The sequence below is a fragment of the Streptacidiphilus anmyonensis genome (genome assembly GCF_000787855.1).
Classification (GTDB): domain Bacteria; phylum Actinomycetota; class Actinomycetes; order Streptomycetales; family Streptomycetaceae; genus Streptacidiphilus; species Streptacidiphilus anmyonensis.
On record NZ_BBPQ01000001.1, the window covers coordinates 115,344 to 168,370 of the forward strand.

47 protein-coding genes and 1 pseudogene (1 of these 48 only partly in view) are annotated in these 53,027 nt (G+C 71.2%); 19 read left to right on the plus strand and 29 right to left on the minus strand.

What is annotated here, in order from left to right:
• The 3 genes from TR50_RS00500 to typA all read right to left on the minus strand — a co-directional run.
• On the minus strand, positions 1 to 215 hold the 5' portion of the coding sequence (locus TR50_RS00500; protein ID WP_042412357.1) for an ABC transporter permease. It extends 709 nt beyond the left edge of the window; only the first 215 of its 924 coding nucleotides appear in the window; it begins with the start codon at positions 213 to 215; the stop codon falls past the left edge of the window.
• Between the two features lie 99 nt (positions 216 to 314).
• Positions 315 to 1,955, minus strand: coding sequence for a peptide ABC transporter substrate-binding protein (locus TR50_RS00505; protein WP_042412361.1), 1,641 nt, complete (start codon positions 1,953 to 1,955; stop codon positions 315 to 317).
• 428 nt (positions 1,956 to 2,383) lie between these two features.
• Positions 2,384 to 4,288 carry a translational GTPase TypA gene (gene typA / locus TR50_RS00510; RefSeq protein WP_042412362.1) on the minus strand — a complete coding sequence of 635 codons (1,905 nt, stop codon included), beginning with the start codon at positions 4,286 to 4,288 and terminating at the stop codon, positions 2,384 to 2,386.
• Positions 4,289 to 4,492: 204 nt separating this feature from the next.
• Here typA and TR50_RS00515 point away from each other — a divergent pair, with 204 nt between their 5' ends.
• Positions 4,493 to 5,731, plus strand: coding sequence for a hypothetical protein (locus tag TR50_RS00515; protein ID WP_152648180.1), 1,239 nt, complete (start codon positions 4,493 to 4,495; stop codon positions 5,729 to 5,731).
• Positions 5,732 to 5,747: 16 nt separating this feature from the next.
• On the opposite strand, the gene TR50_RS00520 is transcribed toward TR50_RS00515, so the two are convergent.
• The 3 genes from TR50_RS00520 to TR50_RS00530 all read right to left on the minus strand — a co-directional run bounded on the left by TR50_RS00520 (position 5,748) and on the right by TR50_RS00530 (position 9,159).
• Entirely contained in the window at positions 5,748 to 6,641 is an 894-nt protein-coding gene (locus TR50_RS00520; protein ID WP_042412367.1) for a DUF4097 family beta strand repeat-containing protein, read from the minus strand.
• Positions 6,642 to 6,828: 187 nt separating this feature from the next.
• Positions 6,829 to 7,359, minus strand: a complete 531-nt coding sequence (locus tag TR50_RS00525) for a histidine kinase (RefSeq protein WP_042412368.1) — start codon at positions 7,357 to 7,359, stop codon at positions 6,829 to 6,831.
• Positions 7,360 to 7,419: 60 nt separating this feature from the next.
• Complete coding sequence (locus TR50_RS00530) at positions 7,420 to 9,159, minus strand: ABC transporter family substrate-binding protein (RefSeq protein ID WP_052440518.1); 1,740 nt, start codon at positions 9,157 to 9,159, stop codon at positions 7,420 to 7,422.
• Between the two features lie 238 nt (positions 9,160 to 9,397).
• Here TR50_RS00530 and TR50_RS00535 point away from each other — a divergent pair, with 238 nt between their 5' ends.
• The 4 genes from TR50_RS00535 to TR50_RS00550 all read left to right on the plus strand — a co-directional run bounded on the left by TR50_RS00535 (position 9,398) and on the right by TR50_RS00550 (position 13,313).
• Positions 9,398 to 9,631: an Rv0250c family protein gene (locus TR50_RS00535; RefSeq protein ID WP_042412371.1), complete on the plus strand. Its 234-nt coding sequence runs from the start codon at positions 9,398 to 9,400 to the stop codon at positions 9,629 to 9,631.
• A gap of 98 nt (positions 9,632 to 9,729) precedes the next feature.
• Complete coding sequence (gene sdhC / locus TR50_RS00540) at positions 9,730 to 10,566, plus strand: succinate dehydrogenase subunit SdhC (protein ID WP_042376547.1); 837 nt, start codon at positions 9,730 to 9,732, stop codon at positions 10,564 to 10,566.
• 21 nt (positions 10,567 to 10,587) lie between these two features.
• Positions 10,588 to 12,552 carry a fumarate reductase/succinate dehydrogenase flavoprotein subunit gene (locus TR50_RS00545; RefSeq protein WP_084699606.1) on the plus strand — a complete coding sequence of 655 codons (1,965 nt, stop codon included), beginning with the start codon at positions 10,588 to 10,590 and terminating at the stop codon, positions 12,550 to 12,552.
• Positions 12,549 to 13,313, plus strand: a complete 765-nt coding sequence (locus tag TR50_RS00550) for a succinate dehydrogenase/fumarate reductase iron-sulfur subunit (RefSeq protein ID WP_042412375.1) — start codon at positions 12,549 to 12,551, stop codon at positions 13,311 to 13,313. Before TR50_RS00545 ends, TR50_RS00550 begins: the two co-directional genes overlap by 4 nt.
• Positions 13,314 to 13,435: 122 nt before the next feature.
• Here TR50_RS00550 and TR50_RS00555 read toward each other — a convergent pair whose 3' ends face one another.
• The 5 genes from TR50_RS00555 to TR50_RS42195 all read right to left on the minus strand — a co-directional run bounded on the left by TR50_RS00555 (position 13,436) and on the right by TR50_RS42195 (position 21,102).
• The gene (locus TR50_RS00555; RefSeq protein WP_439654180.1) at positions 13,436 to 15,985 is read right to left on the minus strand and encodes a SpoIIE family protein phosphatase; all 2,550 of its coding nucleotides are present in this window, start codon (positions 15,983 to 15,985) and stop codon (positions 13,436 to 13,438) included.
• A gap of 235 nt (positions 15,986 to 16,220) precedes the next feature.
• Positions 16,221 to 18,956 carry a SpoIIE family protein phosphatase gene (locus tag TR50_RS00560; protein ID WP_236654177.1) on the minus strand — a complete coding sequence of 912 codons (2,736 nt, stop codon included), beginning with the start codon at positions 18,954 to 18,956 and terminating at the stop codon, positions 16,221 to 16,223.
• 446 nt (positions 18,957 to 19,402) lie between these two features.
• Positions 19,403 to 19,795, minus strand: coding sequence for a (deoxy)nucleoside triphosphate pyrophosphohydrolase (locus TR50_RS00565; RefSeq protein WP_042413180.1), 393 nt, complete (start codon positions 19,793 to 19,795; stop codon positions 19,403 to 19,405).
• Between the two features lie 185 nt (positions 19,796 to 19,980).
• Positions 19,981 to 20,424, minus strand: coding sequence for an RpiB/LacA/LacB family sugar-phosphate isomerase (locus tag TR50_RS00570; protein ID WP_042412379.1), 444 nt, complete (start codon positions 20,422 to 20,424; stop codon positions 19,981 to 19,983).
• A 15-nt stretch (positions 20,425 to 20,439) separates the two neighbouring features.
• Positions 20,440 to 21,102, minus strand: a complete 663-nt coding sequence (locus TR50_RS42195; RefSeq protein ID WP_052440520.1) for a TetR/AcrR family transcriptional regulator — start codon at positions 21,100 to 21,102, stop codon at positions 20,440 to 20,442.
• 133 nt (positions 21,103 to 21,235) lie between these two features.
• Here TR50_RS42195 and TR50_RS00580 point away from each other — a divergent pair, with 133 nt between their 5' ends.
• Complete coding sequence (locus tag TR50_RS00580) at positions 21,236 to 23,506, plus strand: MMPL family transporter (RefSeq protein WP_042412381.1); 2,271 nt, start codon at positions 21,236 to 21,238, stop codon at positions 23,504 to 23,506.
• Between the two features lie 135 nt (positions 23,507 to 23,641).
• Here TR50_RS00580 and TR50_RS00585 read toward each other — a convergent pair whose 3' ends face one another.
• From TR50_RS00585 to ychF, 3 genes are all read right to left on the minus strand, one after another.
• Positions 23,642 to 23,905, minus strand: a complete 264-nt coding sequence (locus TR50_RS00585; RefSeq protein ID WP_042412383.1) for a Txe/YoeB family addiction module toxin — start codon at positions 23,903 to 23,905, stop codon at positions 23,642 to 23,644.
• Entirely contained in the window at positions 23,902 to 24,174 is a 273-nt protein-coding gene (locus TR50_RS00590; protein WP_042412385.1) for a type II toxin-antitoxin system Phd/YefM family antitoxin, read from the minus strand. The genes TR50_RS00585 and TR50_RS00590 overlap by 4 nt, the downstream gene beginning before the upstream one ends.
• Positions 24,175 to 24,359: 185 nt before the next feature.
• Positions 24,360 to 25,433 (minus strand): redox-regulated ATPase YchF, encoded by a 1,074-nt coding sequence (ychF, locus tag TR50_RS00595; RefSeq protein WP_042412387.1) that lies wholly within the window; start codon positions 25,431 to 25,433, stop codon positions 24,360 to 24,362.
• A gap of 157 nt (positions 25,434 to 25,590) precedes the next feature.
• On the opposite strand from ychF, the gene TR50_RS00600 reads away from it, so the two are divergent.
• Positions 25,591 to 26,094 (plus strand): DUF6542 domain-containing protein, encoded by a 504-nt coding sequence (locus TR50_RS00600; RefSeq protein WP_152648181.1) that lies wholly within the window; start codon positions 25,591 to 25,593, stop codon positions 26,092 to 26,094.
• Positions 26,095 to 26,295: 201 nt separating this feature from the next.
• On the opposite strand, the gene ppgK is transcribed toward TR50_RS00600, so the two are convergent.
• Positions 26,296 to 27,048 (minus strand): polyphosphate--glucose phosphotransferase, encoded by a 753-nt coding sequence (ppgK, locus tag TR50_RS00605; RefSeq protein WP_042412404.1) that lies wholly within the window; start codon positions 27,046 to 27,048, stop codon positions 26,296 to 26,298.
• 78 nt (positions 27,049 to 27,126) lie between these two features.
• Positions 27,127 to 28,125 (minus strand): 4-hydroxy-3-methylbut-2-enyl diphosphate reductase, encoded by a 999-nt coding sequence (locus tag TR50_RS00610; protein ID WP_169790418.1) that lies wholly within the window; start codon positions 28,123 to 28,125, stop codon positions 27,127 to 27,129.
• Between the two features lie 258 nt (positions 28,126 to 28,383).
• Between TR50_RS00610 and TR50_RS00615 the strand changes: the two genes are divergently transcribed.
• Both TR50_RS00615 and xseA read left to right on the plus strand, forming a co-directional pair.
• On the plus strand, positions 28,384 to 29,757 hold the full coding sequence (locus TR50_RS00615; RefSeq protein WP_042412407.1) for an APC family permease: 1,374 nt from the start codon (positions 28,384 to 28,386) through the stop codon (positions 29,755 to 29,757).
• A gap of 58 nt (positions 29,758 to 29,815) precedes the next feature.
• Positions 29,816 to 31,063 (plus strand): exodeoxyribonuclease VII large subunit, encoded by a 1,248-nt coding sequence (gene xseA, locus TR50_RS00620; RefSeq protein ID WP_042412410.1) that lies wholly within the window; start codon positions 29,816 to 29,818, stop codon positions 31,061 to 31,063.
• Positions 31,064 to 31,136: 73 nt separating this feature from the next.
• On the opposite strand, the gene TR50_RS00625 is transcribed toward xseA, so the two are convergent.
• A complete protein-coding gene (locus TR50_RS00625; protein ID WP_042412413.1) occupies positions 31,137 to 31,631 on the minus strand; it encodes a GNAT family N-acetyltransferase in 495 nt (164 codons plus the stop codon).
• Positions 31,632 to 31,688: 57 nt separating this feature from the next.
• Between TR50_RS00625 and TR50_RS00630 the strand changes: the two genes are divergently transcribed.
• Together TR50_RS00630 and TR50_RS00635 are read left to right on the plus strand one after the other, a co-directional pair.
• On the plus strand, positions 31,689 to 32,045 hold the full coding sequence (locus TR50_RS00630) for an exodeoxyribonuclease VII small subunit (protein ID WP_084699607.1): 357 nt from the start codon (positions 31,689 to 31,691) through the stop codon (positions 32,043 to 32,045).
• 114 nt (positions 32,046 to 32,159) lie between these two features.
• Positions 32,160 to 32,759 carry a malonic semialdehyde reductase gene (locus tag TR50_RS00635; protein ID WP_042412414.1) on the plus strand — a complete coding sequence of 200 codons (600 nt, stop codon included), beginning with the start codon at positions 32,160 to 32,162 and terminating at the stop codon, positions 32,757 to 32,759.
• Between the two features lie 117 nt (positions 32,760 to 32,876).
• Here the strand turns inward: TR50_RS00635 and TR50_RS00640 are convergent, their stop codons facing one another.
• Positions 32,877 to 33,431 carry a DUF4245 domain-containing protein gene (locus tag TR50_RS00640; protein ID WP_236654178.1) on the minus strand — a complete coding sequence of 185 codons (555 nt, stop codon included), beginning with the start codon at positions 33,429 to 33,431 and terminating at the stop codon, positions 32,877 to 32,879.
• Positions 33,432 to 33,616: 185 nt separating this feature from the next.
• Between TR50_RS00640 and glpX the strand changes: the two genes are divergently transcribed.
• Positions 33,617 to 34,657 (plus strand): class II fructose-bisphosphatase, encoded by a 1,041-nt coding sequence (glpX, locus tag TR50_RS00645; RefSeq protein WP_042412418.1) that lies wholly within the window; start codon positions 33,617 to 33,619, stop codon positions 34,655 to 34,657.
• Between the two features lie 92 nt (positions 34,658 to 34,749).
• Here glpX and TR50_RS00650 read toward each other — a convergent pair whose 3' ends face one another.
• Positions 34,750 to 35,109, minus strand: coding sequence for a WhiB family transcriptional regulator (locus TR50_RS00650; protein WP_439654181.1), 360 nt, complete (start codon positions 35,107 to 35,109; stop codon positions 34,750 to 34,752).
• Between the two features lie 328 nt (positions 35,110 to 35,437).
• Positions 35,438 to 36,133: a DUF1707 SHOCT-like domain-containing protein gene (locus TR50_RS00655; RefSeq protein ID WP_042413190.1), complete on the minus strand. Its 696-nt coding sequence runs from the start codon at positions 36,131 to 36,133 to the stop codon at positions 35,438 to 35,440.
• 244 nt (positions 36,134 to 36,377) lie between these two features.
• Between TR50_RS00655 and TR50_RS00660 the strand changes: the two genes are divergently transcribed.
• Positions 36,378 to 38,036 (plus strand): fumarate hydratase, encoded by a 1,659-nt coding sequence (locus TR50_RS00660; RefSeq protein ID WP_042412421.1) that lies wholly within the window; start codon positions 36,378 to 36,380, stop codon positions 38,034 to 38,036.
• Positions 38,037 to 38,157: 121 nt separating this feature from the next.
• Positions 38,158 to 39,543 carry a class II fumarate hydratase gene (locus TR50_RS00665; protein WP_042412426.1) on the plus strand — a complete coding sequence of 462 codons (1,386 nt, stop codon included), beginning with the start codon at positions 38,158 to 38,160 and terminating at the stop codon, positions 39,541 to 39,543.
• 83 nt (positions 39,544 to 39,626) lie between these two features.
• Here the strand turns inward: TR50_RS00665 and TR50_RS00670 are convergent, their stop codons facing one another.
• Complete coding sequence (locus TR50_RS00670) at positions 39,627 to 41,780, minus strand: glycosyl hydrolase family 18 protein (RefSeq protein ID WP_042412429.1); 2,154 nt, start codon at positions 41,778 to 41,780, stop codon at positions 39,627 to 39,629.
• A 145-nt stretch (positions 41,781 to 41,925) separates the two neighbouring features.
• Positions 41,926 to 42,261 (minus strand): annotated as a pseudogene (locus TR50_RS00675) (tetratricopeptide repeat protein).
• Positions 42,262 to 42,533: 272 nt separating this feature from the next.
• Between TR50_RS00675 and TR50_RS00680 the strand changes: the two are divergent.
• Positions 42,534 to 43,511 carry an isopenicillin N synthase family dioxygenase gene (locus TR50_RS00680; RefSeq protein ID WP_042412431.1) on the plus strand — a complete coding sequence of 326 codons (978 nt, stop codon included), beginning with the start codon at positions 42,534 to 42,536 and terminating at the stop codon, positions 43,509 to 43,511.
• A gap of 35 nt (positions 43,512 to 43,546) precedes the next feature.
• On the opposite strand, the gene TR50_RS00685 is transcribed toward TR50_RS00680, so the two are convergent.
• Positions 43,547 to 44,269, minus strand: coding sequence for an MgtC/SapB family protein (locus TR50_RS00685; RefSeq protein ID WP_042412434.1), 723 nt, complete (start codon positions 44,267 to 44,269; stop codon positions 43,547 to 43,549).
• A gap of 70 nt (positions 44,270 to 44,339) precedes the next feature.
• Positions 44,340 to 44,717: an ArsR/SmtB family transcription factor gene (locus tag TR50_RS00690; protein ID WP_236654180.1), complete on the minus strand. Its 378-nt coding sequence runs from the start codon at positions 44,715 to 44,717 to the stop codon at positions 44,340 to 44,342.
• 90 nt (positions 44,718 to 44,807) lie between these two features.
• Between TR50_RS00690 and TR50_RS49620 the strand changes: the two genes are divergently transcribed.
• On the plus strand, positions 44,808 to 45,677 hold the full coding sequence (locus TR50_RS49620; RefSeq protein ID WP_042412437.1) for a hypothetical protein: 870 nt from the start codon (positions 44,808 to 44,810) through the stop codon (positions 45,675 to 45,677).
• Positions 45,678 to 45,702: 25 nt separating this feature from the next.
• Here the strand turns inward: TR50_RS49620 and TR50_RS00700 are convergent, their stop codons facing one another.
• The gene (locus tag TR50_RS00700; protein ID WP_042412439.1) at positions 45,703 to 46,374 is read right to left on the minus strand and encodes a class I SAM-dependent methyltransferase; all 672 of its coding nucleotides are present in this window, start codon (positions 46,372 to 46,374) and stop codon (positions 45,703 to 45,705) included.
• A gap of 143 nt (positions 46,375 to 46,517) precedes the next feature.
• Positions 46,518 to 48,092 (minus strand): HD domain-containing phosphohydrolase, encoded by a 1,575-nt coding sequence (locus tag TR50_RS00705; protein WP_201776776.1) that lies wholly within the window; start codon positions 48,090 to 48,092, stop codon positions 46,518 to 46,520.
• 201 nt (positions 48,093 to 48,293) lie between these two features.
• Between TR50_RS00705 and TR50_RS00710 the strand changes: the two genes are divergently transcribed.
• Positions 48,294 to 49,064 (plus strand): CDP-alcohol phosphatidyltransferase family protein, encoded by a 771-nt coding sequence (locus TR50_RS00710; protein ID WP_042412445.1) that lies wholly within the window; start codon positions 48,294 to 48,296, stop codon positions 49,062 to 49,064.
• A gap of 93 nt (positions 49,065 to 49,157) precedes the next feature.
• On the opposite strand, the gene TR50_RS00715 is transcribed toward TR50_RS00710, so the two are convergent.
• From TR50_RS00715 to TR50_RS00725, 3 genes are all read right to left on the minus strand, one after another.
• Positions 49,158 to 49,790, minus strand: coding sequence for a VOC family protein (locus TR50_RS00715; RefSeq protein ID WP_042413192.1), 633 nt, complete (start codon positions 49,788 to 49,790; stop codon positions 49,158 to 49,160).
• A 63-nt stretch (positions 49,791 to 49,853) separates the two neighbouring features.
• Positions 49,854 to 50,822 (minus strand): pirin family protein, encoded by a 969-nt coding sequence (locus TR50_RS00720; RefSeq protein ID WP_042412447.1) that lies wholly within the window; start codon positions 50,820 to 50,822, stop codon positions 49,854 to 49,856.
• A gap of 37 nt (positions 50,823 to 50,859) precedes the next feature.
• Positions 50,860 to 51,780, minus strand: coding sequence for a LysR substrate-binding domain-containing protein (locus tag TR50_RS00725; protein ID WP_369405685.1), 921 nt, complete (start codon positions 51,778 to 51,780; stop codon positions 50,860 to 50,862).
• A 143-nt stretch (positions 51,781 to 51,923) separates the two neighbouring features.
• Here TR50_RS00725 and TR50_RS00730 point away from each other — a divergent pair, with 143 nt between their 5' ends.
• On the plus strand, positions 51,924 to 52,478 hold the full coding sequence (locus TR50_RS00730) for a peroxiredoxin (RefSeq protein WP_042412453.1): 555 nt from the start codon (positions 51,924 to 51,926) through the stop codon (positions 52,476 to 52,478).
• A gap of 9 nt (positions 52,479 to 52,487) precedes the next feature.
• Complete coding sequence (locus TR50_RS00735) at positions 52,488 to 53,018, plus strand: alkyl hydroperoxide reductase (protein WP_042412456.1); 531 nt, start codon at positions 52,488 to 52,490, stop codon at positions 53,016 to 53,018.
• Positions 53,019 to 53,027: the final 9 nt, after the last annotated feature.

The window sequence follows — 53,027 nt, forward strand, 5'->3', positions numbered from 1 at the left end:
ATCCCCTTCATGTAGTCGCCGTACTGGACGATCAGCGGGTTGTCCAGGCCGAGCTGCTGCCGGATCTGTGCGGCAACGGCGGGGTCGGGGGCCTTGTCGCCGAACAGCGCGGCAACCGGGTCGCCGAGAGCGTGCACCATCGTGAAGATGATGAACGTTGTCCCGATGAACACCGGGATCATCTGGAGCAGTCGTCGGATGACGTAGCGCCCCATGGAACCTCCAGGGATTCGTCGCGGCGGCGGCCGGGAATCCCTGAAGGATTCCCGGCCGCCGTCCGGCTCGCGCGGCGGCTCGGCCGGCGGACCGACGACTTACTTGTTGACAGTGATGTTCGTGTAGACCGGCACGCTGAAGACGTCCAGCGACACATTGGAGACGTTCGAGGACCAGCCGACGGTGCCGTTCTGGTACCACAGCGGGATCGACGGCAGGTCGGTGACCAGCAGCTTCTCGGCGCTCTGGAAGTCCGAGACCGCCGTCGCCTTGGTGCTGGCGGCGTTGGCCTGGTTGACCAGGCTGTCGAACTGCGGGTTGCTGTAGTGCGAGTCGTTCGACGCGGCGTTGGTGTAGAACAGCGGCTGCAGGAAGTCCTGGATCAGCGGGTAGTCCATCTGCCAGCCGGTGCGGAAGGCGGAGGTCATCTGCTTGCTCTGGATCTGGTTGCGGAACTGCGCGAACGTGCCGACCGGCTTGCCGACGCAGGCGTTGGTGTTGCCCAGCGCGTTGTTGATGCTGTTGCAGACCGCGTCGACCCACTCCTTGTGCGGGCCGTCGGCGTTGTAGCTGATGGTCAGCTGGCCGCCGGGGATGCCGCCGCCCTGCTGGATCAGTTGCTTGGCCTTGGTCGGGTTGTAGGTGCAGACGTCGCCGCAGAGCGTGCTGCTGAAGCCGCCCTCGGCGCCGAGGACCGGGGAGGTCCAGTCGGTGGCCGGGGTACGGGTGTTCTGGAAGATCACCTTGGTGATGGTCGGGCGGTCGATGGCCATCGACAGACCCTCGCGGACCAGCTTGGCGCCGGCGGTGTTCCACTGCGGCTGGTTCAGCGGGAAGGAGATGGTCTGGTTGATACCGGCCGGCTCGTTCAGGTAGCGACCGTTGAGGTCGGACTGGACCGTCTTCAGCGCGGTGGTGGACAGACCGTTGTCGATGTCCAGGTTGCCGGCCTGCAGGTCGGCGTAGGCGGCGTTCGGGTCGGTGTAGACCTTGAGGTTGATGCCACCGTTCTTCGGCTTGTAGTTGCCGGAGTACGTCGAGTTCGGGGTCAGGGACATGCCCGTGCCCTTGGTCCACGACTTGATCACATACGGACCGTTGCCGACCGGGTGGGCCTCCCACGCGGTCGGGTTCTTGAAGAACGACTGCGGCAGCGGGTAGAAGGCCGAGTAGCCGAGGGTGTCCGGCCACAGCGAGAACTTCTGCGTCAGCGCGACGGTGAAGGTGGTGTCGTTGACGACCTTCAGGCCGGACATGGTCGTCGCCGTCGGAGAGCCGGTCGCCGGGTGGACCGCGTCGTAGCCCTGGATCGACGTGAAGAACGGGTCGGTGTTGTTCTGCGCGTGCGGCAGGTAGGCGCCCCAGTTCCAGGCGTCCACGTAGGAGCTGGCGGTCACCGGGGTGCCGTCGCTGAACTTCCAGCCGGGCTTCAGCGTGATGGTGAAGTGCTGCTGGTCCGTGGTCGTGATCGACTGGGCGTTGGCCAGCTCCGCGACACCCGTCTTCGGGTTGTAGTGCTGCAGACCCTCGAAGATCATGTTGAGGACCGCGCCGCCGTTCACCTCGTTGGTGTCGGTCGGGATGAGCGGGTTCTGGGGGTCGCCCCACCATGCGGTCACCACGCCGTTGGCGTTGCTGCCCGAGCCCGAGCTGCTGTTGCTCGACGTGCTGCAGGCCGTGGCGGCCAAGGCGATGGCGATGGCCCCGGCGGCGAACTTCGCTTGCGTGGCTCCACGCATGGACGTGCCTCCTCAGACGTGCTGTTTGCACCTGTTCTGCGGCGCCCTCGCCCACCCCTGGGCGGCAGCGCCTGAGCTCGCGGGCCGCCCGCCGTGGTCGGCAGCCGGCCCGGTGACCCGAGCGTCGTGGTCTCTACTATCCGTCACTCTCGGCGATGCTTCCGACCAAACGACATTGCGGTTTGATCACACGCCTGTGAGCTGGGTCTCGCAACTTGGGCATCACCAGGTGGGTGCAACAGATGTCGAATCGGACATGAAATACCGCTCAGGCCCATCGTTGCACCGATATCCGTACATGAGGGCACTGACACTCGCCCCGATTGTCATCACCATGAGTGACGGCCGGACGGCGCAAGAAAGCCGCCGGAGGCAGTGCCTCCGGCGGCTTTCCTGGGGGCCCTGGGGCCCGGGGGTTCGGCTGAGGGTCAGCTCTTCGCGGCGCGGCCGCGGGTACGGGCGCGGGTCTGCGCGTCCAGCACCACCTTGCGGATGCGCACCGTCTCCGGCGTCACCTCGATGCACTCGTCCTCGCGGCAGAACTCCAGCGACTGCTCCAGCGAGAGCTTGCGCGGCGGGACGATCGACTCGGCCACGTCAGCGTTCGAGGAACGCATGTTGGTGAGCTTCTTCTCCTTGGTGATGTTCACGTCCATGTCGTCGGCACGCGAGTTCTCGCCGACGATCATGCCCTCGTACACCTCGGTGCCGGGGTCGGTGAACAGCACGCCGCGCTCCTGCAGGTTGGTCATCGCGAAGGCGGTGACCACGCCGGAACGGTCGGCGACCAGGGAGCCGTTGTTGCGGGTGGTGAGCACGCCGAACCAGGGCTCGTAGCCCTCGTGGATCGAGTGCGCGATGCCGGTGCCGCGGGTGGAGGTCAGGAACTCCGTGCGGAAGCCGATCAGACCGCGGGAGGGGATCACGAACTCCATGCGGACCCAGCCGGAGCCGTGGTTCGACATGTTGTCCATGCGGGCCTTGCGCACACCCATGAGCTGGGTGACCGCGCCCATGTGCTCCTCGGGCACGTCGACCGTCAGGCGCTCGACCGGCTCGTGGGTCTTGCCGTCGATCTCGCGGGTGACGACCTGCGGCTTGCCGACGGTCAGCTCGAAGCCCTCGCGGCGCATGGTCTCGATGAGGATGGCCAGCGCCAGCTCACCGCGGCCCTGCACCTCCCAGGCGTCCGGGCGCTCGGTGTCCAGCACGCGGAGCGAGACGTTACCGATCAGCTCGCGGTCCAGCCGGTCCTTGACCTGACGGGCGGTGACCTTGCGGTCGACCTTGGCGCCGGACTTGGCGTCCGCGCCCTTGCCCGAGCCGCCCTTGCCGACCAGCGGCGAGGTGTTGGTGCCGATGGTCATCGAGATGGCCGGCTCGTCGACCGTGATCAGCGGCAGCGCGATCGGGTTCTCGGTGTCGGCCAGGGTCTCACCGATCATGATCTCGGAGATGCCCGCGACGGCGCAGATGTCGCCCGGACCGGCCTGCTCGGCCGGCTTGCGGGTGAGCGCCTCGGTCATCAGCAGCTCGCTGATGCGGACGTTGGAGATCGTGCCGTCGCGCTTGATCCAGGCGACGGTCTGGCCCTTCTTCAGGTAGCCCTGCTCGACGCGGAGCAGCGCGATACGGCCGAGGAAGTTGTCCGCGTCCAGGTTGGTGACGTGGGCCTGGAGCGGCGCGTCCTCGTCGTAGGTCGGGGCCGGGACGTGCTCCAGGATGGTGGAGAAGAACGGCTCCAGGCTGTCGCTGTCGGCCGGGACGGTGCCGTTCTCCGGCTTGGTCAGCGAGGCGATGCCGTCACGGGCGCAGGCGTAGACGATCGGGAACTCGATCTGGTCCTCGTCCGCGTCCAGGTCGAGGAAGAGGTCGTACGTCTCGTTGACGACCTCGTCGATCCGGGAGTCCGGACGGTCGGTCTTGTTGATGCAGAGGATGACCGGCAGCTTGGCCTGCAGCGCCTTGCGCAGCACGAAGCGGGTCTGCGGCAGCGGGCCCTCGGAGGCGTCCACCAGGAGGACGACCGCGTCGACCATCGACAGGCCGCGCTCGACCTCGCCACCGAAGTCGGCGTGGCCGGGGGTGTCGATGATGTTGATGGTGATCGGGTCGCCACCGCCCTTGGGGTGGTACTTGACCGCGGTGTTCTTCGCGAGAATGGTGATGCCCTTCTCACGCTCCAGGTCGTTGGAGTCCATCATGCGGTCGTCCAGGTGCTGGTGCGCCGCGAAGGCACCAGCCTGCTTCAGCATGGCGTCGACCAGCGTGGTCTTGCCGTGGTCGACGTGCGCGACGATGGCGACGTTCCGGATGTCATTGCGCGTGGGCATACGGAGTACAGTTCTCCCGAATCGACTGGGCGTGGCACCCGCCGCGCACGGATCTGTGCCGCCGGTCCACCCACCGGGCATCTGAACATGCCACGGCTTTGTCCTATGGTACGTGGTTGCCCTCGTACACTCGCGCGCCGCCCGGCGAACGGCTGACGAACCCCTCTGGCCTCGCGGATGGCCGGGGTGGCATGATCACGCGCCGTGACCCAGCCCCCGGCTCCCAGCACGACGCGTCGCCCCGGCCGCATGCGCGCCTTTCCCGTCCTCCTCGGCGTCGGCGTCGCCGTGGTGACCGCCAACTCACCGGGCCTCGACCACGGCAACGGCACCGTCGCCTTCCCGCTCGGCCTCTTCGGGGGCGCGCTGCTCGCCCTGCAGCTCCAGACGCTGATCGGCCTGGCGCTCGGGCGGCTCGGCGGCACCGCGCCGGTCCTGCTCATGGTCGGCGCCGGCCGACGGGTCGCCGTGCGACGGCCGCGCGGGGTCCCGCTCCTGATCCGCCCGATCCCGCTGGTCCCGCTGCTCGCTTGGGAGGCCGTCACGGCCGTCGACGGTCTGCGGCTGCGTCTCTTCCTGGGCGGGCTGCTCCGGGTCGCCGTCCCCGCCGGGCTCGGCGTCGGGCTGATGTGGAGCGGCACACCCCTGCGCTGTCTCGGCCCCGGCCTGATCCTGGCCTCCCTGCTGCTGCTCAGCGCGGCCAGGACACCGGGCACGACCGGCTGGATGCTGCTGCGCGCGCCCTTCGCGGACGCCGCTCTGCTGCCGCAGCTGGCCGTGGGCGCCCGGGAGCTGGCGGCGCAGCGCGCGCTGACGGGCGGCCGGATCGCCGAGGCGCGTGCCGCGCTTGAGCGCGCCCCCGCCGCCTCCCACCCCACCGACTCCGACCCTGCCGTCTCCGTCTCCGCCGACGACGCGCCGGCCACCCTCGCCCAGGTGCGCCTGCGGGCCGCCGTCGACGTCGCCTCCGGCCGCTACGCCGAGGCCGTCGAGGCCCTGCGCGGAGCCCCCGAGGGACGGGGACTCGCGCCGCACGTCCCCGGTGAGGAACTGCTGCTCGCGCGGGCGGGCCTGCTCGCCGCGGAGGCCGGGGCGATGCCGCGCGAGGACGCCCTGGCGGCCGCGGCCATCGGGACCGCACTCGCCGGTGAGCGCAACCCGCGTCTGCTCGCCGGGAGCGACATCCTGGCGACCCAGGCGCTGCTGGGCGGACGTGCGGCGGACGCCGCGACACTCGCCCGAAGCGCTCTGCGGCGGATGTCCGACCTGCTGACCAGGGCTTACTGCCTCTGCACGCTGGCCGCGGCCCAGGCCGTCACCGGCGACCAGCCGGGTGCCCGCGCGAGCCTGGAGCAGGCCCGCGCGCTCGCCCCGGAGCTCGCCCGCATCGCGACGGTGGAACGCCTGATCACCGAGCTTCCGCTGGTACGGGACCGCGTCTGACGCGTTACGGGACCCGTCAGTCCTGCCCGTCGAGGCGGGCGACCCGGCGGATGGTGACGTCGCCGAGCTTGGTCTCGGCGTGGATCTCGACCTTGTCGACGGGCTCGCCGGCGGCGGGGGCGTCACTGCTGGCGAGGTCGTTGTAGACGCGGCCGACGCCGGTGTTCAGCTCCAGCCAGGCGGCGCTGCCGTCGCGGACGCCGACCTCGACGCCGCCGTTCTTGGAGCTCGCCGCGACCTTGCCGCGCACGACCTCGCCGATCCGCACCTCGCCGTTGGCGCTGGCGGCGGTGATGTCCGACAGCGCGCGCTCGACGTGCACCGAGCCGTTGGCGCACTTGACGCTCGCCGCTCCGGTGACGACGGCGATCTGCACCTTGCCGTTGCTGTTGTCGACCTCGGCGGTGCCGTCCACCGTGCCGAGACGGATGTCGCTGGAGCTGGTGTGTATCCGGACCGGGCCGTTGACGTTCTCGACGGTGATCTCGCCGACTCCGTTGCGCAGCTCGAGCGGACCGGTCTCGACGAGCCGCACGGCGCCGAGGTCGGTCTTGAGCTGGACGGCGCCGAGCGCGCCCTCGGCGAGGAAGTCGCCGATGGCGGCCTCGCCGCGCACCTCGGAGTCCGTGGGCAGCTGGACCAGGACGTCCACGGACTCGGGCCGCTTGCTGCTGAAGTTCACAAACCGATTGAGCGGCTTCTTCGAGACGACACTCAGGGTGCGGCTCGCCTGGTCGTACTCGACGCGGGTGTTGTCCGCCGCCTTGACGTCGGCCGCCTTGCCCGGGTCGCTCGGGCGGACCTCGACGACCGTGTCGGCGCGGTCCGAGGCGGCGAAGCGGACCTCGGCGACATAGAGGTCCAGCACGACGGTGATCGGGGCGGGGGTCTCGAACGTCGAGAGGGACATCTCGGGATTCCTTTGCTCAAGCGGGGACGTTCCGGAGGCGGTGCTCGGTCCGTTCGGCGGTGCCGTGGGGCGCGGTGCGCTCGGCGGTGCGGCGGGCTCGGCGGTGCGGCGGGCGTTCGGTGCGTTCAGCGGTGCGCGGTGCTTCAGCGGACCGGCGGGCGTTCGGCGACGCGGCGGCCGTGCGAGGTCAGCGGGCCCAGCCGGTGAAGCTCTGGCCGAGAGCCCGGTCGGGCTTCTGCGCAGGGGCGGCCTTGGCGGCCGTGCGGCCCTGGGCGGCGAGTCCGGCGGCGGCCGCGCGGACGATCCAGGCGTTGACCGAGAGCCCGCCTGAGGCGGCGGCGTCCTCGATCAGGGCCTTGAGGTTGGCAGGCAGCCGCAGGTTGATCCGGACCATGGCGGCGTCGTCGCCCTCGGCGACGGGCAGCCGCACGTCGACGGGCCCGGGGGCGGCCTCGGCGGCCGGTTGCGCGGGGGCGGGCGGCGGCGTCACCGCGAAGCCGGCCCCGCCGCCGCGCAGCCGGAGGTCGACGGAGCCGGGCGCGAGCTCGACGGAGATCTCCTCGGCGGCGGCGGAGAGGGCTTCGAGCAGGGTGAGCCGGACGGCGGCGTCCAGGGGCTGGAGAAGCCGGTCGGCGAGCGCGCGGGCGTCCTCGCCGCCGACCTCGGCTGCGGTCGTCAGCTCCCGGCGGAGCTGCTCGACATAAGGGGTGAGGTCCATGGCTCTACAGTGGCGCCACTTTGGCACCAATGCAAGTCGTTCTGGCTCACGCTGGCATCCCTAGTGGCCCTTACCGGATGCGAAGCCCATGTCCTGGAAGCGCGGCGTCGCGAAGCCGAACGCACCCACGTTGCGGACGTTGTCACGGATGCCGACGAGTTCGGGCGACTGGAAGAGCGGGAGCGACGGCGCGGCCTGCCAGATGCGGATGTCGGCCTCGTTGGTCAGACGGATCGCGTCGGAGGGGTTGGTGGCGGCCACCGCCTGGCTCAGGAGCCGGTCGATCTCGTCCGTGCCCGTCGCGGAGAGGTTCTGGCCCACCGACAGCGAGCCGTCCCCGTTGACCTGCGGCTTCGCGAAGAGGGCGCGCTCGTCCGCGACCGGGAAAAGCGAGGCCGGCCAGCTGACGAGGGCGAGGTCGAAGTCCCCGGCCGCCACGTCCTTGGTGAAGAAGTCCGCCGCGGGGACCGCCTTGGTCGCCAGGCCGATGCCGACCTGGCCGAGCTGCGTGGTGAGGAGCTTGGCGATGGCGGCGTCGCGGGCCGAGCCCGCCCGGGTGAGCAGCGTCAGCCTGAGCGGCTTGGTCCCGTTGACGCGCGTCGTCCCCGGCGCCGCGTCACCGTGAGCGCCGAGACGCCAGCCGGCCGCGTCGAGGAGCTTGGCGGCGTTCGTGGCACTGGCGCCGAGCGCGGCGGCGTCGTCCTGGTAGCCCTGCTGGTCGCCCATCAGCAAATGGTTGCCGAGCGGCACGGCCGGGAGATCCAGCGGCTTCAGGACCGCGTCGGCCACGGCCTGGCGGTCCACGGCGTCGGCGACGGCGCGGCGTACCTGCGGGTCGGCGAGCAGACCGGTGCCGCCGTTGAAGGCGAGGGCGAGGTAGCCCGGCGCGGAGGCGCGCAGCACCTCGGTGCCCGCGGTGGCCTCGGGGGTGTTGCCCGAGTCGTCCGCCGCACGGCTGAGGTCGACGACGTCGACGTGGTGCGCGGCGAGCGCGGACGCGGCGTCCTCCGGGGCGACGGCCGTGAACGCGATGGCGTCCAGTTTGGCGCGATCACCCCACCAGCGGGGGTTGCGGGCGACGGTCAGCGTGTTCTGGCCGCCCTGGCCCGCCGCGCCCTTGAGTGTGAACGGACCGGCATCGGCGGCGAGCGCGGTCTTCAGTCCGTCTGTGAACGCCTGCGGCGAGGCCGTCGCGGCGGCCGGATACAGAGGTGTGAACAGCGAACGCCAGGGCGCGTAGCTGTGTGCGAAGACGACCTTGACCTGGTGCGGCTTCGCGCCCGCCGCGACCGAGGCGATGCTGTCGTAGCCGTCGGCGTGCGCGGCGCCCGCGGCGGCGAAGGCCGGGTCGGCGCCGCTGAGCGCATGCCACTGACCCGCGAAGTCCGCGACGCCGAGCGGCTTGCCGTCGCTCCAGACCGCCTTCGGGTTGAGCGTGTAGACGACGGTCTGCGGCGAGGCGGACACCTGCTCGGCGCTGGTGACGTAGTCCTGGTCCGCGGTGGCCTTGCCGGAGGCGTCCAGGGTGAACAGCGTCGGCAGCAGAGCCTGGTCGGCGAGCGTGGTGGCCGGGCTCGCGTCGGTCGCGAAGGCGTTGAGGGTGGTCGGCAGCGCGTCGACCGCCCAGTGCAGCGTGCCGCCCTGGGCGACGGCGGAGCGCGCGGCGTGGGACATGTCGTCGGCGCGGACGGCGGGGGCGCCCGAGCCCGAGCAGGCAGCCAGGACCAGGGCCACGGCCGCGGCCAGCACCGCGGCGGAGGTCTCGCGGGGCGCACGGAGGAAGTCTTTGCGGTACACCACGAAGCCACTCAAGGCCCCCGGGCTGCAGTCGGCCTGACGACACGTCGGAAAAGGCGCCGGAGCCACCCGATCGGGGCAGCGGATTGCGCCGGGCGGGGGCGCGCGCCGCGTGCGTGTAATCCGCCAATCGTGAGCAAAGCCTTTTCAGGCGAGGGCGATCGGGGCCACACTCGCTTCCGCGCGTTCCTGACAGGACATCAGGAATCGAATACCCATGCGCGTGGAGGGGAGCTGAGTCATGCCCTCGAACACGATCGATCCCACCGCCTTGGCGGAGGCCCACCGACGGCTCACCGAGCTCGACCGGGCGGTCGACGAGACCCGGCTGGCCCTGGCCAAGCTGCGCGCCTGCCTGCCGCCGTGCGGCGCGCCCGAGCAGTGCGGCAGCCCGATCGAGGTGTCGGACGAGCAGTACGACCCGGCGATGTGGCACGACGCCGAGGACGAAGGCATCGGCGGGCACCGCCACTGACCGGAACACGGTCCGGAACACGGTCCGGAGCCGCCCAGCCGGTGGAGCCCAGCCGGAACAGCCCAGCGGAACCGCCCAGGAGAGGACGAGGAACAGCAGTGACGACGGAGACGAGGCCCCCCGAGGCCGCGGACAGCACCGGTCGGGGGGTCCACTCCCCTGGGCGCGCGGCCATCGCACAACGGCATCTGCGGTTGGACCGCTGGTGGCTCCCCCAGGTCATGACCGCCGCGGGCCTGCTGCTCTTCATCGGCTACTCGACCTGGCGGGCCTTCTTCGGCCTGCACACCTCGTACGCCGCGCCCTACGTCTCCCCGTTCTACTCGCCCTGTCTGGCCGCCAACTGCCCGAAGATGGACGGCGGCGCGGACTGGGCGCTGTTCGGCGGCTGGTGGAGCCTGTCCCCCGCGCTGATCGTGCTGATCTTCCCGCTGGGCTTCCGGCTGACCTGCTACTACTACCGCAAGGCCTACTACCGGTCGTTCTGGTCCTCCCCGCCGGCCTGCGCGGTCGCCGAGCCGCACGCCAAGTACAGCGGTGAGACGCGCTTCCCGCTGATCCTGCAGAACATCCACCGGTACTTCTTCTACGTCGCCATCCCGGTGGCCGGCATCCTCACCTGGGACGCGATCCTCGGCTTCCGGGACCCCCAGGGCCACTGGGGGCACATGGGCCTCGGCACGCTGGTGCTGCTCGTGAACGTCTCGCTGATCTGGGCCTACACCGCTTCGTGCCACTCCTGCCGGCACATCGTCGGCGGACGGCTGCGGCACTTCTCCAAGCACCCGGTGCGCTACCGGATGTGGACCTGGGTCAGCAAGCTCAACGCCCGCCACATGCAGCTGGCCTGGGCCTCCCTCTTCAGCGTGGGCCTGGCCGACCTCTACGTGTACCTGCTGGCGAGCGGCGCCTTCAGCGACCCGCGCTTCTTCTAAGAGACCTAAGGGAACAACTTCATGACCGAGGTGGAGCGCCACGGCTTCGACGTGGTGGTGGTGGGCGCCGGCGGCGCCGGGCTGCGAGCGGCGATCGAGGCCCGCGAGCAGGGCAGGCGGACCGCGATCATCTGCAAGTCGCTCTTCGGCAAGGCCCACACCGTGATGGCCGAGGGCGGCATCGCGGCCAGCATGGGCAACGTCAACGACCAGGACAACTGGCAGGTGCACTTCCGCGACACCATGCGCGGCGGCAAGTTCCTGAACCACTGGCGGATGGCCGAGCTGCACGCCAAGGAGGCCCCCGAGCGGGTCTGGGAGCTGGAGACCTGGGGCGCGCTCTTCGACCGCACCAAGGACGGCCGGATCTCGCAGCGCAACTTCGGCGGCCACGAGTACCCGCGTCTGGCCCACGTCGGCGACCGCACCGGCCTGGAGCTGATCCGCACGCTCCAGCAGAAGGTCGTCAGCCTCCAGCAGGAGGACTTCCGCGAGCACGGCGACTACGAGGCGCGGATCAAGGTCTTCCAGGAGTACACGGTGACCCGCGTCCTGAAGGACGGAGACCGTGTGAGCGGGGTTTTCGGCTACCAGCGCGAATCGGGGCGTTTCTTCGTCATCGAGGCGCCGGCCGTGGTCCTGGCGACCGGCGGCATCGGCAAGTCGTTCAAGGTGACCTCCAACTCCTGGGAGTACACCGGCGACGGCCACGCGCTGGCGCTGCTCGCGGGCGCGTCGCTGATCAACATGGAGTTCGTCCAGTTCCACCCGACCGGCATGGTCTGGCCGCCGTCGGTGAAGGGCATCCTGGTCACCGAGTCCGTGCGCGGCGACGGCGGCGTGCTGCGCAACAGCGACGGCAAGCGCTTCATGTTCGACTACATCCCCGACGTCTTCCGCGAGAAGTACGCGGAGACCGAGGAGGAGGGCGACCGCTGGTACCAGGACCAGGCCAACAACCGCCGTCCGCCGGAGCTGCTGCCGCGCGACGAGGTGGCCCGCGCCATCAACAGCGAGGTCAAGGCCGGTCGCGGCACCCCGCACGGCGGCGTCTTCCTGGACGTCTCCACCCGCCTGCCCGCCGAGGAGATCCGGCGCCGACTGCCGTCGATGCACCACCAGTTCAAGGAGCTGGCGGATGTCGACATCACCGCCGAGCCGATGGAGGTCGGCCCGACCTGCCACTACGTCATGGGCGGCGTCGAGGTCGACCCGGACACCGCGTCCTCCTGCGTGCCGGGCCTGTTCGCGGCCGGCGAGGTCGCCGGCGGCATGCACGGCTCCAACCGCCTCGGCGGCAACTCCCTCTCCGACCTGCTGGTCTTCGGCCGCCGCGCCGGGCTGCACGCCGCGCAGTACGCGGACACCGCCGGCGATGACCGCCCGGTGGTCGACCAGGAACAGATCGACGCGGCAGCGGAGGAGGCGCTGGCGCCCTTCTCGGCCGACGGCGGCGAGAACCCCTACGGCCTGCACCAGGAGCTCCAGCAGTCGATGAACGACCTGGTCGGCATCATCCGCCGCGAGGGCGAGATGGAGGAGGCGCTCCAGCGCCTCGCGACCCTGGGGGAGCGGGCCGAGAGCGCGGGCGTCGAGGGCCACCGCCAGTTCAACCCCGGCTGGCACCTGGCCCTGGACCTGCGCAACATGCTGCTGGTCTCCGAGTGCGTGGCCCGAGCCGCGCTGGAACGCCAGGAGAGCCGCGGCGGCCACACCCGCGAGGACCACCCGGCGATGGCCGCCGAGTGGCGCCGCGTCCTGCTCGCCTGCTCGCTCGCGGACAAGCCCGTTCCGGGCGAGGGCGCGATCGTCCTCCAGCGGAAGGCGAACCCGGCGATCCGCGAGGACCTGCTGGCGCTGTTCGGTGTCGACGAGCTGAAGAAGTACCTGACCGAGGACGAACTGCCCGGTGCGGAGGCGGACCTCCCTCCGCAGCGCGCGGACGTGGACGCCGACAAGAAGAGTGAGAACGGAGCGGAGCATTGAGCTACGAGGCCACGTTCCGCGTCTGGCGCGGCGACGCCGAGGGCGGGGAACTGACGGACTTCCAGGTCGAGGTCAACGACGGGGAGGTGGTGCTCGACGTCGTCCACCGTATCCAGGCGACCCAGGCGCCCGACCTCGCCGTCCGCTGGAACTGCAAGGCGGGCAAGTGCGGCTCGTGCAGCGCGGAGATCAACGGCCGCCCGCGGCTGATGTGCATGACCCGCATGTCGACCCTGCCGCCGGGCGAGACGGTCACCATCACCCCGATGCGCACCTTCCCGGTGCTGCGGGACCTGGTCACGGACGTGGGCTTCAACTACCAGAAGGCCCGCGAGATCCCCGCGTTCATCCCGCCGCAGGGCGTGAAGCCGGGCGAGTACCGGATGCAGCAGGAGGACGTGAACCGCTCGCAGGAGTTCCGCAAGTGCATCGAGTGCTTCCTGTGCCAGGACACCTGCCACGTGGTCCGCGACCACGAGGAGAACAAGCCGGCCTTCGCTGGCCCGCGCTTCCTGATGCGGATGGCCGAGCTGGACATGCACCCGCTGGACGCCGCCGGTGACCAGGGTCTGGACCGCAAGGCCACGGCCCAGGAGGAGCACGGCCTGGGCTACTGCAACATCACCAAGTGCTGCACGGAGGTCTGCCCGGAAGGCATCAAGATCACGGACAACGCGCTGATCCCGCTGAAGGAACGGGCCGTTGACCGCAAGTACGACCCGCTGGTCTGGCTCGGCAGCAAGATCTCACGACGGCGGTAGGCCTGCACTATCCAGGGGCGCGGGGAACTGCGCGACAAGCCACCCAAGGTGGTGAGCCGCCGAACGCGCAGGGCCATCCGCACAGGGTGGTTGCAGAGCCTCGCGCCCCTGGGTCGTGCAACTCAGGGAAGTGCCAGCTCGAACCAGACCGCCTTGCCGTTGGGAGTCCTGCGACTCCCCCACCGGTCGGCCAGCAGGCTGACCAGCTGGAGCCCGCGCCCGCCCTCGTCCGTGTCGCGGGCGCGCCGCTGCCGCGGCTGGGCGTAGCCGTTGTCCCAGACCTCGCACACCAGGACCGAGTCCCGCAGCAGGCGCACGCGGATATCGCCGCGGCCGTGGCGCAGCGCGTTCGTTGCCAGCTCGCTGACCAGCAGCTCGACGGTGTCGACCAGTTCGTCGAGGCCGCAGGCGAGCAGCCAGCCGCAGGCCAGTTCACGGGCGCGGGCAACGGACGTGGGCTCGGAGGGCAGGACCCAGTCCCCGACCGAGTTGCCCGGCAGGGCGCGGACCCGTGCCATCAGCAGGGCGATGTCGTCCTCGCCGTGGTGCGGGTCGAGCTCCGTCAACAGCTGGTCGCACAGCGCCTCGAGCGGACGGTCCGGGCCGCTCAGCGCGGAGCGCAGCGCGGAGAGGCCGTCCTCCAGCGGGTGCTTCCGGGATTCGACCAGCCCGTCGGTGTAGAGCCCGAACAGCGCGCCGTCCGGGAGTTCGACGGTGACCTCCTCGAAGGGCTCGCCGCCGACGCCGAGCGGGAGACCCTCGGGGACATCCAGCATCAGGGCCGGGTTGTCGCCGCCCGCGGGGTCGACCACGACCGGCGGGAGGTGGCCCGCGTTGGCGATCGTGCAGCGGCGCGTGACCGCGTCGAAGACCGCGTACACGCAGGTGGCCAGGTAGAGCTCGCCGGACTCACCGCCGTCGGACTCCGGGTCGGCGGACAACCCGCGGGCGATCTCGTCGAGTTGGGTGAGCACGTCGGCCGGGTCGAGATCCAGCAGGGAGAGCGTGCGCACCGCCGTGCGCAACTGGCCCATGGCGACGGCCGCACGCAGCCCGCGGCCCATGACGTCGCCGACGACGAGCGCGGTGCGGTTGCCGGGCAGCGGGATGACGTCGAACCAGTCGCCGCCGACCTCGGTGCCGCTGCCGGCCGGGCGGTAGCGGCAGGCGATCTCCAGGCCCGAGGCCTCGGGGTTGCCGGGTGGCAACAGAGAGCGCTGAAGGATCAGTGCCCGCTCGTGTTCACGGCGGTACAGGCGGGCGTTGTCGATACACACCGCCGCCCGGGCGACGAGCTCGGTCGCGATGGCGACGTCGCGCGCGTCGAAGGGCTCACTGCCCTTGGCGCGGGAGAGCTGGACCAGGCCGAGCACCTTCTCGCGGGCGACCATCGGCACCACCACCGCGCTGTGGATCAGCGGGTTGGGGTCCGGGTTGCCGGGCCCGATCAGGGTGAGGCTGCGGCCGGTGCGCAGCGCCTTCGCGTACGGGGAGCGCGGCGGGTAGCAGAACGCGCCGCCGACCTCGGCGGCCGGAGTGGACGGACCGTCGTGCGTCGGCGCGGCGTCGTGGTGGACGGTGCTGGCGGAGGCGACCCGCCGCAGCTCGCCGGTGCCGTCGCCGTCGTCGACCCGGCGGCCCTCCGCGTCGGCGGTGAGCACGGCGTTGTAGAGGTCGACGGTGGCCACGTCGCAGAAGCCGGGGACGGTGACGTCGAGCAGCTCGCGTGCGGTGGTCTCCAGGTCGAGCGTCGAACCGATGTGGCGGCTGGCCTCGTTGAGCAGGGCCAGGCTGCGCCGCGCGCTCGCGGCCTCGCGCTCGGCGCGGGCGCGGCCGGTGACGTCCACGACCTGCCCGGCCACGCCCATGGGGCGGTCGCCGGTGCTCAGCAGCCGGTAGAGCGAGATGGACCAGCGTCGTCTGCCCCGGGTGGGCAGGACGCCGGAGAAGGTCAGGTCGACGACCGGTTCGCCGCTGTCCAGCACGTCGGCGACGGCCCGGCCGAGCCGGACGGCGTCGCGCGGAGGCATCAGGTCGGCCGGGGCCAGCCCGACCAGGTCCTCGGCCGGGAGGCCGAGCACTTCGGCGAAGCTGTCGTTGACGCGGCGGATGCGGCACTCGCGGTCGAAGAGCACGAAGCCCGTCGGCGCCTGGCCGAAGACGGCCTCGGAGGCGGCCAGTTCGGTCTCGATCGCGCGCAGCTTGCGCAGGTCCACGGCCAGGCAGACGACGCCGGGGCGTCCGTCGTGTCCGCGAGCCGGCATCAGGTACAGCTCGGCGACGCGCTCCTGGCCGTCCGCGTCGCGGTAGGGCGCGGTGCCGACCCACTCCTTGCCGCCGAGGGTCTCCTCGATCCGGGCCCGCCCGCGGCGCCACAGCTCGCGGGGCGCGAAGGTGGTCACCGGGTCGGCGCCGACCACGTCCTCGGCACGCAGGCCGAAGAACTCGGCGGCGCGGTCGCTCCATTGGGAGATCATCCCGTCGCCGTCGAGCGAGAAGGCGGCGACCTGTATGTAGTCGTAGACGGAGCCCGGCTCGCCATGACCCCACATGCTCGGCGACGCACCGTGCGGCCGCAGCTCCCCGGCCGGATGCGGGATGACGGCGTCCGCACCGGGCCCGGGCGTGATGGCGGCCGCCTCGGCGGCCTCACGTGACGGCGTGTCGCTCAACTACCGACTCCTGTGGCGATCTGCGCTGGGGCACCTCCCGGCCGAAGCCTGGGGAAGCATGTCGCGTTCCGAGTATTCATCATCCCGGTGATCTCGCCTACGCCCTGATCGATCTCAACATCACATCGAGCGAGGGAACGTGAGGCGATCCCCGCCACCGCGCGGAGCGGTGTCCGGAATCGGAACCTTACGCCTCAGTCCGGCCGAACGGGAGGTACTCGACGTGTCCAGTTGATCAAGAACTGGTGGAGACACCACTCCCACCAGGCGCATCGGACCGGATTTGTTCGAACCAGACGACTTTTCCCTCCCCTTCGATCCGGGTCCCCCAGCGGTGCGCGAGCCGGTGGACCAACTGCAGCCCGCGACCGCCCTCGTCGGTGCCGGCGGCCTCGCGCTCGCGTGGCGGATCCGGCAACGGGTCGGCGACCTCGACCAGCAATCTCTCCTCGCGCAGCGCCAGCCGCAGCCCGATCGGCGCGCTCGCGTACCGCACCGCGTTCGTCACCAGCTCGCTGACCAGCAGTTCCGTCGTGTCCAGCAGGTGCTCCTGTCCCCATTCGGGGAGCGTCCTGCGGACCAGGCGGCGGGCGTGCGAGGGCGCGGACGGCTCGGCGCTGAGCGTCCAGCGCTCCTCCCGCAGCGCGGTCGGCTCCGGCGCTCCTCCCAACCGGGCCAGCAACAGCGCGACGTCGTCCGGCTCCTGCCCCTGGTCGAGGGTGCGCACGACCGCTTCGCACGCCTCCTCGACCGAGGCGTGCGGAAGCTCCAGGACGGCGCTCAGGCGGCGCGTGCCCACGTCGATGTCCTCCGTGCGCGACTCCACCAGCCCATCGGTGTACAGCGCGAGGAGGCTTCCCTCCGGCACCGTCAGCTCGGTCACCTCGAACGGGACCCCACCCACACCGAGCGGCGCGCCCGAGGGCAGTTCCAGCACCGTCGCCGATCCGCCGACCAGCCGCTCCGCTCCCGGAGCCGTGCCGGGGGCCGCCGCCGAGGCGGGTGTCGGAGCAGACGCCGTGGCGGGTGTCGGAGCCGACGCGGGAGAGGGCGTGGGGGCTGGCGTCGGAGCGGGCGCGGGAGCGGGTGTGATGAGCAAGGGCTCGGTGTGGCCGGCCTTGGAGAGCACCAGCGTGCGCGTCGACGGATCGTAGACCGCGTACACGCAGGTGGCGATCAGGGCCTCCTCCGGCCCCTGCGCCAGGTCGTCGGCCAGGTCGTGCACCTTCTGCAGCAACCGGTGCGGCGGCAGGTCGAGTCCGGCGAGGGTCCGCACGGCGGTGCGCAGCCGACCCATCGTCGCGGCGGCGCGCAGGCCGTGGCCCATCACGTCGCCGACCACGAGCGCGGTACGGCCGCGCGGCAGCGGGATCACGTCGAACCAGTCGCCCCCCACCTCCGCGCCGCTGCTGCCCGGCACATACCGGTAGCCGACCTCCATGCCGGGCGGCTGCACCACCGTCTGCGGCAGCAGGCTGCGCTGCAGCATCAGCGCCGCCGCGCGCTCGCGGGCGTAGAGGCGGGCGTTGTCGAGCGAGGCCCCGGCGCGGTCCGCCAGCTCGGTGGCGAAGACGACGTCGTCGTGGTCGAAGCCCTCACGCCGCCCGGCCCGGTCCAGGATCAGCAGGCCGAGCACGATGCCGCGCGCCCGCAGCGGCACCACCAGCATCGAGTGCACGCCCAGTCGGTACGCGGCGCGGACCCGCGGGTCCCCCTGCCCGGACACGTCCTCCAGCTGGGTGGCCGCGTCCAGGGTCAACGGCATGCCGGTGCGCAGCACCCGGCCGAAGAGCGACTCGTCGGTCATCGTGATCCGCGCGCCGGGCGTCTGCATCGCGTCCGCGTCCGGTCCCGGCACGACGGCGGCCGTCGCCGCCATGACCAGCGGCGTGAGCCGCGTGAGCGGGTGCCGGGGCAGTTCCGAGCCGTCCAGCACGGCCTCCAGCAGGGCGACCCCGGAGTGGTCGCCGAGCCGCGGCACGAGCGCGTCGGCCAGCTCCTGCGCGATCAGCCCGGCGTCCAGCAGGTCCCCGATCCGACTGCCGACCTCGTTGAGCAGCGCGAGCCGCTGCCGTGCGTGCTCGACCTTGGCGACGGAGCGGTAGCGGTCCGTCACGTCCATGATCATGCCGGTGACGCCGAGGATCCGGCCTGAGCGGTCGTGCAGCCGGGAGTAGGAGACGGACCGGTAGCCGGGATCGCCGGGGTCGGCACTGTTGACCGTCACGTCGATCACCGGCTCGCCGGTGGCCAGCACCTGCCGCTGGACCGCCATCACCTCGTCCGCGGCGAGCTGCGGCAGGGCCTCCCCGGCCGTCCGCCCGAGGTGCGCGTCGACGGGCAGGCCGTTCATGCGCGCGAGCGTCTCGTTGACCCGGACGTACCGCAGATCGCGATCGAAGATCGCCAGACCGAGCGGTGACTGCTCGAACAGCGCCTCCTGCACGGCCAGCCCCTGCTCCAGCCCGAGCAACGCGGCGGCGTCCGCGAAACGGCAGAGCAGAAACGGTACGCCGTCGCCGTTCTCCAGCAGCGAGAGCCGCGCCTCCAGCCGCACGCCCTGCCCGTCGCGGTGCTGGAGCCGCACGATCCCCGACCACGACGCGGCGTCGCGCAGCACACCCGCGATGGCGTCGTGCGCCACCTTGAACATCTCGGCGTCGTCCCCGAGCAGCACATCCAGATCACGGCCGACGAGCGCGTCGCTCGGCCAGCCGAGGAGCTCCTCGGCCGCCTGGCTCCAGAGCATCACCCGTCCCTGCTCGTCCAACAGGGCGATCGCCACGCGCACGAGGTCCAGCAGGCTGTCGGTCCGGCGACCGATGCCCTCGTCCAGGTCCGCGCCGACCGCGAGCGCGTCCGGGAAGCGCGCGGGCGCGGCCGCCCGCGACCCGGCGCGACGGACGATCCCCCCGACACCACCCGCCGCGGGCCTTCGCCGCAGGCGCGCACGCGCGTCAGCTCGCCTCACGTCTCCCCAGTCCCGGCCACCGCTCCGGTGGGCGGCCGGATACTGACATACCCACCTGAAACCACCCGTACCCCGCCGGATGGGTCATCTTCGAGAGGGGATGCGGATGCCGTCCCGGGGCGGGGGCAGGCGGGGACAACAGCGCCGGAACGCACCTTAGGCGGCCCGCCCGACAAGCCCGGCCGGACACGCCCGGGAAGGCCCGGCCCGGTCGGCCCGGAGTGGTCGGAAGGCTTCGGCAAGGGTCGGCGCGGCCAAGCCGAGCGCGGCGCAGCAAAGCTCGGCGCGGCAGGGTTGCGCGCAGGCCCGGCCGCCCGCCCGGCCGCACGCCCGGCCCGCCCGCACCTGGGCACCAGACCCCGACGGGTGGCCGGCCACGCCGTCCTCCGCACCGCCGAGGCGGGCGCGGCTACAGCCTCCGCCGGTCCCCTGTCTCCCGCCGCCTCCTACAGCCGCTCAGCGACATGCGGCAGCGCGAAGCGGTCCTGGGGCAGCCAGTCGACCGAGTCGAGCGTGGTCGCGTCCAGCCAGCGCAGTTCGTCGTGGTCCTGGAGCGGTCGGGGCTCGCCCGACACCAGCTCCGCGGTCCAGATCTGCAGCTCCAGACCAGGTCGGACCTCCCACGCACCGGGCAGGCGCTCCACCGCGCGGGCGGCGACCCCCAACTCCTCGCGCAGCTCGCGCTCCAGGGCCGCCGGGACGCTCTCCCCCGGCTCGACCTTTCCGCCCGGGAACTCCCACCGACCCGCCAACGCCTCCGGCGCGGACCGTCGGGCGGCGAGGACCCGGCCGCCCTCCGCATCGAAGAGCGCCGCCCCGACGACGACCCGTGCGGGCAGGACGGCTTGCGCGGCCGGGGCCACCCAGTACAACTGCTTGTGCCCGCGCGCCTCGAACTCCGCCGCGGCGGCCTCCCCCTCGGCGCGGACGTCGAAGCGGGCCATCTCCACGCGGTTGCCGTTGTCGTCCTGGCGCATCAGGAGCCAACCGGGCCCAGTGTCTCCGGTGCCACCGGTGACGCCGCTCATCCGAGACCGATCCGGCCGAGATGCGCGATGTTCTCCTGGTCGTCCGGCTCCTGGCTGGGCGCGCCGTCGAACCACGCGTCGAGGATCTCCGACAGCACGGCCGTCGAGGTCAGCCGCAGGCTCAACGCGAGGACGTTGGCGTCGTTCCAGCGACGCGCACCACCTGCCGTGTATCCGTCCGTGCAGAGCGCGGCGCGCACACCCGGCAGCTTGTTGGCGGCGATCGACGCGCCCGTCCCGGTCCAGCAGCAGACGACGGCCTGGTCGGCGCGGCCCTCCACGACGTCGCGCGCCGCGGCCTCACTGCAGAACGCCCAGTCGTCCTTCTCGTCGGGCTGCAACGCGCCGTGTCTGGTCACCGAGTGACCTCGGCGTTGGAGCTCCGTGACCAACTGCCGGGCGACGCCCTCGTCCATGTCGGAGGAAACCGAGATCCGCATGCGCGAAGCCTAACTTCAGCCCGGCACGTCCAGGCAGGCGAACGCGTCCCGAACGAGGTCGACCGGGTCGACCAGGGACCGCTCCGTCTCCGGGAGGCTCCCGTAGGCCAGTCGCACCGCCCGCAGCACGCCGACGCCGGCGCGGCTCAGCACCGACGCCCGCAGCGCGACGGACGCCGGATCTCCGCTCCCGCGCAGCAGCCGGTCCGTGAACGCCGCGGCCACCGCCTGCTCCATGTCGTAGAGCAGGTGCTTGTCGCCGCGCCCGTCGGCGCGCCCGTCGGCGCGGGTGATCCCCCGCAGCGGACCGGAGCCGGCGAGCAGCACCGCGGGATTGGTCCCGTTGCGGCGAGCCACCTCAAGGACGGCGTTACGCAGGGCGACGAGCGGCGGCTCGGCGGAGGGACGCGCGAGGATCTCGGCGGCGAGCAGCGGCACCAGGTCGCGGACCTGCTGCAGGACCAGGCTCTCCTTGCTCGGGAAGTAGCGGAAGAAGGTCCGCTCCCCGACCCCGGCGGCCGCGGCGATGTCCCTGACGGTCGTCGACTCGTAGCCGCGCTCCTGGAAGAGGCGGCCGGCGGCCTCGATCAGGGCCTCGTGAGTGCGGCGCTTGTTCTGCTCCCGGCGGCCCTCGGCCTGCTGGATCAGGGGCGCGGCTCCTCCTGCGGTCGTGTCCACGGCTCAAGCATCTCAGCCTTGAGGATGAAACTGGCAGTTCTGCCACTTTGCTAATGTGGCAGAACTGCCAGTTTTTCGGATCGCGGTCCCCCTGCGCCGCGGTCGTTCCCGACCGGAGCCCACCGGAGCCCCCATGCCCACCGTTCTCCACCGCCTCGGCAGGTTCGCCTTCCGCCACCGCCGCAGCGTGCTCGCGCTCTGGCTGGCGGTCGTGGCCGCCGTCGTCGCCTGCACCGTCGCCTTCGGCGGCAGCGGCAAGTTCGACAACACCTTCTCGATCCCCGGCTCGGAGTCTCAGCAGGCCCTGGACCGGATGAAGACCGACTTCCCGACCTCGTCGGGCACCAGCGCACAGGTCGTCTTCACCGCCCCGGCCGGGCAGAAGGTCACCGACCCCGCCGACGCCGCGGCGATCCGCGCCGCTGTGAACGCCGCATCCTCCGCGCCGCAGGTGGCCCGAGTTGTCAGCCCGTTCGACGCGCACACCGTCTCCCCCGACGGCACGACCGCCGTCGCACAGGTCCAGTACGAGGTGCCGAGCAGCGGCCTCGCCTCCGGCTCGCTGGACGCGCTGACGTCGGCCGCCTCAAAGGCGGGCGCCGACCAGCCGGGCCTGCGGACCGAGGTCGGCGGCGCGGCGTACGGCAACGCGCCGGGCAAATCGAACAGCGACCTGATCGGCATCGGAATCGCGCTGCTCATCCTGGTCGTCACCTTCGGCTCGCTGCTGAGCGCCGGCATACCGCTGGTGACGGCGGTCTTCGGAGTGGCCACGGCGATCTTCGGGCTGCTCTCGCTGACCGGCGTCGTCGCCATCTCGTCCACGGCGCAGAGCCTGGCGCTGATGATCGGCCTGGCCGTGGGCATCGACTACGCCCTCTTCATCGTCACCCGTCACCGCTCCCAACTCGCGCACGGCATGGACCCGGAGGAGTCCGCGGCGCTGGCCGTCGGCACAGCGGGCAGCGCGGTCGTCTTCGCCGGTCTCACCGTCGTGATCGCGATGGCGGGGCTGACCGTGGTGGGGATCCCGTTCCTGACCGCCATGGGACTGGCCGCGGCGGGCGCGGTCCTGACCGCCGTCCTGGTGGCGACCACCCTGCTCCCGGCGATCCTCGGCTTCGCCGGCGCACGCCTGACACCCCGTCCGGGCTCACGCGCGGCCCGCCGCGAGGCCGCGGCCGGCGGGACTGCCGCCGGCGAGGCCGAGTCGGGCGGGACCGCCGACGCGGGCAACGGACGGGCTGCCAACGCGGCCGAGGCGTGGTTCCGCCAGGTCACCCGCCGTCCACTGCTCGCCCTCGCGGCGGTCGCGGTCGCGCTCAGCGCGCTCGCCTGGCCGGCCCACTCCATGAAGCTCGCCCTGCCCGACAACGGCACCGCGCCTGCGGGCAGTTCACAGCGCATCGCCTACGACGAGATCAGCGGGAAGTTCGGCCCCGGCTTCAACGGCCCGCTGCTCGTCCTCGCCGACACCGGCGGCAGCGCCGACCCGCAGCAGGCCGCGACGCAGATCGCCACCACCCTCCACGGCCTCCCGGACGTCGCGGCCGTCGGCAAGCCCGTCCTCAACCCGGCCACGCACGCCGCGCTGATCCAGGTCGTCCCCCGGACCGGCCCCAGCGACAGCGCGACCAAGACCCTGGTCACCACCATCCGCGACGACCGCGCCGCCATCCAGCGGCAAACCGGCGCGACGATCCAGGTCACCGGCAGCACCGCGGTCCAGATCGACGTCGCCGCCAAACTCAACGCGGCGCTGCTGCCCTTCGCCGCGGTCGTCGTCGGACTCTCGCTGCTCCTGCTGCTCCTGGTCTTCCGCTCGGTCGTGGTCCCGCTCAAGGCCGCCGCCGGATTCGTCCTCTCCATCGCGGCCACCCTCGGCGCGGTCGTCTCCGTCTTCCAACTCGGGCACCTGGGCGGCCTGTTCGGCCTCGATACCACCGGCCCGATCAGCAGCTTCCTGCCGATCCTGCTCCTGGCCGTGCTCTTCGGCCTGGCCATGGACTACGAGGTCTTCCTCGTCTCCCGCATGCGCGAGTCCTACACCGCCACCGGCGACCCGCTCCGCGCCGTCCACTCCGGCGCCCGCCACAGCGGTCGCGTCGTCACGGCGGCGGCCCTGATCATGATCTCCGTCTTCGCGGCCTTCCTCGGCACGGACAACATCATGCTCAAGCAGATCGCCTTCGCCCTCGCCACCGGCGTCCTGCTGGACGCCTTCGTGATCCGCATGACCTTCGTCCCCGCCGTCCTCTCCCTCACCCGCCGCGCCGCCTGGTGGCTCCCGACGTGGCTGGCCCGCCTCCTCCCCGACCTCGACATCGAGGGCGAGCGCCTCCAGCACACGACGGAGCGGTCGACTCCGGCCACCAGCGCACGGGTCCCGGAGCCCGTCGACTGAGTACACGGAGCAAGCGCGCGTGAACACGGCACTCCAGTCGCCCGACACAGGTACGCGCAACAGGAACGGCCCGGTCGCTCCGAGGAACGACCGGGCCGGAGCGGCTTGAGACCACGTCAGACGTTGAAGCGGAACTCAATCGCTGTAGTGGTAGCGAGCCTTGAGGATTTTCACTTCCTTATCGTCCGCCCGGTAAACGAGCCGGTGCTCGTCGTCGATGCGGCGCGACCAGTAGCCGGAGAGATCCCCCTTGAGTGGTTCGGGCTTGCCCACCCCTTCGAACGGATCCCGCTGGATCTCCCCGATCAGGCGCGTGATCCTCTTGGCCTTCTTCCTGTCTGCGCCGAGCCAGAAGAGGAAGTCCTCCCACGCATCCGGGTCGAAATGGACACTCCTCACGCATCACCGGCCAGGGCTTCCAACTCAGCCATCGTCTTGCTGACCACCGTGTCCCCCGCTTTGTCACGGGCGACGGCCTCCATGAGTCGCCGGGCGTTCGCCGGCGAACGCAGGAGATAGATCGTCTCCTGCCACGAGTCGAAGTCCTCGGCCGACATGAGTACGACGTCCCCCGCTTTGGATGCGATCCGCACCGGTGAGTGGTCGTCGTTAACCTGCTGTATGAGGGGGAACAGCCGAGCGCGAGCCTCGCTGGCACTGATCGTCATGGACGGCCACCTCTCTCCTGGTACATAACTACCGTACCACTTTCGTACGGGAATGTTGTACCAATCCAGATCCGTAGGGTGGTAGGAGACGCCGCGGTCCCGACCAGCCGGAGACGCACCCCTGAAGCGACGAAACGGCCCGCCGGCCTGCGATTTCGCAAGCCGGCGGGCCGATCGTCAGATCGTCAGACGTTGAAGCGGAACTCCACCACGTCGCCGTCCTGCATCACGTACTCTTTGCCCTCCATGCGGGCGCGGCCCTTGGCGCGGGCCTCGGCGATGGAGCCGAGTTCGACGAGGTCCTCGTAGGAGACGATCTCGGCCTTGATGAAGCCGCGCTGGAAGTCGGTGTGGATCACGCCGGCCGCCTCGGGCGCGGTCGCGCCCTTCTTGATCGTCCAGGCGCGGGCCTCCTTGGGGCCGGCCGTGAGGTAGGTCTGCAGGCCGAGGGTGCGGAAGCCGACGTGGGCGAGGGTGGCCAGGCCCGGCTCGGTGACGCCCATCTCCTGGAGCAGCTCCAGCGCCTCGTCGTCCTCCAGCTCGATCAGCTCGGACTCGATCTTGGCGTTGAGGAAGATGGCCTCCGCCGGGGCGACCAGCGCGCGCTGGGCGTCCTTGAACGCCTCGTCCGCGAGCTCGGCCTCGTCCACGTTGAAGACGTAGAGGAAAGGCTTGGCCGTCAGCAGGTGCAGGTCGCGCAGCGGCGCGAGGTCCAGGCCGGCGGCGAAGACGGTGGTGCCGGACTCGAGGACCTTCTGGGCCTCCTCGACGGCGGCCAGCTGCGAGGCGGTCTCCTTCTTCAGCCGCGCCTCCTTCTGGAGCCGCGGCAGGACCTTCTCGATGGTCTGCAGGTCGGCCAGGATCAGCTCGGTGTTGATGGTCTCGATGTCGTCCTTCGGCGAGACCTTGCCGTCGACGTGGACCACGTCCGGGTCGCTGAAGGCGCGGATGACCTGGCAGATCGCGTCGGACTCGCGGATGTTCGCGAGGAACTTGTTGCCCAGGCCCTCACCCTCGCTCGCGCCGCGGACGATGCCGGCGATGTCGACGAAGTCCACCGTCGCGGGCAGCTTGCGCTGCGAACCGAAGATCTCGGCCAGCTTGTCCAGGCGCGGGTCCGGCACGCCGACGACGCCGACGTTGGGCTCGATGGTGGCGAAGGGGTAGTTGGCCGCCAGCACGTCGTTCTTGGTCAGGGCGTTGAACAGGGTCGACTTGCCGACATTCGGCAGGCCGACGATTCCGATCGTGAGCGACATGGTGGCGTGAGTCCCGGGTTCGAGGGGGCGAGAGCGTACAGCCCCCCAGTCTACGGTTCGCCGCGGTTACGCCCGAACGGCTCAATCGCATGCCCTGGATCGCGGATCGGCGTGTCTGTGCCCTTGTTCGGCGTTCATCCGACCGTACGTTGGTCACGTGGAGTACCGAACCAGCCGCGCACAGCCCGGGACGGAGCGGAACATGGCCCTGCCCAAGCCCGCACGTTCGCCCGAGGCTATGGTCCGCCCGGCCCGACCGGTGGCCCCGACCCCCCGGGGCCCGCAGCGGCTGACCGCGATCGGCTGCGGCTTGCTGCTCCTGGTCACCTGCCTGGCCGCCGGAGCCCTGGACTCGCTGCTGTTCGACAGCTCGGGCGTGCTGCTCGGCCTCGTCTACATCGCCGTGAGCTTCCATGCCTCGGTCAAGGTCCGCTCCTCCGATCTGGCGGCCGCGCCGATCAGCGGGCCGATCTGTTTCGCGTTGGCACTGCTCTTCTTCGGTCCCGACGCGGGCCCTGGCTGGGGAGGCCGCCTGATCGGCCTGGCGGAGGCGCTCGCGCTGGACGCGGGCTGGCTCTTCGCCGGGACGGGACTCAGCGTCGCCATCGCGCTCGCCCGCCACTTCTCGCTCTCGCACGCGAGGAAGAAGGCGCAGTTCTGAGGGCTGTGGCGCGAAGGGTCCGGCGCGAAGGGTCCGGCGCGAAGGGTCCGGCGCGAAGGGTCCGGCGCGAAGGGTCCGGCACGAAGGGTCCGGCACGAGGGGTCCGGCGCGAGGGGTCCGGCGCGATGACGCCGACGGCTCCGGCGCGTCGCAGCGCCGCCGCATCGTCGTCGAGGCGGCGGCGCTGGGGCGGACGTGCGGTCAGCTCAGCGTGGCCAGGCGGGACGCCTGCATCGCCGCGCCGATGATGCCCGCGTCGTTCTGCAGCTGCGCCGGGACGATCTCCGCGCGCAGGGGCTTCAGCAGCGGGAGGAACTTGTCGGCCTTACGGCTGACACCGCCGCCGATGATGATCAGCTGCGGGGAGAAGAGCATCTCCACGAGGGCGAAGTAGTCGTCCAGGCGCGACGCCCACTGCGACCAGGAGAGGTCGTGCTTCTCGCGGGCGGCCGAGCTGGCGTGCTTCTCCGCGTCCTTGCCGTGCAGCTCCAGGTGGCCGAGCTCGGTGTTCGGCACCAGGTTGCCGTCCACGAAGAGGGCGCTGCCGATGCCCGTGCCGAGCGTCAGCATCAGCACCACGCCGTCGCGGCCTTTGCCCGCGCCGAAACGGACCTCGGCCAGGCCCGCCGCGTCGGCGTCGTTGATCACCGCGACCGGGCGTCCGCCCAGCGCGTCGGAGAGGAGCCCGGCGGCGTCGGCGCCGATCCAGCCCTTGTCGACGTTGGCGGCCGTGCGCGTGTGGCCGTCGACCACCACGCCGGGGAAGGTGATGCCGACCGGCCCCTGCCAGTCGAACTGCTCCACCACCTCCTTCACCGCACCGGCCACGGCCTGCGGCTCGGAGGGTTGGGGCGTGAGCACCTTGAAGCGCTCCTGCGCCAGTCGGCCGTTCTCGAGGTCTGCGGGCGCGCCCTTGATGCCGGACCCGCCGATGTCCACTCCGAAGACAGTCACGCAGTCCACGCTACGTGCGCAGGGCAGAACCCGCCCGACACTCGGGCGGGTTCGTCCTGATTCGTCAGCCGTACGGGGTTACTCCGAGTCGGCGGAGCCGGCCGGACCGGCCGAGCCGGCCTCGGTGCGCAGGTCGCGGCGAAGCTCCTTGGGCAGCGAGAACTGCAGGTGCTCCTCGACCGAGTGGACCGTCTCGACGTCGCCGAAGCCCCGCTCGGCCAGCCACTCCAGCACGCCCTGGACCAGGATCTCCGGCACGGACGCCCCGCTGGTGACGCCGATCGTGGAGACGCCTTCCAGCCAGGCCTCGTCGATCTCGTCGGCGAAGTCGACCAGGTGCGCGTCCTTGGCGCCGGCCTCCAGGGAGACCTCGACCAGGCGGACGGAGTTGGAGGAGTTCTTCGAGCCGACGACGATCACGAGGTCGGCGTCGGCGGCGATCTGCTTGATGATCACCTGGCGGTTCTGCGTCGCGTAGCAGATGTCGTCGCTGGGCGGGCTGGTCAGCAGCGGGAACCGCTGCTTGAGCGCGTCCACGGTCTGCATGGTCTCGTCGACCGAGAGGGTGGTCTGGGACAGCCAGACGACCTTGGACTCGTCTCGGACCTTGACCTTCGCCACGTCCTCGGCGCCGTCGACGAGGTGCGTGCGCTCAGGCGCCTCGCCCATGGTGCCGATGACCTCCTCGTGGCCCTCGTGGCCGATGAGCAGGATGTCGTAGTCCTCCTGCGCGAACCGCACCGCTTCCTTGTGGACCTTGGTCACCAGCGGGCAGGTCGCGTCGATGGTCGCCAGCTTGCCGGCCTTGGCCTCGTCGTGGACGGAGGGCGCGACGCCGTGGGCGGAGAAGACGACGATGTTGCCCTCGGGCACCTCCTCCGTCTCGTCGACGAAGATCGCGCCCTTCTTCTCCAGCGTCTGCACCACGTACTTGTTGTGGACGATCTCCTTGCGCACGTAGATCGGCGACCCGTACTGCTCCAGGGCCTTCTCCACGGTGATGACGGCACGGTCGACACCCGCGCAGTAGCCACGCGGAGAGGCGAGCAGGACACGGCGTGCAGCGGTAGCAGACATGCGGCCCAGCCTACCGCCCGCCCCCTCGGCGGACCGCTCCGGACCGATCCGTCGACGGCTCCGCCGCGAGCCCCGCCGGGAGCCCGCGCGGTCGCTCGCGTGGGCGTTCATCCGGGGGTTCATCCGGCCGTTCATCCGCGCGCTCACGCGGGCGCTCGCGGTGGCCCCGGCCGACCCCGCGTCCGACCCCGCGCCCGGCAGCGCCCCCGACGGCGCGTCCTGCGGCGCGCGCCGGGCGGGCGCGCCGAAGATCGGACCATGGAACCTGCCGGTCCGCCCGCATCGGAGACGACCGCCGCCGCGCCCTCCGCCCTGCGCCGCGATCTCGGCTTCCGCGACCTGGTCGTCTTCGGGATGCTCTTCATCGCACCGATGGCCCCCGTCGGCATCTTCGGTGTACTCGACGCGAAGAGCCACGGAGCGGTCGCCACCGTCTACCTCGTGGCGACGGCGGCCATGGCCTTCACCGCCTTCTCCTATGCGCAGATGCTGCGGGTGGTGCCGCAGGCCGGCTCGGTCTACGCCTACGCCCGCGCCGGGCTCGGCCGGGGTGCCGGCTTCGTCGCCGGATGGATGGCGATGCTGGACTACCTGCTGATCCCGGCCGTCGCCTACGTCTTCTCCGGCATCGCGCTGCACTCGCTCGTCCCCGCGATCGACCAGTGGGTGTGGACGGCGATCGCGGTCGTGGTGACCACCGCGCTGAACCTGGCCGGCGTCCGGCTCGCCGCGCGGGTCGGCATGTCGGTGCTCGCCTTCGAGCTCGTGGTGCTGTTCGTGTTCACAGCCGCCGCGTTGGAGGCGCTGTTGACGGGAAGTCCGCACCAACCGCTGTGGAGTCCGTTCACAGGTATCGGTGGCTTCTCGCTGAGCGCGGTGATGTCGGCGGTCTCGGTCGCCGTGCTGTCGTTCCTCGGCTTCGACGCGATCGCCGCGTTCGCCGAGGAGCACGACGGTCCGTCGGCCAGGGTGGGACGGGCCGTCCTGTTCTGTCTGGCCCTCGCGGGGGTGCTGTTCGTGACGCAGACGTATCTGGCCGCCCTGCTCGAACCGGACTCACCGCAGTACCTCGCCGCCCACCCGGAGGCGCAGGGGACCGCGTTCTACGACACGGTGGAAGCCTCGATCGGCCACTGGCTGCATCTGCTCGTCGCGGTCAGCAAGGCGATCGGCGCGGCCTTCGCTGCGCTGGCCGGTCAGGCGGCCGCCGGACGCCTGATCTTCGCCATGGCCCGCGACGGCCGTCTGCCGCGTCCGCTGGCGCGGGTCGACTCCCGCACCGGCGTCCCGTTCGGCGCGCTGCTCGTCGCCGCGGTGATCACGCTCGCGGCGGCGGTGTGGTCGGCCTCGCGCCCGGACGGCCTGGACCAGCTGACGTCGGTCGTGAACGTGGGGGCGCTCTCGGCGTTCGTGTTGCTGCACGCGTCCGTGGTCGGCTGGTACACCGTCCGGCACGGAAGCCGCGCATGGCTCCCGCACCTGGTGGCTCCGACCGTGGGGGCGGCGGTGATCGTGTGGGTCCTCGTCTCGGCGTCCCACACCGCGCAGATCGTCGGGGCGGTGTGGCTGGGGATCGGCCTGGCGGTGTGGGGTGCCGAGCGCGCGCGAGCGACCGACGAGGCTGGCGGCTAGGACAGGCGGGCGGGAACGGAGCGCCGGTCTTGTCACTGACTCCCCGTACCCTCGGGGCATGGCACTCGAGACCTCGCCCGACTCCCCCATCCCCGTGAGCCGTGTGTCCGCGCTCATCGGCGGGTGGATCCAACGGCTCGGCGCGGTCTGGGTCGAGGGGCAGATCACCGAGTTGAGTCCGCGTCCGGGCGCCGGGGTGGTGTTCCTGACGCTGCGTGACCCCTCGGCCAACGTCTCGATCTCCGTCACCTGCTACCGCTCCGTCTTCGACCCCGTCGCCCAACTGATCCAGCCCGGCTCGCGGGTCGTCGTGCACGCCAAGCCCGAGTGGTACACGCCGCGTGGGACGCTCTCGCTGCGGGCCGCGGAGATCCGGCTGGTCGGGCTCGGAGACCTGCTCGCCCGGCTGGAGCTGCTGAAGCGCACCCTCGGCGCGGAGGGCTTGTTCGCGCCGGAACGCAAGCGGCCGCTCCCGTTCCTGCCCCAGTGCATCGGACTGGTGACGGGCCGCGCCAGCGCGGCCGAGCGGGACGTGCTGCACAACGCCCGCCGACGCTGGCCCGCCGTGCGGTTCGAGGTGCGGAACGTCCCCGTGCAGGGCGCCTACGCCGTGCCCGAGGTCATCACGGCGATCAAGGAGCTCGACGCCCACCCCGAGGTCGACGTGATCATCGTCGCGCGTGGCGGCGGCAGCGTCGAGGATCTGCTTCCGTTCTCCGACGAGGCGCTGATCCGGGCCGTCGCCGAGGCCCGCACGCCCGTCGTCAGCGCGATCGGGCACGAGCCGGACCAACCGCTGCTCGACTTCGTCGCGGACCTGCGCGCCTCGACGCCGACGGACGCGGCGAAGCGCGTCGTGCCGGACGTACGGGAGGAGCTGGCACGCGTCCACGCACTGCGGGATCGGGCGCGCCGGACGATAGAGAGCCGCCTGCACCGGGAGGAGGCGGGGCTTGCGAGCATCCGCACGCGTCCGGCGCTCGCCGCACCGCACCGGCTCATCGACGACCGGGCGGCGGAGGTCCGCTCGCTGGTGGAGCGCTCCCGACGCACTCTCGGCCACCGCCTCGACCGTGCCGCGACGGAGCTGCACCACACCCTGGCCCGGGTGGTCGCGCTCTCCCCCGCGGCGACCCTGCAGCGCGGCTACGCGGTGCTCCAGCGCACCTCGGACGGCGCCGTGGTGCGCGCGCCGGGCGAGGTGACGGTCGGCGAGGAGCTGCGTGCGCGGGTCGCCGAGGGCGCCTTCACGGTCGCGGTCAGCACGGTGACGGACGGCGGCGCCGAGGCGTCCGCAGCGGACTGACGTCCACAGAGGGGTCGCGTCCGCGGAGGGGTGACGTCCGCAGCGGAGTGGTCCGGAGTGATCAGCGGAGTGATCAGCGCAGCGTCGTCCGGGAGAGCGCGGTCGAGTACTCGGTGAAGCCGAGATCGCGGTAGATGTGCTGGCCGAGCGTGCTGGCGTGGAGGTCGAGTCGGGTGGCGCCCTTCTCGTCGAACCAGGCCAGCAGCGCCTCGGTGCAGGCGCGGGCGTAACCGCGGCGCCGGCGGTCCGGGTCGGTGCAGATGTTGAAGACAAAGCCGAACAGCCCGTCGGGGTGGCCGGGGCCGGGCAGCCGCTGCTCCAGCGTGCCCACCGCGCAGGCGGCGAGCCGTCCGGGCCGCTCGTCGTCGTCCACGACGAAGACTCCGAAGACGGGGCCGCTCGGGTCGTCTCCTTCCAGGGCGGAGCGCAGGATCTTCTCGGTCAGCGCCTTCCAGTCGCCGGATGCCTCCGTCGCGACGGGCGCGCTCCTCATCGAGGCGAACATGACCTCACGCAGCCGCACCAACTCGGGCGCGTCGTGGGGCAGGGCGGGGCGCACAGGGATCATGGCCGGACCCTAGTCGCGCCATCACACGATGTCAGCCGCATTCCATAGGCTGAGCGCATGGCGAAGACAGGGCCCGGGGCGAACACCGGCGCGAAGACGGACGCGAACACGGGCGGGAAGACGAGCGCGGGGGCGGGCGGCGGCAACAGCAAGGGCAACGGCCAGGACGTGCTGGGCTACGAGCAGGCCCGCGAGGAGCTCCTCGACGTCGTTCGTCGGCTCGAGACGGGCGGCGGCACGCTGGAGGAGTCGCTGGCGCTGTGGGAGCGCGGCGAGGAGCTGGCCCGGGTGTGCGAGCGCTGGCTGGACGGTGCGCGCGCCCGCTTGGACGCCGCGCTCGCCGCCGACGAGGAGCGGGACGCGGGCGACGAGGCGGAGGAAGAGGGCGAGGAGGAGGACTCCGACGAGGAGTGACCTCGATCACGTAGCCAGCTACCTGTTTGGGAAATAGTTGAAGCATCACCTACGTTGGAGATCGACGGTGACGCCCCCGGTCACCGTCGACCGATCTCCTTCTGAGGTGTGAACATGACCGACGTCCTCGCTCTCGACTCCGCGGCCCAGGACCTGCTCTTCCGTGAGGCCCGTACCGCGAACACCTTCACCGACGAGCCCGTCACCGACGAGCAGATCCAGGCGATCTACGACCTGGTGAAGTACGCGCCGACCTCGATGAACATGCAGCCGCTGCGCGTCGTCCTGGTCCGCTCCGCCGAGGCCCGCGAGCGCCTGGTCGACCTGATGTTCGACGGCAACAAGGAGAAGACGGCCAAGGCTCCGCTGGTCGCCATCCTGGCCACCGACCACGAGTTCCACGAGGAGCTGCCGACGCAGTTCCCTCACTTCCCCCAGGCCAAGGACGCCGTGTTCGGCGAGCGCCCGGTCCGCGAGGCCGCCGGCTCCTTCAACGCCGCCCTGCAGGTCGGCTACTTCATCATCGGCGTCCGCGCCGCCGGCCTGGCCGCCGGTCCGATGACGGGCTTCGACGCCGCGGGCATCAACAAGGAGTTCTTCAGCGACGGCGAGCACGGCGTGCTGGCCGTTGTGAACATCGGCAAGCCGGGCGAGGACGCCTGGTACCCGCGCAGCCCGCGCCTGGCCTACGACGAGGTCGTCACCACCGTCTGAGCCGACTCGGCCCCGCCGGCCCACAGCGAAGAGCCCCGACCGAGTACCGCCCGGTCGGGGCTCTTCGCTGTGGCGGCCGAAAGCCGCGTCGTCAGTGGTCAGCGAGCTTCGCGGTCGTCAGTGGTCGGTGAGCTTCGCGGCGAAGTCGCCCAGCTTGGCGAAGGTCTCGGTGCCGAAGACGACCGTCGTGCCCTTGGCGCCCTTCAGCACGATCGCCTGGTAGCGGCCGCCCTGGTACTGCGTCCACGCCGTGCCGTCGACCAGCGTCGTCGCGGAGGTCTTCTGCCCGTCCAGCGTCGCGTCGTGGATGACGGAGTCCGCCGGGGCGTTGCTCTGCTCGATCGCGACGTACTGCCCCGCCGGGTCGATGAAGCCGAGCGTCCACACGGCGGCGGCCGGGTTGGAGGCGTCGAAGTTGACGGAGGTGGCGTTCCAGCCCGAGGGCAGGGCCCCCGGCGACGGCGCCAGCAGCGGATAGGGCGCCGCGCGGCGGGCGGAGAGGACCGAGTCCTCGTACTGCACGGGACGTACGCCGTTGCCGCCGCTGTGCGGGATGAAGAGGTAGATCACTATCCCCGCCGCCAGCACCGCCGCCAGCGACAACACCATGTCGCGCACGGATTTGGCGGCCATCCCCGGCCGCTTGCGCACTGTCACGTTCTCGGTTGCCACCCCACCATGGTGAACCATCGCCGTCGCGCCCCCGTCCGCGGGGTCCCGGCAGACCGCCGACATGCCGCGTCCGCGCCCCGCGCGTAGCCTGCACGTGCCGGGCGCCACAGACATCGGCCCAGGTCGAAGATACGATCGCATCACCCTCATTCCGGCCGTCGGCGTACAGAGAGGTACGGAAATCGATGACCGAGCAGCACCAGAACCGCATGCCTTCGTCCCTGGAGGTCGCCCCCGAGGCACCTGACCGCAACCTCGCTCTCGAACTCGTACGCGTGACCGAAGCCGCCGCCATGGCCGCCGGTCGCTGGGTCGGCAAGGGCGACAAGAACGGCGCGGACGGCGCCGCCGTGCGCGCGATGCGCACGCTCGTCCACACCGTGTCGATGAACGGCGTCGTCGTCATCGGCGAGGGGGAGAAGGACGAAGCCCCCATGCTGTTCAACGGCGAACGGATCGGCGACGGCACCGGTGCGGAGTGCGACGTCGCGGTGGACCCGATCGACGGCACCACGCTGTGCGCCAAGGGCATGCCGAACGCTCTGTCGGTGCTGGCGGTGGCGGACCGCGGCACGATGTTCGACCCGAGCGCGGTCTTCTACATGGACAAGCTCGTCGCCGGCCCCGAGGCGGCGGGCATGGTCGACATCTCCGCGCCGGTCGCGCACAACGTGCAGGCCGTGGCGCGGGCCAAGGGCAAGGCCCCGGAGGACGTGACGGTGGTCCTGCTGGACCGTCCCCGCCACGAGAAGCTGGCCCAGGAGATACGCGAGGCCGGCGCCAGGATCAAGTTCATCTCCGACGGCGACGTCGCGGGCGCGATCATGGCGGTCCGTGAGGGCACCGGCGTCGACCTGCTGCTCGGCATCGGCGGTACGCCCGAGGGCATCATCGCGGCCTGCGCGATCAAGTGCCTCGGCGGCGTGATCCAGGGCAAGCTCTGGCCGAAGGACGCGGCGGAGCGGCAGAAGGCGCTCGACGCCGGCCACGACCTGGACCGGGTGCTGCACACGGACGACCTGGTCAGCGGCGAGAACGTGTTCTTCGTCGCGACCGGCATCACCGACGGCGAGCTGCTGCGCGGGGTCCACTACCGGTCGGAGACGGCAACGACGAGCTCGCTCGTCATGCGGTCCAAGAGCGGCACGATCCGGCAGATCGACTCGGTGCACCGCCTGTCGAAGCTCCGCGCGTACAGTGCGATCGACTTCGACCGGGCGAAGTAACGGCAGAAGAAGCAGCGGCACCTTCGGGGGCGCGGGGAATCCTCCCCGCGCCCCTTTGCCGTGCCGCCAGGGCCCGTCTTGTGGATCAGGCCCTAGCCCGCGATGCGGAGGTCCTGGTCGTGGCGGCGACGGCGGGTGAGGATCACCCGGCGCTCCGCCGCGGTGAGGCCGCCCCAGACCCCGTAGGGCTCGGGGAGGTCGAGGGCGTGCTCGCGGCACTCCAGGAGGACGGGGCAGCGGGCGCAGACCTGCTTGGCCTGCTCCTCTCGCGCCAGGCGCGCGGCCGTCGGCTCCTTGGAGGGGGCGAAGAAGAGCCCCGCCTCGTCGCGGCGGCAGGCCGCGCCCGTGTGCCAGGGGTTGTCCTCCGGATCCGGGCCGCGCTGCGCCGGTACCGTGCTGCCCGCGACGCGGGGGCGGAAGACATCCTGACGGGACGCGATCGGATGCAGCACGGCGCACTCCTGACGACGGGCCGGGGGAGGGTACACGAACGCGCGTGCAACGTCGGAGCGTTGGGGGACGCCATGGTGACGTTGCGACAGTGCGATGTGAAACGGGATCTACCCCGGCCGACGCCGATTCATGCACACGGCACACAATCCGATCGACAGACTGTCATATGACAAAGCCTTTGGCTCGCACGACGCTTGACAATGAAGCAGCCGAAAAAAGGCGATCCGTCGAAAGAACGTGCAGGCACCGAGACAAGGACAATTCGGAATCGGCGCGCACCCCGCCGAGCCCGCCCTGCCGCCCCGTGCCGTCCGCGCCGAGCCCGCCCTACGGGCGGCTTCGGTCCTTGAGAGCCTGCCAGGCGCCCCGTCGCCGGGAGGCGGAGACACCGCCGAAGACCGCCTTGCCGCGAATGGTGACGACGGGGCCGTTCGGCTCCGTGCCCTCCTCCTCGCGGACGTCGAAGCCGCCGAAGATGCCCGCACCGCCGCCGTGCAGGGAGACGTTGTCCGGGACCTTCACCTCGACGCCGCCGAAGACGGCATGGCACTCGATGACCAGCTCCGGCGCGTCGAAGACGGCCTCGGTCAGGTCGATGGTGATGCCGCCGAAGATCGCCTTGGCCCGCATGAAGCGCCCGGCGCGGAAGCGCCCCTTGCGCACCGAGCCGCCGAAGATCGCCACGATGTCGTTCGAGCCGGACACCGGCGCGGGCTCCTCAGCCGGAGCAGGCGCCGCGGCGGGCCTGGGGTGGGCCCGGTCGTGGGCCGGCAGGTCGCGGGTGAGCGGAACCAGCTCGCCGAGCGTCTTCGCCGCGTAGGCGGCGTCCAAGCGCTGCGAGTGCTCCTCGGCGTCGAGCCGTCCCTCCGCGTACGCGTCGCGCAGCGCGGCGGCGACCCGTTCGCGGTCCGCGTCGGAGGCCCGGAGGTCTCCCTCCGCAGGCTCGGCGAACGGCCGCGGAGCCGCCGGCTTCGCATCGGCCGGCTTCGGGGCGGGCTGATTCTGCGGAGTCGTCTCCGGCAGGCGGTCCGGCTTCGGCTCCGACGCTGAACGCTCCGGCTCCGGCTCAGACGCTGAGCGCTCGGGCTCCGGCGCTGACGACGAGGAGTTGTCCACGCGCCGAGGATAGTCAGCCGTCCCGTCAAGTGGCCAGCGAAGTGTGATCCCGCGCACCCTCCCGGCACCGCCCGGGAGTGGCCGCGGGACCGGTCGATACCCTGGAAGACGCGCCGACGACGACGCCTGACCCGTGAAGGACTGTCCGCTCATGCCCGAGTTCGCCTACACCGACCTGCTCCCGCTGGGGAAGGACGACACCCCGTACCGGCTGATCACCTCCGAGGGCGTCAGCACGTTCGAGGCGAACGGCCGCACCTTCCTGCAGGTCGAGCCGGAGGCCCTGCGCCTGCTGGCCGCCGAGGCCATGCACGACATCTCCCACTACCTGCGCCCGGCCCACCTGGCCCAGCTGCGCCGGATCCTCGACGACCCGGAGGCGAGCCCGAACGACAAGTTCGTCGCGCTCGACCTGCTGAAGAACGCCAACATCGCCGCGGCGGGAGTGCTGCCGATGTGCCAGGACACCGGCACCGCGATCGTCATGGGCAAGCGCGGGCAGGGCGTCCTCACCTCGGGCGGCGACGAGGAGGCGCTCTCGCGCGGCGTCTACGACGCGTACACCAAGCTCAACCTGCGCTACTCGCAGATGGCCCCGCTGACCATGTGGGACGAGAAGAACACGGGCTCCAACCTGCCGGCGCAGATCGAGCTCTACGCGACGGACGGCGACGCCTACAAGTTCCTCTTCATGGCCAAGGGCGGCGGCTCGGCGAACAAGTCGTTCCTGTTCCAGGAGACCAAGGCGGTCCTGAACGAGGCCTCGATGATGGCCTTCCTGGAGCAGAAGATCCGCTCCCTCGGCACGGCCGCGTGCCCGCCGTACCACCTGGCCATCGTCGTCGGCGGCACCAGCGCCGAGTTCGCGCTGAAGACGGCCAAGTACGCCTCCGCCCACTACCTGGACACGCTGCCGACGGAGGGCTCCCCCACCGGCCACGGCTTCCGTGACCTGGAGTTGGAGAAGAAGGTCTTCGAGCTGACCCAGAAGCTGGGCATCGGCGCGCAGTTCGGCGGCAAGTACTTCTGCCACGACGTGCGCGTGGTCCGGCTGCCGCGCCACGGCGCGTCGCTTCCGGTCGCCATCGCGGTCTCCTGCTCCGCCGACCGGCAGGCCGTCGCGAAGATCACCGCCGAGGGCGTCTTCCTGGAGCAGCTGGAGCGCGACCCGGCCCGCTTCCTGCCGGACACCACGGACGAGCACCTGTCCGACAACGTCGTGACCGTCGACCTCAACCGGCCGATGGACGAGATCCGGGCCGAGCTGAGCAAGCACCCCGTCAAGACCCGCCTGTCGCTGACCGGCACCCTGGTCGTGGCGCGCGACATCGCGCACGCCAAGATCAAGGAGCGCCTGGACGCGGGCGACGGCATGCCGCAGTACCTGAAGGACCACCCGGTCTACTACGCGGGCCCGGCCAAGACCCCCGAGGGCTACGCCTCCGGCTCCTTCGGCCCGACCACGGCCGGCCGCATGGACTCCTACGTCGACCAATTCCAGGCCGCGGGCGGCTCCATGGTCATGCTGGCCAAGGGCAACCGCTCCCAGCAGGTCACCGACGCCTGCGCCAAGCACGGCGGCTTCTACCTCGGCTCGATCGGCGGCCCGGCCGCGCGTCTCGCGCAGGACTGCATCAAGAAGGTCGAGGTCCTGGAGTACGCGGAGCTCGGCATGGAGGCGGTCTGGCGGATCGAGGTCGAGGACTTCCCGGCGTTCATCGTCGTGGACGACAAGGGGAACGACTTCTTCACCGACCCGGGCCCGGTCCAGCCGCTGATCACCAACATCCCGGTCGGCCCGAAGGGCTGAGCCGGGTATGACGCGAGCCCGGTCGGCCCGAAGGGCTGAGCCGGGACGGGTGACCGCCGTTGACGCGCCTCGGCGCGTCAACGGCGGGAACAGCGGGGCCGCCTGGAATGCTGATCGGGATATGGAAAAGTTCCGGATCGAGCACGACTCGATGGGCGAGGTGCGGGTCCCCGCCGAGGCCAAGTGGGGCGCGCAGACGCAGCGCGCCGTGGAGAACTTCCCGATCTCGGGGCAGCGGCTGGAGCGCGCGCACATCGCCGCGCTGGCGCAGATCAAAGCGGCCGCGGCGAAGGTGAACGCGAAGCTGGGCGTGCTGGACGCGGAGACCGCCGGGGCGATCCGCAGCGCGGCCAAGGAGGTCGCCGCCGGGCAGTGGGACGACGAGTTCCCGATCGACGTGTTCCAGACCGGGTCCGGCACCTCGTCCAACATGAATGTGAACGAGGTCGTCGCGGCACTCGCCAGTGAACGGCTCGGTCGGCCCGTGCATCCGAACGACCACGTCAACGCGAGCCAGTCGTCCAACGACGTCTTCCCGAGCTCGATCCACATCGCGGCCACCGCGGCCGTCACCCACGACCTGATCCCTGCGCTGAACCACCTCGCGGACGCGCTCGCGCGCAAGTCGGAGGAGTTCGCGACGGTGGTCAAGTCCGGTCGCACGCATCTGATGGACGCGACGCCGGTGACCCTGGGGCAGGAGTTCGGCGGCTACGCCGCGCAGGTCCGCTACGGCGTGGAGCGGCTGCGGGCGGTGCTGCCGCGCGTCGCCGAGCTGCCGCTGGGCGGCACCGCGGTCGGGACCGGGATCAACACGCCGGACGGCTTCTCCGCCGCGGTGATCAGCGAGGTCGCGAAGGCGACGGGACTGCCGCTGACGGAGGCCCGCGACCACTTCGAGGCTCAGGGCGCGCGGGACGGGCTGGTCGAGCTGAGCGGTCAGCTGCGCACGATCGCCGTGGGATTCACCAAGATCTCCAACGATCTGCGGTGGATGGGCTCCGGGCCCCGCACCGGCCTCGGCGAGATCAACCTGCCGGACCTGCAGCCGGGCTCGTCGATCATGCCGGGCAAGGTGAACCCGGTCGTCCCCGAGGCCACGCTGATGGTCGCGGCCCAGGTCATCGGCAACGACGCCACCGTCACGGTGGCGGGGGCGAGCGGCAACTTCGAGCTGAACGTCATGATGCCGGTACTGGCCCGGAACGTGCTGGAGTCGGTGCGACTGCTGGCGAACGTGGCGCGACTGCTCGCGGACCGGACGATCGACGGCGTGACGGCCAACACGGAGCGGCTGCGCGAGTATGCGGAGTCCTCCCCGTCGATCGTCACGCCGCTCAACCGCTACCTCGGCTACGAGGAGGCCGCGAAGATCGCCAAGCAGGCCCTGGCGGAGCGCAAGACGATCCGCCAGGTCGTGCTCGAACGCGGTCACGTCGCGGCGGGGCGGATCACCGAGGAGCAGCTCGACCAGGCCCTGGACGTGCTGCGGATGACCCGCCCCTGAGCTGCCGTCACCTCAGCGGCAGCCGATCATGCGGTAATGGATCGTGGGGCAGTGGATCGTGCGGGGCTCGGTCGAGCGCCGTCTCAGCTCACGCTGAGGTCGTCGGCGCCGACGTTGCCCTGCGCGTACCAGCCGTGGACGTAGACGGTGACCGTCCCGCTGGAGCCGGTGGTGAAGGGCACCGTCAGCTTGTTCCAACTGGTGCCGCTGGACCAGGTGCTGGCCGTGGCACCGCCGCTGACGCCGATGTAGGCGTATGGTCCCTGGACCCAACCGGTCAGCGTGTAGCTGTGGTTGGGCTGGAGGGTCACGGTCTGGTCGCACTCACCGGTGGTGCCGGAGGACGGGACCACCTGGAGCGCGTAGCTGCCCGAGTGGACCGGGGAGGAGACCACGGCGCTGCCGGACTGGCAGGTCCACGGGCTGAGGCTGCCGCTCTCGAACCCACCGTTGGTCAGCGCGCCGGAGCCGCCGCCACCGCTCGCGTTGACGGTCCAGGTGAAGGAGGTCGAGCCCGAAGCGGTCCCGGACGAGGCCGTGACCGTCACACTCGACGTCCCCGCCACCGTCGGCGTACCCGAGATCAGACCCGACGACGAGATGCCGAGCCCCGCCGGCAGACCCGTCGCCGAATACGTCAACGACTTCCCCGCCGAATCCGAACCCGACACCTGCACCGACGCCGCCGTCCCCACCGTCCCCGTCTGGTTACCGGGGTTGGCGACCGACACCGTCTCCGAACCACCACCGCCTGTGGGGCAGGAGCTGGCGGAGCCGTTGATGTCGTTGACCGCCGCGTTGAAGAGGGTGGCACCGGGGTCGAGGTCGTAGAGGGAGAACATCATGAACCCGCCCAGCCCGTTGCAGTGCGCGTAGTCGGCGCGGGCCTGGATGGACTGGGGGGACTCGCCGCCGTAGAAGTTGTTGCCGTCGTAGAAGTAGGCCGAGTCGGTCACCGGATCCCAGAAGGTGTCCGACGCGTTGTTCACGACGCCGTTCAGCTCCTTGTACATGGCCACGCCCGGTACGTCGCCCGAGTCGGTCTGCCCTGGCGAGCCGCCGGTGGCCGTCTGGTAGAGCCCGTGGTTCGAGCCCGCCGGTACGCCGGTCCAGCCCCGGTAGTAGAAGGGGATGCCGACGGTGAGCTTGTTCGCCGGGAACCCGCCTGGGATGCCGTAGGCGCTGTCGCCGACGGTCCAGGCTCTGATCGCGTTGTCGATGCTGTACGTCTCGTTCCCGGGGGCGATCTTCGACTCCGGCGAGTTCGGGTTCGCGTAGAGCGGGTCCTGTTCGTCCGTCGGACCGGTCGCGTTCCACGCCCCGTACATGTCGTACGTCATCGCGTCGGCGAAGTTGAGGTACTGGCCGATCTGGTTCGTCTGGATCTTGCTGATCTTGTCCTGCCCGGAAGGAACCGCGGCGGACAGGGCGTAGGTGTGACCGTCGGCCGCGCCCTGCGTGTTGAGCTCGTTGCGGAACTCCGAGAGCAGCGCGGTGTAGTTCGCGGTGTCGGCGGCCGAGTAGTGGTTGCCGAGGTGACCGGCCGCGCCCGGGTACTCCCAGTCGATGTCGAAGCCGTCGAAGATGCCGGCGCCGGTTCCGGTGCCGCCGTAGCCGCTCTGCGAGGGCAGATTGCCCTTGATGAACATGTCGATGCAGGACGAGACGAACTTCTGCCGGGAGGCGGCGGTGGCGGCCACGTCGGAGAAGTACTTGGAGTACGTCCAACCGCCGATCGAGAGCAGGATCTTGAGGTTCGGGTACTTCTTCTTCAGCTCCTGGAGCTGGTGGAAGTTGCCGGCGATGGGCTGGTTGTAGACGTCGGAGGTGCCGTCGACGCTGATGGAGGAGTCGAAGCTCTTCTGGTAGTCGGCGAAGCTGTCTCCCGCTCCGTCGCCCGCGTTCGGGTCGTTCTCGCCCGCCGGGTCGGGGTCGGTGGCCTTGGTGGTCTCGAAGCAGGTCAGGTTGGTCGGGTCGATGTTCTCGAAGTCGTAGATCAGGTAGTTGAGCTTGCCCGCGATCCCCTCGGTGTCGAGGTTCTTGAGGTAGAAGGCGTTCTGGTAGATCGACCACTGGTCGAAGTAGGCGACCTTGATCCCGCCGCTGGTCGCGGCGGCACCCGTGGTGTTGCCGGCCGCGGCCGCGCTGGCGGGCGCGCCGAGCAGCGAGGCGGCCAGGCCGAGCACGGCCGTGGCCGCCCCCGCGAGCGTGAGTCCGAACCGTCTGGAGCGTGGCATGTGCAACCTCCGTGTGGACGTGTACCCGACACTCCATCACGTTGGTATGTACCAATCCAGGCGTCAAGGGTCTGGACCAATTTGACCTGACGTTAAGTCAGAGTTAGGGAAAACAAAGGCCGGAGAGAGAGCAGGCGCGCAGGAGTCAGAGCAGACTCTGGCCCAGCGCCTCAGCGAGCCGAAGCTGCGTGGCCGCCTCGTCGGCCCGACCGCCCTGACGCTCCAGGGTGCGGCCCAGCATCAGATGCGCGTAACCGTCGACCGGGTCGGCGTCCAGCACCCGCCGCAGCTCCTCCTCGGCACGTCGCAGCTGCGCCGAGTGGTAGTACGAGCGGGCCAGCAGCATCCGCGCCGCGGCGTGCGCCGGCTCCGCCTCGACGATCGGGGCCAGGATCAGCGCGGCGTCGCTCTACGCCTTGGAGTCGAAGAAGAGCTGCGCTCGGGCGTACTCCTCGGCGAGGGCGTAGGACTCCTGAATCATGGCGTCGTCAGTCACGGGCATCCCCTTTCGATTCTTCGAATCGCTGGCGGTGTCGCTTGTCGGCCGCTGTAACGCATGCGCAGTAGCGAGCATTCCCTGCGAAGTGTCGGCTTGATCACGGTTGCCACGGCGCACGGCAGCGTTACCCTCGAAGCATGGTCATGCTCGTCTCCCGTCGCCACGTGGACTTCGTCCGCGTCACGAGCATGTCCTGTCGCGCCGAGGTCTGACCCCAGCATCCCTCCATCCCTGCGCGCCTCCCGAGGACCCTCATGTCCGTCGCCACACTTTCCGCCCTCCCCGTCATCGACCTCGCGCACGTCGACCGCGAGGCGCTGCACCGCGCCGCCCGCGACGTCGGTTTCTTCCAGCTCACCGGGCACGGCGTCAGCCAGTCCGAGATGGACGAGCTGCTGCGCGTCTCACGCGCCTTCTTCGCCCTCCCCGAGGCGGACCGGCTCGCCCTCGACAACCGCAACTCCCCCCACTACCGCGGTTACACCCGCGTCGGCACCGAGCTGACCCGCGGCACCCGCGACTGGCGGGACCAGCTGGACATCGGCGAGGAGCTGCCCCCGCACGTCCCCGGCCGCGGCGAGCCTGCGTACTGGTGGCTGGAGGGCCCGAACCAGTGGCCGAGCGACCTGCCGGAGCTGCGCACCACCGCGCTCGACTGGATCGCCCGCCTCAGTACGGTCGCCGACCACCTGCTGCACGAGCTGCTGGCCGCGATCGGCGCCCCGCCGGACTTCTACGACGACGCCTTCGCGGGCCATCCGCGCAGCCACCTGAAGCTGATCCGGTACCCGGGGCGCGCCCCGCAGGGCGACGACCAGGGCGTGGGCATCCACAAGGACTACGGCTTCCTGACGCTGCTGCTCACCGACGGTGTGAGCGGACTGCAGGTGGAGGACCCGTCCGGCGAGGGCTACATCGACGTGCCGCACATCCCGGGCGCCTTCGTCGTGAACCTCGGCGAGCTGCTGGAGGTCGCCACCAACGGGTACCTGAAGGCGACCAACCACCGCGTCGTCGGCACTCCCGGCGAGCGCTACTCCGCGCCGTTCTTCTACAACCCGCGCCTGGACGCCCGGATCGAGCCGGTTCCGTTCCCGCATGCGGCGCAGGCCACCGGCGTCACCCAGGACCCGTCCAACCCGCTGCACGCGGAGTTCGGGTTCAACGAGCTCAAGGGGTGGGTGCGCGCACACCCGGAGGTCACCTCCAGGCACCACCCCGAGCTGCTCTGACAGACCGGACGGGCGCGGAACGTCCGGATCGCCGATCACGCGAGGGCGGGCTCGCCCTCGCCGTCCTCCTCGGTGTGCCAGTGCAGGTCGCGGACGCCAGGCTCCAACGACAGCCGGGTGACCACCGGCTCCAGCGCCTTGCCCACCTCGCCGTCGACGTCCACGGTGGCCCGCAGGCTGGTGGTGTCCTCGCCCTCGCGGCTGGCCCGCAGCCCGGTCGGGGTGAAGCCGGCGGCGGACAGGGCCTGGAGCAGCAAGGCCCTGATGTGCGCCTCGTCGCGGCGGCCACAGCGCAGGTGGACGGTGGCGCGGACGGTGGTGTCCGGGTCGCTGCCCGCGGCGGGCGCCCGGTCGAGCAGACGCCCGGCCGGACGCAGCACCAGGTGCACCGCCAGGACGCACAGCGTCCCGAGCCAGGCCAACTCCAGCCGCCCGCTCGCGGCCAGCACCCCGACGGCCGCCGAGCACCACAGCGTCGCGGCCGTGTTCAGCCCGCGCACGCCGCCGCGGTCCCGCAGGATCACGCCACCGCCGAGGAAGCCGATGCCGGAGACGACGTACGACGCCACCCGGGTGGCGCTGCTGTCCCCGGCCGAAACGCTGTACAGGACGAAGAGCGTCGCGCCCGTCGCGACGAGCGCGTTGGTCCGCAGGCCGGCCATCCGGGCCCGCCACTGGCGCTCGACTCCGATCAGCGCTCCGCAACCGACGCCGGTGGCGAGGCGGATCAGGAAGTCGGCGGTGGTCAGGGTCTGCACGGCACAGTCCTCCTTCGGCGTTCACACGGCGATCGGACACCAGCCTCTCGCGTCCATGTGAACAGACCGGTCACGCGTGCGGCGGCAGGCCGCGCAGGGTGTGGTCCGCGTGCGCTGCCACCTCGTCCAGCAGACGGCGCAGGTGCGCGCCGCGGAGGCGGTAGAGCCGGGCGCGCCCCTGCGCGCGCTGGTCGACCAGTCCGCTGATGCGCAGCTTGGACAGATGCTGGCTGGCCGCCGTCGGCGAGCAGCCCGACGCCTCGGCCAGAGCCGTCACCCCGAGCTCGCCCTCCCGCAGCGCCCACAGCAGCCGGAGCCGGGTGGGCTCGGCGAGCATCGCGAGGGCGGCGACGGCCGCGCCGACCTGCGCGTCCGAGAGCGGCTCGCCCGGACGGGTGTGCTCGGCGGGGTGGGACGGGGCCGGGTCGATCGGGTCCATGGGCGTCATCTTCCCACCTGCGAAGACGTCGCAAGTGGGAAACGTGGGCATGTATATTCTCATCTTCACGCATGAGAAGATGAGAAGTACCGTGGAGGGGTGAACACGCTTCCCGCGCTGCTGCTCGCCGCCGCCGGAGTCGGCCTCGGCCACGCCGTGATGCCGGACCACTGGCTCCCGCTCGCCGTCCTCGCCCGGACCCGTCGGTACCGGACGCGGCAGGTCGTGCGCCTCTCACTGGCGGCCGGCCTGAGCCATGTGCTGGTCTCCGCCGCGCTCGGCGGCATCCTGATGCTCGTCGGGATGCAGTTCCGCGCCACGGTCGCCCGCCACACCGACCTCGTCGTCGGCAGCCTGCTGCTGGTGACGGGCCTGGTCTTCCTGGCGCTGGAACTCCTGGGCAAGGGGCACAGCCACGGTCACAGCCATGGGCACGACCACGACCACTCCCCTCACGGGCACGGGCACGGGCACTCCCACCACGGGCACGGGCACGGGCACTCCCACCACGGGCACGGGCACGGGCAGCGGCACGGTCACGACCACGAGCAGGGTCACGAGCACGGTCAGGGCCATGGCGATCATCCCCACGCGCACGACGTCGACCACGGGCACAGCCACGACCACGGTGCCACCGCCGTGCTGGAGCGGCCGCGCACCGCAGGCGCGGCCGAGAAGGGGCGCGGCCGACGACTCGCCGGGCTGCTCATCCCCTTCGGTGCCGCCGCCTCCCCGGATCTGACGATCCTGCCGGTGTTCCTCGCCGCGGGCGCCCTCGGCACCTCCGCCGCGCTCGGCTCCCTCGCCGTCTTCACCGTGGCCACGATCGGCGCGATCGTAGGACTCACCACCGCCACCGCCCTCGGCGCGCGCCTCCTGACCGCACCGTGGATCGACCGTCGCGCCAACCTGATCACCGCGCTCACACTCATCGCGATCGGCGCCCTCGTCGCCACCGGCACCGTCTGACCGCGCCGGCCATGTCCCCCGTCGGTCAGCCGACGGAACCGACCGTGCTCTGGCCGGGAGCGGGCTGCCCGGTCGGCTGCGGCAGGCGGGCCACACCGAAGATCAGCGGGCGGACGAACGGGGGCGCCTTGGGGAACACCGCGTGGTCCACCTCTGTCGCCTCGAAGCCTGCCGACCTGATCGAATCCAGCGTCGGACGGTTGCACTCGCAGCAGACCAGCGCCCGGTTGAGCCAGTTGAGGCGGTTCTGCCAGCCGGCCAACCGGGCGTCGTCGGAGCGGACGTGCTCCAGGAAGAGCAGCCGCCCACCGGGGCGCAGCACCCGGGCCAGCTGGCGCAGCGCCCGCCGCTGGTCCTCCACGCCGCACAGGACCAGCGTGGAGACGGCGACGTCGAAACTGTCGTCCTCGAACGGCAGGTCCTCCGCCGGGGCACGGAGCACGGTGGCGTGCGGGGCGCGCTCGCGTACGTGCTGTTCGAGCCGACGGAGCATGGGCGGCTGGGGTTCGGTGACGGCCAGGGACCGCACGGCGGGGCCGTAGTACTCGAGGTTGGCTCCGGTCCCGGCGCCGATCTCGAGCACGTCACCTGCGGCCTGGGCGACGAGTCCGCGACGCAGTTCGCGCAGCCCGGCCTCCTCGCTTTTGGCCATCTGGCTGTCGTAGAAGATCGCGAGGATTTTCCAGTGAACGCTCATGACGGTTGCCTCGATTCTGGTCCCGGCTCCCTCCCCCGGTCCTCGTCGTCGACGCTACCGATGCACGACTCGCGGTCGCATGGGGCACTTGCCTCATTTCTTTCGGTCCGGTCTCCTTCGATCCGGCGCGCCGGCCGCGGCGCTCAGGCCGCGCTCTCCTCCGGCTGCGGCAGCAGGCCGTTCTGCACGGCGAAAAGGCAGGCGGCAGCGCGTGAGGAGGCCCCGATCTTCCCGTAGATGTGCTCGATGTGGTTGCGCGCCGTCTTCGGCGAGATGACCAGGCGGGTGGCGATCTCCCGGCTCGAGCAGCCACGAGCCAGCAGCCGCAGCACGTCGATCTCACGAACGGTCAGGCCGGCCGGGCCGGGCGCGCGGTGCGACACGCGGTGACCGGCTACGGCGAGCACCGCCCCGACCGCCTGTGCGTCGAGCCGACCGGCCGCCGCGTCGGCGTTGAGCTCGACCGCCGCCTGACGGCCCGTCAATGCCTCCCGGTACGGCCGGGGCTCGATCATGGACTGGTAGGCGTCAGCCGCTCCGAGGATCCGGGCCGGGCGGGAGATCGCGGGAGCGCGCAGGGCACGTGGATAACCCGAGCCGTCGAGTCGCTCCCGGTGTTGCACGGCGATCGCCCCGAGCGGCGCCAGCATCGGCGACTGACACAGCATGCGTTCCGTCAGGTACGGCTGCATCCTGACCCGTTCCCGCTCCCCCATGCCGAGCGGACCCGGCTTGTCCCAGATCGCGTTCGAGACGCCGAGGCGCCCCAGCCCGTGCACCAGGGCCGCCCGGCGCAGCTCCTCCGTCTCGGCCACGGTCAGGCCGAGCGTGTCGGCGGCCCCGGTGACCAGCGCGGCGACGGCGCGGGCGTGGCCGGCGGTGTAGGGCGACTTGAGGTCGACGAAGTCGGCCACGGCCACGAGCGCCTCGTCGAACTGCGCTCCGGTGAGCCAGACGCCGAGCGACGGCTCCGCGGCGATCACGGCGTCCCACGTCTGCACCGCGTCCAACCCGTCGAAGACCGCCTCCGGGCTCTGGCACAGGACGGCGACGAGCCTCGGGTCGAACTGGCCGCCCGCCCGTCGGCGGGCCAGCGCGAGGGCGGCGCCGGTGCCGCCGAGCCGGTGGGCGACCTCGGTGAACTCGGCCAGCTGGGTCAGCCGGGACGCGACCGGCACGGCCTCGCCCTTGAGCCGGCCCGGCCAACCGCGCCCGTCCCACTGCTCGTAGGAGGAGGCGACCGCCTGCTGGACCGCCTCCGGCAGGCCGAGGCGCTGCGCCAGCAGCCTGGCCAGGGCAGCGTGACCACTGATCATCCGGTCCACCTCGCGGAAGCCGCCGAGGGTGAACTCCAGCCCCACCCGGAACCGGTGCAGTGGCGGGTTCCCCGAACCGATCAGTCGCAGCGCCGACGTCGCCGCCGCGAGGCTGCGCTGCTCGTACCGGTACTTGCCGGACTTCAGCACGATGTCGTCGCCGAACCACTTCGCCTGCTCGTGGGCGTCGGAGTGACAGCCCACGTTGACCAGCAGCGCCGTGTAGTAGACGGCGAGCCGCTCCTCCTCGCCGAGACCGATCCGCTCGGCCAACCGAAGGGCGATCAGGCACTGGCGCAGGACATGCTCCATCGGCTGACCGAAGCCGAGATCGACGCCCAGGGAGAGTGCGGCGACGAGCTCGGCCAGCCGCATCCTCGGACCGGCGTCGCTACCGCTCACGCATCGACCTTACGCCGGTCTCGGGCGGCCCGTCGGACGAGAAACCGCCTGGTACCCGCCCGGAACGCACCCGGAACGCCGTCGGAATCCGCCCGGTCGAGCCCTTGGAAGGCGTCCGGAAGGCACCCGGCCAACGGACGGCACCGGATGCGGAGTACGCTCACGCCCTTGTCGGACAGGACGATTCAAGAAGGGCACCCCATGTCGGTCGCCACCCCCACCCTCGCCGAACTGCGGGACGTCTGCCAGCCGCAGGCCAAACTCGGAAGCCGCAACGGCGAACACTGGGCCGGGCGCCTCTACATGCGGCGACTGTCCCTGCGGGCGACGCGGTACCTGGTCCGCACCTCCGTCACGCCGAACTCCCTCACCTGGGCCATGGTCGTGGCCGGGGTGGGGGCCGGAGCGGCGCTGCTGATCCCGGGACTCGCCGGGCCGCTGCTGGCCGCGCTGCTGTTCCAGGCGTTCCTCTTCTTCGACTGTGTGGACGGCGAAGTGGCGCGCTGGAAGCGTCAGTTCAGTCCGGTCGGCGTCTACGTCGACCGGCTCGGCGCCTACCTGGCCGACGCTGCGCTGCTGGTCGGCGCGGGATTCCGGGTGGCCGAGAACGCGTCCGTCGCGTGGGCGTCCGTCGGGCTGGCCGCGGCGCTCGGCATCGTCCTGCTCAAGGCGTCCACGGACCTCGTCGACGTCGCCCGCATCCGCAGCGGGCTCGAGGCGGTGACCGAGGAGGCCACCGAGGTGCGCTCGGCACGTGTGAACTCGGTCCGGCGACTGGCGGCCGCGTTCAAGGTTCACAGGATCGCCAACGGCATCGAGGCGTCGCTGCTCTTCCTCGTCGCGGCGCTGGTCGAGCTGGGCACGGGCGGCCACGCGCCGACCGAGTGGGCCGTGGCCGCGGTCGCGGTCGTCGCATGGCTGATGGTGCCCGCGCACCTCGTCTCGATCCTGTCCTCGTCCCGCCTGCGCTGAGCCCCTCGCGTCGGGGACCTTCGCCTCGCTCGGGCCGGGCCCCGGGCCCGGGCCCTCGGCCAGGCGCTCGGCCAGGCGCTCAGGCCGGGCTGCTCAGGCGGCGGCGACCGCCGCCGAGGACGCCTCCCAGGCGAAGCCGTCGGGGTCGGTGAACGGCCCGGCGGCACCACGGACCGCGATCCGGTGCGAGCCGCTGCCCTCCGGGTCGACGCCGGCGTCCTTGGCCAGGGCGCGGCGACGGTAGAGCGCGAGTTTGACGGGGCCGGAGTCGCCCGCGAACTCGACGTACATGCGCCCGAAGCTCTTGCCCACCGCGAGGCCCCGGTCGACGTAGAACCGCTTGCTCGCGACCACGTCGGAGACGCCGAGCAGCAGCACGATCGAGTCGACGTTCCGGGTGGCCGGGCCGCTGTCCTTCTTCGCGGAGGTGGCCATCTTCCAGATGGTCCCGTCCGGGGCCTGGACGACGCCGCCGTAGCCCCAGAGCGACTTCGTGACGGGCTTGAGCGGGGTGGCCCCGGCGGCCACGGCCGCGTCGAAGAGGGCACGGACGTCGGCCGGCTGGGCCGCGACGAGCGAGAGTGTGAACCCGCGGAAGCCGTTCGTCGCCTCCTCCGAGGCGCGCAGCCGCAGCCGGTCGTCGTCCAGGCCGAAGGCGTCGGCGTAGAAGCGGGCCGCGGCCGCGGGGTCGGCCACGTCGAGGGTGATGGATTCGATGGAGGTCATGTCCATCACGCTAGTGACGGCACCGGTCGCCGGGCTTCTCGAAACCTGCTCGATCGCGCCGTCTCAGCGTTCGCGGCCGCGGGGCTTCAGACGCAGCGCGGGCAACTCGGGGGCCGGGATGGGCGCGCCGTCGTAGCCGTGCACCTCGCCGAAGCGGTCACCCGTCATCCAGGCCTCGCGCGCCTCGGCGATCTCCTCGTGGGTGCGGCCGACGAAGTTCCACCACATGACGAGCTTCTCGGCGAAGGGCTCGCCGCCCAGCAGCATCAGCTGGGCCGGGCCGTCGTCGGCGCGCAGCGGGAGTTCGCGGCGGCCGCAGCCGAGATAGAGGAGGGAGCCGACCTCGACGCGCACGCCGTCGACGGTCGCGGCGCCGCTCATGGCGAGGGCGGCGTACTCGAAGTCCGGGTGGAGCGGCAGCCGGGCCTCCGCGCCCACGGCCAGCGAGAGGTCGGCGCCGACCAGCGGCGTGTAGGTGCGGCCCGGGGACGCGGCGCCGTCGAGGCTGCCGAGGATGACCGTCGCGTCGACGCCCTGGCCCTGCACGCGCGGCAGCTCGGGGTGGTGCTCGAAGGTGGGCTCGGTGAACCGGTGCTCGTCGGGGAGCGCGACCCACAGTTGCGCGCCGTGCAGCCACTTGCCGTGCGAGCGCGGCGACTGCTCGGAGTGGGAGATGGCGCGGCCGGACGTCATCAGGCCGAGCTGACGCGGGCGGATCGTCTGGAGGGTGCCGAGGCTGTCGCGGTGCTCGACGAAGCCGTCGTGGAGCCAGCTCACCGTCTGCAGACCCATGTGCGGGTGCGGTGCGACCTGCATGCCGGGCTCCCGCTCGATGTCGTCGGGGCCGTACTGGTCGACGAAGCACCAGGCGCCCACCATCCGTCGGCCCAGGTTGGGCAGCAGGCGCCGGACGAGGGTGCTCTCGCCCAGCTGCACCTCGCGCCCGGTCAGGAGCTGGCGGACCGGCTCGGCGGAGACGTCCTCGCGGCCGCCGCACACGCTCGGCTGGGGCTTCAGGTCCAGATTGCTCATGCCCGCCAGGGTATGCCGCGACAGACCCGGCCGGGGATCACACGCCGGGACTGTTCACACTTCCCAGCACCCGGACCGGGAGTTCACACACGGCGTCCCGCAACGAGTCGGCGAAGCGCCGGTACTCGGCGGTCCTGGGTGAGGAGGGGCGGTGGGCGAGGCCCACGCGTCGGCCGGGCGCCGGGTCCGCGAAGCGGGTGACCGACAGGCTTGAGGCCCGCCCGGCCTCGACGGGCACGGCGGTCGCGGGCAGCAGCGTCACCCCGAGGCCGCCCGCGACCAGCTGGACCAGCGTGGACAGGCCCGCCGCCCGGGTCGCCCCGGGATCGGCACCCACCTCACGACACAGGTCGAGCGCCTGGTCCCGCAGGCAGTGGCCCTCCTCCAGCAGCAGGACGTCCAGGTCGAGCAGCACGTCGCGCGGCACGTCCCCGCGGTCGGCGAGCTCGTGGTCGGGCGGGGTGACCAGGACGAAGTCCTCGTCGTAGAGCGGGATGTCGACCAGCCCGGAGCCCGCCGGGAGGGCGAGCAGCAGCAGGTCGAGCCGGCCGGCGGCGAGACCGTCCAGCAACTGGTGCGTGCGCTCCTCGTGCACGTGCAGCTCCAGGTCCGGGTACCGGTCGCGGGCCAGCCGGAGCACCGTGGGCAGCAGATAGGGTGCGATGGTCGGGATCACCCCGAGGTGCAGCGGCCCGGTGAACGGCCGCCTGGAGGCTTCGACCTCCTCGGTCAGCGCGTGCAGCGCGCCGAGCACGGACCGGGCGTGCGTCGCGACGCGCTCCCCCACCGGCGTCAGCAGCACCTTGCGTGTCGTCCGCTCGACCAACCGGACGTCGAGCGAGTCCTCGAGCGCGGCGACGGCGCCGGACAGCGCCGGCTGGCTCATCCGCAGCGCGGCGGCCGCCTCCCGGAAGTGCAGATGCTCCGCGACGGCCACGAAGGCCCGGAGCTGGGACACAGTGGGCGGGCGGCCGGTGGTGCGGGGCTTATTGATAACTTCCTCCGATCAACTCCTTCGATTCTAGCTATTTCACTGATCAATGTCCGACATGCGAGATTGACGGGGCACCAACCACGACCGGTTCACGGAGGACAACCCTCATGCTCACCATCGGTGACCAGTTCCCCGCCTTCAAGCTCAACGCCGTCGTCGGCCCCTCCGCCGACAAGCTGGAGTTCAAGGAGATCTCCGGCGACGACCAGAAGGGCTGGAAGGTCGTCTTCTTCTGGCCGATGGACTTCACCTTCGTGTGCCCCACCGAGATCGCCGCGTTCGGCAAGCTGAACGAGGAGTTCGCGGACCGCGACGCGCAGATCCTCGGCGTCTCCGGCGACTCCGAGTTCGTGCACCACGCCTGGCGCCGTGACCACAAGGACCTGGCCGAGCTGCCCTTCCCGATGCTGGCCGACATCAAGCACGAGCTGATGAGCGCCTGCGGCGTCGAGAACCCGGACGGCACCGCCCAGCGCGCCGTCTTCATCGTGGACCCGAACAACGAGATCCAGTTCGTGATGGTCACCGCCGGCTCCGTGGGCCGCAACCCCAAGGAGGTCCTGCGGGTCCTCGACGCGCTCCAGACCGACGAGCTGTGCCCGTGCAACTGGAACAAGGGCGAGGCGACGCTGGACGCGGACGCGCTGCTCGCGGGCGAGTGAGCTGACCGCATGGCACTCGACGAACTGAAGGCGGCTCTGCCGGAGTACGCCAAGGACCTCAAGCTCAACCTGGGCTCGGTCATCGGCAACAGCGACCTGCCGCAGCAGCAGCTCTGGGGCACCGTCCTCGCCTGCGCGATCGCCTCGCGCAGCGAGCGGGTCCTCAAGGAGCTGGAGCCGGAGGCCCGCGCCAACCTCAAGCCCGAGGCGTACGACGCGGCGAAGGCCGCGGCGGCGATCATGGCGATGAACAACGTCTACTACCGGACGCTGCACCTGCTCTCCGACAAGGAGTACGGGACCATGCGCGCCGGCCTGCGGATGAACGTCATCGGCAACCCCGGCGTGGAGAAGGTGGACTTCGAGCTCTGGTCGCTGGCGGTCTCGGCGATCAACGGCTGCGGCCAGTGCCTCGACTCCCACGAGCAGGTGCTGCGCAAGGCGGGCGTTGACCGCGAGGTCATCCAGTCCGCGCTCAAGATCGCCGCGGTCGTCCAGGCCGTCGGCGTCACCCTCGAGACCGAGGGCCGCCTGGCCTGAGGCCGGCAA

Excerpts from the sequence above, each read along its gene's own strand:
- TR50_RS00545 (WP_084699606.1), top strand. The coding sequence starts at position 10,588 with ATGACCGAGGTGGAGCGCCACGGCTTCGACGTGGTGGTGGTGGGCGCC.
- TR50_RS00715 (WP_042413192.1), bottom strand. The coding sequence starts at position 49,790 with ATGACCTCCATCGAATCCATCACCCTCGACGTGGCCGACCCCGCGGCC.
- TR50_RS00590 (WP_042412385.1), bottom strand. The coding sequence starts at position 24,174 with ATGACGATCAGTGCCAGCGAGGCTCGCGCTCGGCTGTTCCCCCTCATA.
- TR50_RS00670 (WP_042412429.1), bottom strand. The coding sequence starts at position 41,780 with ATGCCACGCTCCAGACGGTTCGGACTCACGCTCGCGGGGGCGGCCACG.
- TR50_RS00720 (WP_042412447.1), bottom strand. The coding sequence starts at position 50,822 with ATGAGCAATCTGGACCTGAAGCCCCAGCCGAGCGTGTGCGGCGGCCGC.
- glpX (WP_042412418.1), top strand. The coding sequence starts at position 33,617 with ATGACCGAGCAGCACCAGAACCGCATGCCTTCGTCCCTGGAGGTCGCC.
- TR50_RS00570 (WP_042412379.1), bottom strand. The coding sequence starts at position 20,424 with ATGCGGATCTCGGTTTCCTCCGACATGGACGAGGGCGTCGCCCGGCAG.
- TR50_RS00730 (WP_042412453.1), top strand. The coding sequence starts at position 51,924 with ATGCTCACCATCGGTGACCAGTTCCCCGCCTTCAAGCTCAACGCCGTC.
- TR50_RS00535 (WP_042412371.1), top strand. The coding sequence starts at position 9,398 with ATGCCCTCGAACACGATCGATCCCACCGCCTTGGCGGAGGCCCACCGA.
- ychF (WP_042412387.1), bottom strand. The coding sequence starts at position 25,433 with ATGTCGCTCACGATCGGAATCGTCGGCCTGCCGAATGTCGGCAAGTCG.
- TR50_RS00615 (WP_042412407.1), top strand. The coding sequence starts at position 28,384 with ATGGAACCTGCCGGTCCGCCCGCATCGGAGACGACCGCCGCCGCGCCC.
- TR50_RS00665 (WP_042412426.1), top strand. The coding sequence starts at position 38,158 with ATGGAAAAGTTCCGGATCGAGCACGACTCGATGGGCGAGGTGCGGGTC.
- TR50_RS00700 (WP_042412439.1), bottom strand. The coding sequence starts at position 46,374 with ATGAGCGTTCACTGGAAAATCCTCGCGATCTTCTACGACAGCCAGATG.
- typA (WP_042412362.1), bottom strand. The coding sequence starts at position 4,288 with ATGCCCACGCGCAATGACATCCGGAACGTCGCCATCGTCGCGCACGTC.
- TR50_RS00520 (WP_042412367.1), bottom strand. The coding sequence starts at position 6,641 with ATGTCCCTCTCGACGTTCGAGACCCCCGCCCCGATCACCGTCGTGCTG.
- TR50_RS00505 (WP_042412361.1), bottom strand. The coding sequence starts at position 1,955 with ATGCGTGGAGCCACGCAAGCGAAGTTCGCCGCCGGGGCCATCGCCATC.
- TR50_RS00625 (WP_042412413.1), bottom strand. The coding sequence starts at position 31,631 with ATGATCCCTGTGCGCCCCGCCCTGCCCCACGACGCGCCCGAGTTGGTG.
- TR50_RS00610 (WP_169790418.1), bottom strand. The coding sequence starts at position 28,125 with ATGTCTGCTACCGCTGCACGCCGTGTCCTGCTCGCCTCTCCGCGTGGC.
- TR50_RS00525 (WP_042412368.1), bottom strand. The coding sequence starts at position 7,359 with ATGGACCTCACCCCTTATGTCGAGCAGCTCCGCCGGGAGCTGACGACC.
- TR50_RS00710 (WP_042412445.1), top strand. The coding sequence starts at position 48,294 with ATGTCGGTCGCCACCCCCACCCTCGCCGAACTGCGGGACGTCTGCCAG.
- TR50_RS00680 (WP_042412431.1), top strand. The coding sequence starts at position 42,534 with ATGTCCGTCGCCACACTTTCCGCCCTCCCCGTCATCGACCTCGCGCAC.
- TR50_RS00660 (WP_042412421.1), top strand. The coding sequence starts at position 36,378 with ATGCCCGAGTTCGCCTACACCGACCTGCTCCCGCTGGGGAAGGACGAC.
- TR50_RS00580 (WP_042412381.1), top strand. The coding sequence starts at position 21,236 with ATGCCCACCGTTCTCCACCGCCTCGGCAGGTTCGCCTTCCGCCACCGC.
- TR50_RS00690 (WP_236654180.1), bottom strand. The coding sequence starts at position 44,717 with ATGACGCCCATGGACCCGATCGACCCGGCCCCGTCCCACCCCGCCGAG.
- xseA (WP_042412410.1), top strand. The coding sequence starts at position 29,816 with ATGGCACTCGAGACCTCGCCCGACTCCCCCATCCCCGTGAGCCGTGTG.
- TR50_RS00635 (WP_042412414.1), top strand. The coding sequence starts at position 32,160 with ATGACCGACGTCCTCGCTCTCGACTCCGCGGCCCAGGACCTGCTCTTC.
- TR50_RS00630 (WP_084699607.1), top strand. The coding sequence starts at position 31,689 with ATGGCGAAGACAGGGCCCGGGGCGAACACCGGCGCGAAGACGGACGCG.
- TR50_RS00735 (WP_042412456.1), top strand. The coding sequence starts at position 52,488 with ATGGCACTCGACGAACTGAAGGCGGCTCTGCCGGAGTACGCCAAGGAC.